The sequence below is a fragment of the Streptomyces sp. NPDC055254 genome (assembly GCF_053606025.1).
The window spans coordinates 39,103-96,773 of sequence record NZ_JBSGQV010000022.1 but is presented as its reverse complement, the minus strand read 5'-3'; the positions used below and the strand labels follow the sequence as shown (position 1 = coordinate 96,773).

The window sequence follows — 57,671 nt, the reverse complement described above, 5'->3', positions numbered from 1 at the left end:
GCGGCCGAGGCGGACAAGATGCGGAAGCTGGACTTCGAGGAGATCCAGATCCCGCCGGGCCCGCGCCTCGGTTCCATCGTCGTCGAGGTCAACAACCTCTCCAAGGCCTTCGGCGACAAGGTCCTGATCGACGACCTGTCCTTCACTCTGCCGCGCAACGGCATCGTGGGCATCATCGGTCCGAACGGCGCCGGCAAGACCACGCTGTTCAAGATGATCCAGGGCCTGGAGACGCCGGACTCCGGCGCCATCAAGGTCGGCGAGACCGTCAAGATCTCGTACGTGGACCAGAGCCGCGCCAACATCGACCCCAAGAAGACCCTCTGGGCGGTCGTGTCGGACGAGCTCGACTACATCAACGTCGGCCAGGTCGAGATGCCGTCCCGCGCGTACGTCAGCGCCTTCGGCTTCAAGGGCCCGGACCAGCAGAAGCCGGCCGGCGTCCTGTCCGGTGGTGAGCGCAACCGGCTCAACCTGGCGCTGACGCTCAAGGAGGGCGGCAACCTGCTGCTCCTCGACGAGCCCACGAACGACCTCGACGTCGAGACGCTCTCCTCGCTGGAGAACGCCCTGCTCGAATTCCCCGGTGCGGCCGTGGTCATCTCCCACGACCGCTGGTTCCTGGACCGGGTCGCCACCCACATCCTCGCCTACGAGGGCGAGTCCAAGTGGTACTGGTTCGAAGGCAACTTCGAGTCCTACGAGAAGAACAAGATCGAGCGTCTCGGCCCGGACGCGGCCCGTCCGCACCGCGCCACGTACAAGAAGCTCACCCGAGGCTGAGGTCGCGACCATGGCCAGACACCACTACCGGTGCCCCCTGCGCTGGTCGGACATGGACTCCTTCGGCCATGTGAACAACGTGGTCTTCCTCCGCTACCTGGAGGAGGCGAGGATCGACTTCATGTTCCGGCTGGCGCCGGGGGAGGGCAGCGAGTCCTTCACGGGCGGGTCCGTCGTGGCCCGGCACGAGATCGACTACAAGTTGCCCCTCGTGCACCGTCACGAGCCGGTGCTCATCGAGTCCTGGGTGATCCGGATAGGCGCCGCGTCCCTGACCATCGGCTACGAGGTCAAGGACGAGGCGACCGGCGACGAGCCCGAGAAGGTCTACGTGCGTGCCTCGACCGTGGTCGTGCCCTACAACCTCGCCGAGGGCCGGCCGCGCCGGATCACGGCCGAGGAGAAGCACTTCCTGGAGAAGTACCTGGACGAGCCGACCGGCCCGGAAGGACGCCTCGCGGCATGAACGAGCCGTTGCGCTTCGCCGACTCCGGGGAGGCGGCCGACCTCGCCGCCTTCCTGGGCCGGCTGGTGCACTACGACCGGGCCGCCGCCGTCCGCCTCCAGGCGGGCGGCGGCGCGCTCGCGGTCTTCGGGCGGCCGCCGTCCTTCGAGGTCCTGGCCATCCGTACGGTGCGGCTCGCCGCACCCCTCGCCGCGCCGCTGGACCTGACCGTCTCCGCCGGTGAACTGCTGGAGTCCGTGGACGAGGCGGCCGCTTCGGCCGCCGTGCCCGGGCCGGTCACCGGCCCGCCCTGGGCCGGGGTGCTGCCGCCCCGCGGCGGCTGGCGGGAGCTGGCCGGCCTGCCCGCGCCGGAGGGCGTACGGGCGGCCGTGGCGGCTTCCGTGGCGGAGTTCCGGGCCCGTGACGAGGCCCTGCCCCCGCAGCACCGCACACGGTCCGAGCGGGACCGCATCGGCCGCGAGATCTGGTCCCGGACGCTGGGCGACACCGAACTCCCGCTGCGCGCCGCACACGCCGCGCAGTCCCTGGGCTTCCTGCGGCCGGTACGGTCCGCCGTGCCCGCCCCCGCGGTCGCGAACGCCGCGCCCGGGTCCGGTGGCGCGTCCGCGTCCGGTGGTGCTTCCGCCCCCGCCCCGCTGGCACTGCTCGCCTCAGGGAGCTGGCTCCGGCTGCGTACCCCGTACGGCTCCGTCGCCACCCGCCGCCCCGGAGACGCAGGCGGTCTCGGCGCCTTCCAGGTCCGTCCGGTCTGAACCGCCGGGCCCACGGGACCCCGCGCGGGCCGGCTTCCTAGCCGGCCGTGTTGATCATCGACGCCGCCGCGTACGTCAGGTACTTCCACAGCTGCGCCTCGTGCTCCGGCGCCAGCCCCAGCTCGTCCAACGCGACCCGCATGTGCTTCAGCCAGGCGTCGTGCGCCGCCGCGTCCACCTGGAAGGGCGCGTGCCGCATCCGCAGGCGCGGGTGCCCCCGGTGCTCGCTGTACGTGGTCGGGCCGCCCCAGTACTGCATCAGGAACAGCGCGAACCGCTCCTCGGCCGGGCCCAGGTCCTCCTCCGGGTACATCGGGCGCAGCAGCGGGTCCTGCGCGACGCCCTCGTAGAAGCGCCGGACGAGACGGCGGAAGGTGTCCTCGCCGCCCACCTGCTCGTAGAAGGTCTGCTCCTGCAGCGTGCCCCGCGGAATCTCATTCACCCGACCATCGTCTCAGACGCCCGGACGGAGGACCCGGGTCCTAGGACCCCCGCCGAGGTCCCCCGGCAGCCACCCGTCGGCCTCGCGAAAGCCTCCCGGAACACCGCGGAACACCGCGGGGTCGCACGCGGGAGCCACCCGCAGCACAGTGGAGACATGGGCGCACACACCCCACGTACCGCGGCCCGCGATCTGCGGGAGACCGCGCACGCCGCCCAGGTGCGGGAGCTCACGGCCGCCGGGGCGCTGGACGACCCGGCCTGGCGGGCGGCCTTCGCCGCCGTGCCCCGGCACGTCTTCGTCCCCTACTTCTGGACCGGCCGCGGCGCCGGTCACGAACGCCTGTGGGCGGAAGACCCCGACCCCGAGCAGCGGGCCCGCTGGCTGCGCGGGGTCTACACCGACACCCCGCTCGCGACCAGGCTGCGCGACGGCGAACTGCTCTCCTCCAGCAGCCAGCCCTCCCTCATGGCGAAGATGCTGGAGGCGCTGGAGGTGCGCGACGGCGACAACGTGCTGGAGATCGGCGCCGGCACCGGCTACAACGCCGCCCTCCTGTGCCACCGCCTCGGCGACGGCCTCGTCACCACCGTCGACCTGGACGAGGAGATCACCGAGTCCGCGCGGGCCCACCTGGCCCGGCTCGGCTACCGGCCCGCCGTGGTCACCGGCGACGGGGCGCGCGGCTGCCCGTCCCGGGGGCCGTTCGACCGGATCATGGTCACCTGCACCCTGCCCCTGATCCCGCCCGCCTGGCTCGGCCAGTGCCGCCCCGGCGCGAGGATCCTGGCCCCGCTGTCGACGGGTCTGATCGCCCTCACGGTCCGGGACCCGGCCTTCGCCGAGGGCCGCTTCCTGCACACCCCGGCGTACTTCGTCCCCCTGCGCGGGGCCACCGCCTCGCCGCCCCCGCCGGCGGACGCGGTGCGGGGCCTCCCGTACGAGATGGTGGAGAACGAGCGCTTCCAGTTCATGCTCGTCCTCACCTGGGGCGTACTGCACCCCCGCGAGGCGCTGGACCTCTGGCGCGCCGAGGGCCGCCCCCCGCGCGAGCGCTTCGGCGTGACGGTCACCCCCGAAGGCCAGTGGTCCTGGCTCGACGACCCCCAGGGCCCGTACATCTGGCCCCTGCCCCCGCCCGACCCGGCCGCCTCCTAGAGCGCGTGTCTTTCGGTTCGTGCCGGGGCCGCGGCGCCCGGTCCCGTGCGCTGCTCCGCGCGCGGGACGTGGTGTCCCGTCGCCGGACCGTCGGCGGGCCGGCGACGGCCGGATGGGGCAGCGTGGGGCGCATGGCTTCCGGAACGCGTCCTCTCGCCGTGGTGGCCTGCCTCTTCACGGCGGTGCAGCTCCTGCTCGTGGTCCCCGGGTCCGGTATCGGGTGGGACGAGGCGGTCTACGCCAGCCAGGTCAGCCCGTACGTGCCGGCCGCCTTCTTCAGCGCCCCGCGTGCCCGCGGGATCACCTTCCTGGCCGCCCCCGCCGCCGCGCTCAGCCAGGACCCGATCGCCCTGCGGGTGTGGTTCGCGCTGCTCTCCGGGGGAGCGCTCTTCGGGTCGTTCCGAATCTGGCTGACGATCCTGCGGCCCGCGGTCGTGGTGGCGGCGGCCGGGCTGTTCGCGAGCCTGTGGATCACCCTGCTCTACGGCTCGCAGGCCATGCCCAACCTGTGGGTGGCCTACGGGGCCGTCGTGGCGGTCGCCTGCTTCCTGCTGCCGCCCTCGCGCCGCACGCACACGGGCCTCGCCGCCGCCCTGGCCCTGATCGCGCTCATGCGCCCCTCCGACGCGCTCTGGCTGGCCCTGCCCCTCGCGGCGGCCGGGCTCGCCGCCCGCACACCGGTCCGGCTGCTCCCGCTCGCCGCCGGGGTGGGGCTGGGCGCACTGCCGTGGGTGGTGGAGGCGCACCTGCGCTACGGCGGGCTCGCGGCCCGGTTGCACCGGGCCGGGGAGATCCAGGGAGGTTTCAGCGGGCAGTTCGCCTTCGGCGCCCAGCTGCGGGCCCTGTCCGGCCGTACGCTGTGCCGCCCGTGCAGCGACGTGGCGTGGGGCCGTCCCGAGCTCGCCCTGTGGTGGTTCGCCCTGCCGGTGGTCGTCGCGGCCGGGATCGCCGTCGCACGCGGCCGCCGCCGGCCGCTGGTGCTGGCCACCGCGGCGGCCGTCTCCGTATCGGTGCCGTACCTGTTCCTCATCGGGTACGCGGCGCCCCGCTTCCTGCTGCCGGCGTACGCGCTGCTCGCCCTACCCGCGGCGCAGGCCCTCGTGCACGCCGCCCGGACCTGGCCCCGGCCCGCCGCGGCCGCCCTCGCCGTCGCCCTGGCCGGGCACCTCGCCGTCCAGTACGCGGTGCTCCACCGGGCGGCGGACCGCTACCGGGACGTGCGCACGGCGTACGCGCGGACCGCCGCGGAGCTGCACCGGCACGGCGTACGCGCGCCCTGCACGGTCAGCGGCCACGAGGCGGTCCGCGTGGCCTACGCGCTGGGCTGCTCCTCGCGGCAGGTCGGTGGCCACGACGGGAGCATCGACGCGGACGGGCTCCGGGCGATGGCCTGCGGCCGGCCGGTGGTGCTGCTGATGTCCGGCGGCGCACCGCCTCCGGCGTTCGCCCGCGCATGGCGTCCCCACGGTCTGAGCCCGCTCCCGGGCACCCGCTCCCTGCACGCCTACCTGCCCCCGGCCTGCGCCGGCCCGGACGACCGGGGCGGGCATGACCCGGGCGACCCGGCCCTGATCCGCCGGGACGAGCCCGGTGCGGCGTCCGATCCGGAGGGGTCCGGTCGGAGGGTCAGCCGCGGCGAATGGTGATCGTGGTCCAGGCGCCCACGTGGACGCGGTCGCCGTCGGTGAGGGGGACCGGGACGTAGGGCTGGATGGGGTCTTCGCCGCCGTTGATGGTGGTGCCGTTGGTCGAGTTCTGGTCGACCACCGCCCAGCTGCTGTCGGGCTGCTGGACGAGGACGGCGTGCTGGTGGGAGACGCCCGGGTCCTCCGGCGGGACCGAGAGGTCGATGTCCGGGGACTCGCCCGTGGAGGCGCGGCGGCGGCCGATGGTGATCTGGCCGCCGGAGAGCGGGAGGTGCTGCTCCGGGGAGTAGGCGGGCAGGTTGAGGCCGGCCGCCTCGGGGCCGCTGCGCTGCATCATCGCCATGAAGTACGAGCGGTCGGGGCCGATCGTCGCGCTCCAGGACCCGCCGTGCGGCGAGTAGGGCTGGTGCTGCTGCTGCTGCTGGGGCGGCGGCTGCTGTTGGCGCTGCGGGGCCGGGGGCTGCTGCTGGTACTGGTGCGTCTGCTGCGGGTACTCCCGCTGGTGCTGCTGCTGCGGCGGCGGGGGCTGCTGCTGGTACTGGGGCTGCTCGTGCCCGGGGGGCGGCAGCAGCCAGTCGTCCTCGCGCTGCAGCGGCTCGGCCGGCCGGTTGACCCGGGACGGGCGCGAGCCCTGGTAGTCGAAGTGGTCCTGGGAGTACGGCGCCGAGGACTGACCGGGCGGCGGGGGCGCGCTCGCGCCGGCGCCGTGGGCGCCCGCGTCCGGGGCCGGCGGGGCGTACGAAGTCGGCGTACGCGTCAGGAAGTTGTACCGACACTCCTCGCAGAACGGGGCCATGGCCTCGCGCGGGGTGCGGCACTGCGGGCAGAGCTCTGCCTGGGCGGTCGGGGCGCCGCCGGTCGGGGGGAAGCCGTAGCCGTAGGAGGGCGCCGCGGGCGCCCCCTCCGTGGCAGCCATGCGGTGGCCGCAGACCTCGCACCAGTCGTCGGAGGCGGACTGGTGCCCGTTCGGGCAGGTCGGCATGGCGGCGCTTCCCCCTTCTTCTCCCTGCGACATCGCGTCAGGTGTTCTCAGGTCTTCTTCACTCGGACGGTCTGTGTGGAACGCGTTTCGAGGGTCATCTCGTCGGCGTCCGCGACCTTTGCTTTCAGCCGCACAGTACCCGCCACCGCGTCCACGACATCCACCACCTTCGAGAGAAGTCTGGCAGTGTCCGCGTTCCCGGACACACGGGCGAGCTGTACGGCGCGTCCCAGTTTGGCCGTGGCACCGTCCACATCACCCAGTTTGCGGGCTTCCAGGCCCTGCTGGATGGCCTGCGCCAGCTCCGCCTGACCGGTGTAGTGGGCCACCTGCGGGTTGATCGCGGTGGAGGCGGCCAGGTCGTTCGTCCACACCGCGCGCACCAGGCCCTGGGCGAGCGCGGCGGCCGGGGGCCCGCCCGCGGCCGGAGTCCCGCCCGCCGCCGCGGGCAGGACGAGCGAGGCGCGGGCGGCGAGCATCTCCTGCCCCACGGCCGCGTTCGGCACGCGCACGCACACGTGGTACTCGCGGGACTCGTCCCCCCACGACCCCGTCGGGTAGTCGCCGGCCCGCGGACCCGCCTCGACGCGGCGGTCGGTCAGGTCCTGGACGGCGGGTGCGACCTGCTTCACGTACTGGATCTCCACACCGACCGGCGTCCACAGCCGCAGGGCCACGTCCGCGACCTCCTTGCCCATGACGTTCTCCATCATGCGCGTGAAGTCCCCGGCGAGGTGAGCCGGGTCGGCGACGATGTCGGCGGAGCCGAGCAGCGCGCTCGCGATGCCCGTCACCTCCTTGACCTCCCAGTCGGTGCCCACCCCCCGGGCGTCGCAAGTGAAACGGCCCGCGCAGGCGTCGAGGGTGGCGCGGAGCACGGCCGGCTCCTCGTGCTCGTTGCGGCCGTCGGTGAGCAGGATGCCGTGCCGGATGGTGGCGGTGGAGCGGCGCAGCAGGCCGTCGGTCAGGCGCAGCCAGGTGCCGATGGCGGTTCCGCCGCCGGAGCTGAGGCCGCGCAGCGACTCCTTCGCCTCGGCGCGGGTGGCCGGTCCGGCGACGGCGAGCCGGCCCTGGCCGGGGTAGACCTCCTTGGCCACGTGCGTACCGGCGATCACGGCGAACGAGGTGCCGTCGCGCAGGGTGTCGATCGCGGCGGCGGTGGCTTCGCGGGCGCCGCGCATCTTGTCGGGCGGGTACTCCATCGAGCCAGAGCAATCGACCATGATCACGACGGCGGCGTCCTGGCCGTGCACGCGCGCGGTGGTGGCGGTGGCCCCGCCGGTGGAGGTCACCGTGACGATGGCGTGGACGTCCCGCCCGCCCTCGGGGAGGAACTCGTTCTGGTACACCTCCACGCTGAAGCGCGGGGCGCGCGGCTTGGCGAAGTTCGCCATCGGTGGGGCTCCTGGGGCTCGGGCGGGGCGGGGCGGGCGGATGGACGGGTCGGGTCGGGAAAGGACGGGTCGGGTCGGGGCAGGGGGCGGTCGGGCAGGCCGGGCCGGAGGTTGTGGGGCGGGTCGGGCGGGCCGGGCGGTCGGGATGCCGGGCGGGTCGGGGAGCGGGTCGGAGCCCGGGCCGGTCCCGGGGCCCGACCCGGGCTCAGCCCCGGGGGCGTGCGTCCGCTTCCGCTTCCTGTTCCGGTGGCGCGTCGGGCTGCGCCGCGAAGGGTACGACCGCCACGGTGACGTTGTCGTGGCCGCCGCCGTCGAGCGCGTGCCCCACCAGGACCTGGGCGCTGTGCAGGGGGCGGGTCGCCGCGTCCGCGGGCAGCACCTGGGCCATCTCGCGGGCGGACTCCGCGTAGTTCCACAGCCCGTCGGTGCAGACCACGACCACGCCGGGGTGGTCCGGTTTGAAGGTGGCGGTGTGCGGTTCGAGGTCGTACGCGTCGGCGCCCAGCCAGCCGGTGATCGCGTGGGCGCGGACGTCGGCGTACGCCTCGGCCTCGCCCATCAGGCCGGCCGCGACCATCTGGGCGGCCCACGAGTCGTCCTCGGTGAGACGGCGCGGCAGCGCGGCGCGGTCGTCCGGCACCCAGTACGCGCGGCTGTCGCCGACCCAGCCGATGGTCAGCAGGCCGCCGCTGACCACGGCGCCGACCAGGGTGCAGGCGGGGGCGTTCTGGGCGCCCGGGACCTCCGGGGCCAGGGCGTTCACCGCGGCGGCCGCCGCCAGGATCGCCTCGTGCATGGCCTCCTGGGGGTGGGCGCCGCGCGGCAGCGCGTCGAGCAGGGCCTCGTTGGCGGCGCCGGACGCGGCGGCCGATGCCTCGTCGGGGCGGCTGGCGGAGGAGACGCCGTCGCAGACGATGGCCACCGTCGCGGCGGAACCGTCGGGCAGGGCGGTGGCCGCCACGGCGAAGGAGTCCTCGTTGCGATGGTGCCGCAGGCCCCGGTCGCTGACGGCGGCCACGCTCCCGAGCTCCTCCTCCTGGTGGTCGCGCTCCCGGGGCTGCGCGTGCCCGCAGTGCTCGCAGTAGCCGTCGGTGTCGACGTGCCCGGCCCGGCAGGCGACGCAGGTCTTCCCGGCGCCGGCGCCCCACGGGGTGCCGTCCGGCGGGGTGCCGGCCTCGCCCGGGGCGGGCGGGGAGGCGCCGTACGGGTCCTCGTTGCTGGGCGTCGTGCCGTTGATCGCCGGGCTCGCGCTCTCGGGAGCGCTCCACGGAGCCCCCGGGGCGGGGGAGGCGTACGGGTTCTCGCGCCCGGTTGCGGTACCGGTGCCCTCGGGCGGCGTGTGGCCGCCGGGTACGTCGTACGGGGCCCGCGCGCCGTCGGCGCCGGCGCCGTGGTGCTCCGGCGAGCCCCACGGGGTTCCCTCCGGGGGTGTGCCGCCGCCGGGCAGGTCGTACCGGGCCGGGGCCTGGGCCGGGGCCGGGGCGGCGGTGGGCCGGGCCGGTTGCCGGGGTTCGCGATCCCTTTGCCGTTCCGGATCCGGTTCCTGTTCCCGCCGCTGCTCCTGTTGCGCCGGGGGCGTGGCGGCCCAGTCGGCCGGGTCACCGACCAGGGTCGGCGCGGCAGCGGCCACGCTGCCCCACCCGGGGGCGGGCTCGGCGACGCCGTGACCCATGCCCGCGGCCGGCGCCCCGTAGCCGCCGTCGGCGGCGCGCGGGGGACGTGGGGCGGGTGGGATCGGGATCGTGGGACGGTCCCCGGCCGGGGCCGGGGGCAGGGCGGTGACGGCGTAGCCGCAGACGCCGCAGAAACGATCACCCTCCTCCAGCGGTTCCGCACAGCTGGGGCAGCCAGACGGCCGATGCATCGACATCAATCACACCCACGTCCGGGGACGGAAACGGTTTGCCCGCTCCACCAGTTCGATCCTTTCCTCGCCCCGCTGTGCCAGCCGTGCGAGGACACGGTACGAGCGCTCCAGGCCGAAGCGCAGGCCCCGCTCGTCCAGTTGGCTACCGAGCAGCGAGGTCCGGCCGGGGTCGGAACCCCGGCTACCCGACAGTACCCAGTCGAGGGCCGAGCCCAGAACCTCCGTCGCGAGGCGTTCCTGCCGTTCGGGGTCCAGACCGAACCGCCGCAGCGCCTCCACCTGGTCGGAGGCGGCCACCAGATCGGCCAGCAGCGGCTCCTGCGGGGACCGGTCGCGCAGACGTGCGCGTACGGCCGCCACCCGCGCGGCGGTGTAGTGGATGGACGCCTCCGGTACGGACTCCAGCGTGCGCACCGCTCCGGCGCGGTCGCCGGCGGCCAGCTGGACCCGGGCCAGCCCGAAGGCCGCGCTGACGAATCCGGGGTCGGTGGTCCAGACGAGGCGGTAGTACTCGGCGGCGTTGTCCAGCTGCCCGAGCACCTCGGCGCACAGCCCGAGGGCCAGCTTCGGCGCGGGCTCGCCCGGGAAGGCGTCGTAGATCGCGTCGAAGGACAGGGCCGCGATCTCGTCGTCACCGGCGGCCAGGGAGGCGATGCCGCGCGCCCACACGACCCGCCAGTCGTCGGGGTACCGGGCCTCCAGCTCCGCCAACGCGCGGATGGCGAAGGGCAGCTCGCCGAGCTCCAGCCGGGCCCGCAGCTCGCGCAGCCGCAGCTCGGCGGAGTCGGCCGGTGCCGAGCCGAGTGCGCCGAGCAGGTCGGCGGGGGCGGAGGCCAGCAGGCCGGTCAGAAAACCGGCATTGGGATCGCCCGGGTCGACCAGCGGGACGGGGAGGGCGAGGGCGGTGTCGCGGGGGTCGAGGGTGGTGGCCGAGGGGTGCGCGTGCGCTGCCGCGGGCGGGGCCACCGGGGTGGGGGCCGGCGCCGGGGTCCTGGCGGGCGGCGCCGGGGTCCGGCGGGGGCCGGGCACGGCCGGACCGGCCACGTGCGTGGCGGTGCTCCCGAGCCCGGTCACCGCCGCTCCGCCTGCGGCGGGCAGCGGGCCTCCGGACGGCGTGGCGCCGCCTGGGCCCGGGACCTGGCCGCTCGGTGCGGCGCCGGAACCCCCGAGTGCCGGGTCGCCCGTGCCGGGCGGCGCGGAGCCGGAGCCTACGGCCCCGTACGCCGGGCCGGGCAGCGCGGAGCCGGAGCCCGCACCCCCGTACGCCGGGCCGGGCGCGCCGGGGCCGGTGCCTGTCAGGGCGACGCCCGCAGGCGTCGCGCCCGGCCAGGCCTGGCTGCTCGGCGCCGCGCCGGAAGTTCCGTACGACGGGCCGCCCGTGCCCGCCGGGGTGCCGTACGACGGGGCGCCCGTGCCCGCCGGGGCGCCGAAGGTCGGGGCGCCGGGCGCCTGGGCGGGGGCTGGGTCGGGGGCGGCGAAAGGCCGCAGGCGGCGGGTGCGGCGCGGGGGTGGGGAGTGGCGTTCGCCCAGGCGGGAGACGCGCTCGCCCGCCGCGTCGGCGAACAGGCGGGTGTCCGGAACGCGCAGTTCCGGCCCGAACAACGTGGACAGCTGCGGCCGCGGCGACCCGGTCTGGAGCGCCACCACCTCCCGCAGCACGCCCGTGAGCTGGTCCGCCATCTCCTGCGCGGAAGCGAACCGCCGCCCCGGGTCCGGGTCCGTCGCCCGGACGAGCAGCCGGTAGAACGACTCGTACCGCCCGAACACCTCGATGTGCTCCGGATCCGGCAGCGAGTCCACGAACACGTTCGTGTAGCCCTGGAAGTCGAAGGTCAGCACGGCCAGCGTCCGTGCCACCGTGTACAGGTCCGAGGCCACCGACGGGCCCAACTCCGCTACCTCCGGCGCCTGGTAGCCCACCGTGCCGTAGATGGCCGACTCCTCGTCGTCCATCCGCCGCACCGCACCCATGTCGATCAGCTTGAGCTGGTCCTGCTGCTGGATGGCGTTGTCGACCTTGAAGTCGCAGTACAGCAGGTTCCTGCTGTGCAGGTGACCGAGGGCCTCCAGGGCCTCGATGCCGTACGCGCAGGCCTGCTCCACGGGCAGCGGATCGCGCCGCCCGTCCGGCCGCCGCCGCTCGTTGGCGATCTCCTTGAGCGACTTGCCGCCCACGTACTCCATGACGATGTACCCGTCCAGCGAACCGGTCCGCTGGTCCAGGTGCTCCACGAAGTTGTAGATCCGCACGATGTTGGAGTGCTCGATCTCCGCCAGGAAGCGCCGCTCCGAGATCGCGGCCTCCATCGCGTCCTGGTCACCGGTGTCCAGCAGGCCCTTGAGGACCACCCACCGGTCCGACACGGCGCGGTCCACCGCCAGATACACCCAGCCGAGCCCACCGTGCGCGAGGCAGCCCGCGACCTCGTACTGGCCGTGCACCACCTCGCCGGCGCGCAGCTTGGGCACGAAGGAGTACGGGTGCCCGCACTTGGTGCAGAACCCTTCCGTCCGGCCCGGCCGCTCACCCCGCGCGCGGCCGACCGGGGCCCCGCAGTCCGACCGCGAGCAGAACCGCTTCCGCTCGGGGACCTCGGGGTTCACCAGGACCGCCGCCGCCGGATCGGGACGCGGTACCTCCGGTACGTTCACCAGCCCCGCGCCCAGTCGGCCGCGCCCCGAGGAGGCCGCCGCCGAACCGGAACTGCGCACCGAGACCGACCGGGTGGACCCGCTCCCCGACAGCGAGCGCGACAGCCGCCCCGACACCGAGCGCCGGGACGAGGACGAGCGCGACGACCGCGACGACCGCGCCGAACGGGACGACGACCGCGACGAGCCGGCCGAACGGGAGGAACCCGCCGACCCCGAGGAGCCCGCCGACCCCGAGGAACCCGAACCGGGGGAGCCCCCCGACCCCCGGGAGCCCCGCGCCGCGCTCGTCATCCCCGTCGGCGGGGACACCAGCTCCTCCGCGCCCGCGGCGACCGCGCCGACCGGCGCCAGCCCGCAGGTGTCGCAGTACAGCTCGCCGCCGCCCATGTCCTCGTACGTGCCCGGGCAGCCGGGGCGCGCGCACGCCGTTGCGATCAGGCTCATGCGCCCTCCGTTCCGGGAGCCGACGTGCCCTGCACCGCGACCGCCTCCGCCGTCGCCCGCTGGTAGCGCAGTACGGCCTGCTCGGCCGCCCGCAAATCGCACGGCGCGCTCCACAGCATCCGCCGGGCCGTGTCGTACCGCTCGATCAGCAGCGGATCCTCGGCCATGCCGTGCCGGGCCACCTTCGCCTTGTACGCGTCGAGGCGACCGCGCAGTTCGGCCCGTACCGCCAGCGGAGCCGTCACCGCCGTCAACGATTCGCGCGCCCGGCGCAGTTCCTCCTCGGCCCGTTCCTCCAGGGACTCCAGCAGCGGCGACAGCCGGTGCCAGCGGGACCGGCGCCGGTGCTCGGCCGCCGCCGCCAGCTCCTCCTGCAACGCCGTCGGCGGGCCGCTCACCGCCGGCACCTCGGACGCGGCGATCTTCGCAAGCACCTCGACCCGGGCGGTCCGCGCCTCCGCCAGGGTCCGGTCGGCCCGGGAGAGCACGTCCCGCAGGCTGATCAGCCGCTGCTCGGCGTCCTGCCGCACGTCCAGCACGGCCTCGACCTCGCGGCGTACGTCCTCCAGTGCCCGCGCGGCCCGGTCGTAGCGCGCAGTGTCCGGACGGCCGCCGCCGGGCGCCGAACTCGCCGCAGTCGGCTGCCAGAACGCCAGCGGGTCCGCGATGACCTGCGCCCGAAGCTCCGCCAGCTCGGCGGTGATGTCCTCCAGGTCGTCGCCCGAGGGGTGTTCGCCCGGGCGCACCCCGACCGAATGGGCCAGGGCGCGGGTGCGGTGCAGCTCGGCGGCGAGCAGATCGATCCGGGCGGGCAGCGCCGACCACACCGCGTCGGCCGCGACCACCACGTCCAGCGCGCGTGCGTACAGCTCGTTCATCCGGGACACCAGCTCGGCGAGCGAGATCCGCTCCGCCAGCGCGGCGCCCTCCACGGCCGCCCCGGCGATCAGCACCCCCGGTCCGCGCAGCCGCTCGGTCAGCTCGGCCAGGTCCTCACGGCCCGGCCAGCGGCGCCGCTCACGGACCTCCCGGGCGGCGCCCAGTGCTCCGCTGTAGGCGTCGAAGTACGTCCACAGCCGGGTGATGTCCGCGTCCGCGGCGGCCCACCGCTCCCGGGTGGTCCCGGTCAGCGCGGCCCCCTCCAGGAGCCGGCGCCCGGCGTGGTCCTGCAGGGCGAGCAGCGAGGTCTCGACGGCCTCGTGCTCCGCGCCGAGCCGCGCCAGCGCGCGGTCGACGCCGTCCCGGTCCAGAACCGCGGATTGCGCTCCGGGCCCCGTTCCGGATCCGTCCCCGGTCCCCGATCCCGACTCCGCCACCGACCGTGCCTCCGCTTCCGCTGTCGTTCCCGCCGCGGCTTCCGCTGCCGCGTCCGCTCCCGCCACCGGCCTCAGCCGTCCCGGTACTTGGGCGCGGGCGGCGCCGTGACCCCGGGCAGCACGGGCTCCAGGTGCTTGCGGTACGCCTGCATCCACGGGCTGTCACTGCCGCCCGCGCGGTAGCCCTCCAGCACATTGTTGACCCGGCGGACCAGGTCGGAGGCGTCCTTGTTCATCGCCACACCGTAGAACTCCCGGGTGAAGGGCGAGCCCACCAGCCGCACCGAGGGGTCCTGCGCCGCCTGGCCGGCCGCGAGGGCGTTGTCCGTGACGATGCCGTCCACCTCGCCCAACTGCAGCCGCACCAGGCAGTCCAGCTGGTTGGGCACGCTGACCGGTACCGAGCCGAACGACTGGGCCTTGAGGGCCGCCTCGGCCGTGGAGCCGGCGGCGGTGCAGATCCTGCGGTCGCGCAGCGAGGCGTCGTACCCGGTGATGGGCGAGACCTTGGGCACCAGGACCTGCTGCCCGGCCTCGAAGTACGCCGTGGAGAACGCCACCTCCTCCAGCCGCTTGCAGTTGATGGTCATGGTCCGCACGACGATGTCGACCCGCCCGTCCTGGAGCGCCGGGATGCGCTGGCTGGTGGGGATCGCCCGGTAGATGACGGCGTTCTCGTCGCCCAGGATGTCCTTGGCCAGCGCCTTGACGAGGTCGATGTCGAAGCCGTCCAGCCGGCCCTCGGCGGACTGGTTGCGGTAGCCCCAGCGGAAGCTGTTCTGGTCCACGCCGGCGACGAGCTTGCCCGCTGCCTTGATCCGCGCGATCGTCGGGCCGTCCACGCCGGACGGGCGCAGGCTCGCCTCCGGGTCCTGGCAGGTGTCGCCCGGCGCGGCCGGAGCCAGGGCCACCGCGGCCGGCGGCCCGCCGACCGCCGGGCGGCCGCTCTCCGGCGCCGCTTGGGCCAGGGGCAGCAGGACCGTCGCGGCCGTCACCGCGCAGGCAACGGCCATGGCGCTCACCCCGCCCCAGCCACGCAACCGACGTGCCGTGCGCCGCACGCCGGAAACGGGGACGGGTGCGGGTGCGTACCCCACTTGCCCCTCGTGCCCCGGCTGCCCCGCGTGCCTCTCGGGCCCCCGCTGTCCCTCGGACGGCCGCCCGGCTCGTCCCCGCATCGCTCTCACCTGTACTCCGAAAGCCTGCGCCCGATACCCAGCAGCGCCGCCACCGCACCGACGACCGCCAGGGCCGCCGCGCCCGTCATCAAACCGTCCAGCGCGCCGAGCCCGTCCCGGGCGGACCGGGTGAACTCCCGCTGCTCGTGGGCCACCGCCTGCTCCAGGGAGGCGTCCACCGTGTCGAAGGCGGCCCCGCTGCTGTCCTTGTGCAGCTCGTCCCCGATGACCCGGGTCAGGGCGGCTTCGTAGTCACCCTTCAAGTCGGACTCCCTGGCCGCCGCGTGCCGCTGCTTCCACTGCTCCACGCCGTCCACCGCGTGCGTCACGGGGGTCCGGCCGGCCGCGTCGTCGGCCAGCCGCAGCGCCGTCGCCAGCCCGGCGTCCAGTTGCTTGAGGTTGGTGGTGAAGTCCCTGTCGTACTTGTCGGACTTCGCGTCCTCGGTCAGTACGGCGCCCCGCGCGACCAGCGTCAGATTCTCCCCGGCCCGCGCCTGGAGGGAGGCGATCCGGGCGTCGTTGAGAACCTTCAGCGACTCCTGACCGTCCACCCGGGCCTCGCTCAGCGCCGACCGCGCGACCGTGTGCCCCACGGCGAGCCACAGCAGCACCACCACCGAGGCGGCGGTCGCGGCGAGCAACCCGTGGTTGAAGACCCGGTTCGTCCGCCGGTAGGTGCGCCGCTGCACCCACAGCAGGGCGGCGAGCGCGAGCAGACCCGAACCCATCGAGGCCAGCGGCCAGGCGCGGGCGTCGTCGTAGTCCGTGTAGAGCCGGCCGGTCTCGGCCTCGTACAGCCGCTGCGCGGCGGGCAGCAGCTGGGTGGTCATCTGCTCATTGGCGTACCGGAGGTAGGCGCCGCCCAGCGGCAGGCCCTGCCTATTGGTGGCGCGGGCCTGCTCGATCAGCCCCGTGTAGCGCGGCAGCTGCTCGCTCAGCAGGGCGATCTGCTCGCGGGACTCCCCGCCGGCCGAGGTGTTGGCGGCAGCGCTGACCAGCAGTTTGGAGGCATTCGCGATGTCCTTCTCGTACCGCTCGCGGACCTCGCGCGTCTCCCGGGCACCCGCCAGGAACCCGCTGGAGGAGGCCGTGTCCGCGTCCGCGAGGGAGCGGTAGATGCTCGCCGCGTCCGCGCTCAACGGCTGGCTGCGGCCCACCACGTCGTCGGCGGCGGCGGTCCGGCCCGCGATTTCCCACACGCTCACCGCGCCGAACAGCACGATCAGGGCGGCCAGCGCGGCGCCGATGATCCGGAGCCGTCCGGGCTCGGTGGTGGCGGCCTCGCGCAGCCGCTCGACGCCCTCGGCCCAGGCGGTACCGCGCCCGGGCGGGTCGTCGGGCGGCGGCGCATGCGACCCGGCGGGCGGCACGGAGGCGCCGACCTCGGGCGCGGACGCGCGTGAAGCGATGGACACCGTGACCTCCCCCTCGGTCTCACTGCTCCGCAGCAGTATGGCCGTAGTGACGGTCGACCACAGCACCCGCGCCGGATCTTGGGCGATCCGCCCGGCGGGCGCCCCCCGTCACCCCTTCACCGTGAATACGTCCGTACGGTCGCCACGGTTCCAGACCGGCGACAACCCGGGGCAGGTTCACCCGAAATGGGCGCGGAGTTTTCCGTGGGCTTCGGACGGGGCGCCGAGGGCGTCCAGGCCCAGGAGGCCGGCGCCCAGGACCGGGGGCGCCGTGACCACCGAGATGCGGGCGTGCGGAGCGCGCTCGGCGAGACCCGACACGATCCGGTCGGTGAGCCGCGGGTGCCGGGCTGCCGCCACGCTGCCGCCCAGGACCACCGGGACCTCCTCGGTCAGCAGGTCCAGGCGCCGGAGGGCCACCGCGGCCATGGCGACGATCTCGTCCGCCTGCCGGTCCACCAGCGCACCCGCCACCGGGTCGCCCGCCGCCGCCACCGCGAACAGCACCGGGGTCAGCTCGTGCCGCCGGCCGGCCGGGATGCCGCCCAGGTGCAGGGCCTCGACCAGCGAGAGCACCGAGTCGTGCCCGAAGTGCGCGGGCAGTGCCCGGGCGAGCTCCGTGGCCTCGCCCCGCCCGTCCTCGGCCCGGGAGGCCCACCACAGGGCCTCCTCGGCGAGGCCGCCCCCGCCGCCCCAGTCGCCGGAGATCCGGCCGATGGCGGGGAAGCGCGCGGTCCGCCCGCCCGGGGCCATCCCGACGCAGTTGATGCCCGCCCCGCACACCACCGCGACGCCGCGCGGCTCGGCGCCGGTGGGCAGGCCGGCGCGCAGCAGCGCGAAGGTGTCGTTGTGCACCGCGGTCACGCGGCCCCAGTTCCGGCGCTCGATCTCGTGCGCCAGCTCCCGCTCCTCCGCCGGGAAGTCGGCGTTGGCCAGGCAGGCCGACACGTGCGCGGCCAGCGGCCGGCCCCTGCCGTCCCCGCCGTCCCCGTACTCCCCGTCTCCGCCCCCGCCGTCCCCGATCCCGGCCGCCGCCAGGGCTTCGGCCAGTACGTCGACGGCCGCGGCCACCCCGGTCCGGGAGGGCTGGAAGCCCCCGGCCTGCCCGGTGCGCAGTACCGAGCCGTCCGGACCGAGGAGTGCCACGTCCGTCTTGCTGTTGCCCGCGTCGATCGCCAGGACAGAGGGGAAGGAGGGAGGGGAGGGAAGGGTCAGGCCCATGCCAGGTGCTCCTTGTTGTGCGCCAGCAGCCGGTCCGTCAGCCCCTCGGCGAGGTCGAACTGCCCCACCAGCGGGTGGGCGAGCAGCGCCTTGAACACCCGGTCCCGGCCGCCGCGCACCGCCGCGTCCAGGGCCAGGTCCTCGTACGCGCTCACGTGCGAGACCAGCCCGGCGAACAGCGGGGCCGGCCTCGGCGCGGCCAGCGGCACCGGGCCGGAGCCGTCGACACGGGCCTGGACCTCGACGACCGCGTCGTCCGGGAGGAAGGGCAGGGTGCCGTTGTTGTACGTGTTGACGACCTGCACGCCCGGCCCGCCGCCCAGCAGCGAGGCCGCCAGGTCCACGGCCGCCTCCGAGTAGAAGGCCCCGCCGCGCTCGGCCAGCAGCGCGGGCTTCTCGTCCAGCGCGGGGTCCCCGTACAGGGCGAGCAGCTCCCGCTCCATCGCGGCGACCTCGGCGGCCCGCGAGGGCTTGGAGCCGAGCTCCCGCACGACCTCGTCGTGGGCGTAGAAGTAGCGCAGGTAGTACGACGGTACGACGCCGAGCCGGTCCAGCACCGCGCGCGGCAGGTGCAGGTCCGCGGCCACGGCGTCCGCGTGCTCCGCGAGCAGGCGCGGCAGCAGGTCCTCGCCCTCGGGGCCGCCGCGGCGCACCCCCAGTTCCCAGGTGAGGTGGTTGAGCCCCACGTGGTCGAGGTGGATGTCGGCCGGCGCCAGGTCCAGCAGGGCAGCGAACTTCCGCTGGAAGCCGATGGCGACGTTGCACAGCCCGACCGCCTTGTGCCCCTCGCGCAGCAGGGCCCGGGTGACGATGCCGACCGGATTGGTGAAGTCGATGATCCAGGCGTGCGGGCTGGCCCGCCGGACCCGTTCGGCGATGTCCAGGACCACGGGGACCGTGCGCAGCGCCTTGGCGAGCCCGCCGGCGCCTGTCGTCTCCTGGCCGACGCAGCCGCACTCCAGGGGCCAGGTCTCGTCCTGGAGGCGGGCGGCCTGGCCGCCGACGCGCAGCTGGATCAGTACGGCGTCCGCGTCGGCCACCCCCGCGTCGAGGTCGGAGGTGGTGGTGACCAGGCCGGGGTGGCCCTGCCGGGCGAAGATCCGCCGGGCCAGTCCGCCGATCAGCTCCAGGCGGTCGGCGGCCGGGTCGATCAGTACCAGCTCGCCGATCGGCAGGGTGTCGCGCAGTCGTGCGAAGCCGTCGATCAGCTCGGGGGTGTAGGTGGAACCGCCGCCCACCACTGCGAGTTTCATCGTCACTAGCCTTTCACTCCGGTCAGGGTGACTCCCTCGACGAACGCCTTCTGGGCGAAGAAGAAGAGGACGATCACCGGGGCCATGACGAGCACGGTCGCCGCCATGGTCAGGTTCCAGTTGGTGTGGTGCGCGCCCTTGAAGGACTCCAGGCCGTAACTGAGGGTCCAGGCGGCCGGGTTGTCCGAGGCGTAGATCTGCGGGCCGAAGTAGTCGTTCCACGCGGCGAAGAACTGGAAGAGGGCGACGGCCGCGATACCGGGCTTGGCCATGGGCAGCACGACGCGCAGCAGGGTCCGTACCTCGCCGCATCCGTCGACGCGGGCCGCGTCCAGGTACTCGTCGGGGATCGTCAGCAGGAACTGGCGCAGCAGGAACACGGAGAAGGCGTCGCCGAACGCCATCGGGACGATCAGCGGCCACAGGGTGCCCGACAGATCGAGCTGCCGGGCCCAGAAGAGGTACATGGGGATGACCACCACCTGCGGCGGCAGCATCATCATGGCGATCACCAGCAGCAGGGACAGCCGGCGCCCGCGGAAGCGGAACTTGGCGAGCGCGTATGCGACGGGAACCGAGGAGACCACGGTCAGCAGTGTGCCGAGTCCCGCGTACAGCAGGGTGTTGCGCCACCAGGTCAGGAAGCCCGGGGTGTGCCAGACCGTCGCGTAGTTGCCCCACTCCCAGGTGTCCGGCCACAGGTCGCGGGTCAGTGCCTGGCGGTCGCCCATCAAGGACGTCAGGAAGAGGAAGACGAAGGGGAGGACGAAGAACAGGGCGGCGGCCACGCCCAGCGCATGCACCCCGATCCAGTGCAGGACGGGCCTGCGGCTGCGCGCGCTCACGCGTCGGCTCCGATCAGCCCGCCGCGGCGGCGCATCAGCAGCGCGGTGCAGGCCATGGAGAGGGCGAACAGCACCAGGGCGACGACGCAGGCGGTGCCGTAGTCGAAGCGCTGGAAGCCGGCGTTGTAGACGACCTGGGGCAGCGTCAGGGTGGACTTGTCCGGATAGCCGGGCTCGAACTGCTGGCCGGAGCCGCCGATCACCCCGGCCGCCACCTTCCCCGCCACCAGGGGCTGCGTGTAGTACTGCATGGCCTGGATGACCCCGGTGACCACCGCGAACAAGATGATCGGGGAGACGTTCGGCAGGGTGATGTGCCGCAACCGCGCCCAGGCGCCGGCGCCGTCCAGCTCGGCGGCCTCGTACTGCTCCTTCGGTACGTCCAGCAGCGCGGCCATGAAGATGACCATCAGGTCGCCGATGCCCCACAGCGCGAGGGCGGTCAGGGCGGGCTTGGACCAGTCGGCGTCCGTGAACCAGCCCGGGGTGGGCAGGCCCACCGCGTCCAGCAGGGTGTTGGCCGGGCCGGTGCCTGGATTGAGCAGGAAGACGAAGGCCAGGGTGGCGGCCACCGGCGGGGCGAGGTAGGGCAGGTAGAACAGGGTCCGGAAGACGCCGGCGCCGGTCTTGATCTTCGTGACGAGCAGGCCGACGCCCAGGCCGAAGACGACGCGGCAGCTCACCATGATCACGACCAGCCACAGGGTGTTGCGCATCGCCGGCCAGAACAGCGGGTAGTCCGAGAAGACGTAGCTCCAGTTGTCCAGGCCGTTGAAGACGGGCGGCCGGAAGCCGTCGTACTTCGTGAAGGAGAAGTAGACGGTGGACAGCAGCGGGTAGGCGAAGAAGACCGCGAACCCGATCATCCAGGGGGACATGAAGGCCGCGGTCCGCAGGGCGGAGCGGCGGCGTTTCGTCCGCAGGGTGTGCACGCTCGTGCCGGTCATCGCGGGCTACTTCGCCTTCGCGATGTCCGTGTCGATCTGCTGGGCGGCCTTCGCGAGCCCCGCCGGGATGTCGGTGACGTCGCCCTTCTCGACCCCGTACGCGAAGTCGGTGAAGGTCAGCTGGTAGGTGCCGCCGTCGGCGCGGGCCGGGGTGGTGCTCGACTTGGGGTGGCGGGCGATGTCCAGGAAGGTCTTGAACTCCGGGGTCACCTGGAGGGCGGGGGACTCCAGGGCCGCGAGCGTGGACGGCACGTTGTGGATGGAGTTGGCGAAGGCCACCACCGCCTCGGTGTCGGTGGTCATGTACTTCACCAGCTCCCAGGCCGCGTTCTGCTTCCTGCTGCCCGAGGCGATGCCCATGATCGTGCCGGACAGGTAGCCCTTGCCGTAGTCGGCGGCCTGGTCGTCGGGCACGGGCAGCGGTGCGGTGCCGATCTCGAAGGAGACCCCCGCCGCCTTGGCCATGGGGGCCCGCCACTCGCCGTCGATCTGCATGGCGACCTTGCCCGTGTGGAAGGGGTGCTCGGCGCTCCACTCGTCGCCGAAGGTGGTGCGGAACCGCTCCAGCTTCTCGTAGCCGCCGAGCTGGGCGACCAGGTCCTTCTGCGCGGTCAGCATCTTCGCGAAGGCCGGGTCCCGGGCCAGGTTGGACGTGCCGTCGGCGGCGAAGTAGGTCGGGCTCCACTGCGCGGCCAGCCGCATGGGGGTGGTCTCGTAGCCGTGGAAGGTGGGCATCAGGCCGACCTGCGCGTACGAGTCGCCGTCGGGCTTCGTCAGCTTCTTGGCGACCTCGGTGAACCGGCTCCAGGTGCGGGGCGGTTCGGTGATCCCGGCGGCGGCGAAGGCCGTCTTGTTGTAGACGAGGCCGTACGCGTCGTTGAGCAGGGGCAGCGTGCACTGGTTGCCCTCGAACTGCGTGTACTCCAGCAGGGTCTTGGGGAAGACCTTCGTCTTGTCGATCCCCGACTTCTCCAGGAAGGGGTTCAGATCGGCGAAGGCGCGGGAGTTGCAGAACGTGCCGACGCTGTCGGTGGTGAAGGAGGAGACGACGTCGGGTGCCTTGTCGCCGCCCGCCCGCAGCGCCTGCTTGATCTTGTCGTCGGTCATGTTGCCGGTGACCCGGACCTTGATGTTCGGGTGCGCCTTCTCGAACCGCGCGATGTTCTCCTCGATCGCCTCGGCCTCGCTCGGGGCGGACCAGCCGTGCCAGAAGGTGAGGGTGACGTCCTTGGCCGGGTCGTCGTCGGCGGCGCTGCCGCTCTGGCCGGTACACGCGGTGGCGAGGACGGATATGGCGGCGAGTGCGGCGGCCGAAGTGGTCAGACGGCGGGTTCTGGGCATGGCGGTGTCACTCTCTGCGCGGGGGACTTCCTGGACAGGAGGGGTGCGGAGGAGGCGCGGGCGATGCGGGTGCGGCGGGTGGTACGGGTACGGCGGGTGGTACGGGTGGTACGGGTGGGGCGGGGCCGGCCGGGGCGCCGGTCAGCGGGAAGTGTCGAACACCTCGTCCCGGGTGGTGGCCAGCGCGCTCTCCAGCGCGCCGTGCAGTACGGGGCGTTCCCGGACCTCGCCGCTGACCAGTCGGGGCCGGGACGGGGCCAGTTCGGCGAGCTCCGCCTCCAGCAGCTCGCGCAGCGGATCGCCGCCCGAGGTGATCGCGGCCCCGGACAGGACCACGATCTCCGGGTCCAGTACGGCCACGAGCGAGGCGAGACCGGTGGCGAGCACGGTGGCGTACGACTGGAGGAAGCGCAGGTACGGTCCTTCGGGCGTGGCGGCGGCCCGGGTGAGCAGCGCGACGGCTGCGGCGACCTGCGGACCGTACGGTGAGCCCGGGGCCGCCGGGGCGTCCGGGGCCGCCGGGGCGGTTCGGGGCTCCGGCGCGGCCCCCGGGTCGGGCGCCGGCTCGGGCTCGATGCCCAGCTCCGCGGCGAGGCCGGGCAGGACCTGTACGCCGGCCAGCTCCTGGTAGCCGCCGGTGTTGGCGCGGGTGACCTGGCGGACCAGGGGGTGGCCGGGGACGGGCAGGAAGCCCACCTCGCCCGCGCCGCCGGTCCAGCCCCGGTGCAGCCGCCCGCCGAGCACCAGGGCGGCGCCGAGGCCGTCCTCGTTCCAGAGCAGGACGAAGTCCTCGTGGCCGCGGGCCGCGCCGAGGCGCTGCTCGGCCACGGCCGCGAGGTTGACGTCGTTCTCGTACTCGACGGGCATCGGCAGGGCCGCCGCCAGGTCGTCGAGGAGGGTGGGGGAGTGCCAGCCGGGGAGGTGGCTGGCGTAGCGCAGCCGGCCGCTCTGCGGGTCGAAGGCGCCCGGCGTGGCGACGACCACGCGGTGCAGGTCGCAGCGGTGCAGCCCGGCGGCCTTGACGGCGCCGCCGAGGGCCTCGGTGACCTGCTCGACGGCGTCGCGCCCGGGTGCGTACGGGACTTCGTGGCTGCCGACGATCGTGCCCGTGAGGTCGGCGACGGCCGCGAGGACCCGCTCGGGGGTGACGTCCAGGCCGCCGACGTACGCGGCGCGGGCGTTGACCGCGTACAGCTGGGCGTTGGGGCCGGGGCGGCCGCCGTCGGTGCCGGTGGCCACGACGAGCCCGGCGGCCTCAAGCCGGGCCAGCAGCTGCGAGGCGGTCGGCTTGGACAGGCCGGTCAGGTGCCCGATCCGGGTGCGGGACAGCGGGCCGTGCGTGAGCAGGAGTTCGAGCGCGGCCCGGTCGTTCATGGCACGCAGCAGGCTGGGCGTTCCGGGCGTGGTGGCGGGCATGGCGCGGTCTCTCCCTCACCGAGGTGAACTGTTAGGTAAGTTTCCTATTGGACTTCCGGTCATGTCAATGCCGCTGCCCCGCAGGTCGTGTCCGGGTCGGACACGACCTGCGGGGCAGCGGGAGGAGGGACAGGGGCCCGCCGGGGCTACTTGGTGATGCGCGGCCCGGTCGGAGCCGGTATCGGGGTGGTGGCCATCGCCTGCGGGGACGTCGGGTTCGCCAGCGCGGAGGGCGGGGCGACGGCCGCCGACGGGTCCGCGGGGGCGTCGTCCTCGTCCGCCGCCGGCAGACCGCCGACGATGCCGATGCCCGCGGCGTCGAAGGCTTCCTTGATCCGCCAGCGGAGCTCGCGCTCCACGGCGAACTGCTGGCCCGGCATCGTCTTCGCCGACACCTTCACCGTCATCGAGGCCAGCAGCACCTCGTCCAGGCCCAGCACTTCCACCGGGCCCCACAGCCGCTCGTCCCACGGCGACTCCTTGGCCATGGCGTCGGAGACTTCCTGGATCACCTCGCGGATCCGCAGCAGGCTCTCCGAGGGCTTGACCTGGATGTCCACGCCCGCGGTCGCCCAACCCTGGCTGAGGTTGCCGATCCGCTTGATCTCACCGTTGCGCACGTACCAGATCTCGCCGTTGTCGCCGCGGAGCTTGGTCACCCGCAGGCCGACCTCGACGACCTCACCGGAGGCCACACCCGCGTCGATCTTGTCCCCGACGCCGTACTGGTCCTCCAGGATCATGAACACGCCCGAGAGGAAGTCGGTCACCAGGTTCCGGGCACCGAAACCGATCGCCACACCGGCCACACCGGCGCTCGCCAGCAGCGGGCCCAGGTTGATGTCCAGCGCCCCGAGCACCATCAGCCCGGCCGTGCCGAGGATCAGGAACGAGGCCACCGAGCGCAGCACGGAACCGATCGCCTCGGAACGCTGCCGCCGCCGCTCCGCGTTGACGAGCAACCCGCCCAGGGCGGTGCCCTCAACGGCCTCGGCGCCGCGGTTCATCCGCGTGATCAGCTTCGTGAGGGACTTGCGGACGACCGAACGCAGCGCCGCCGCGATGACGATGATGAGCAGGATCCGCAGGCCGAGGTAGAGCCATCCGGCCCAGTTCTCCTCGATGAAGCTCGCGGCGTTGGTGACGTTCTCGTGGGTCTCCTTGAGCGTGGTGGACGCGTCCGGGGTGTCGGCTGCGAGGGGCAGCAGGGCGGCGGACCAGGGCACGGCGGGAACCTCCAGGTATCGCGACCTGCCCGGCGGGGTTCCCCCGGACGGAGTCCGAGGGCGGGTGTGCGGGCAGACCAACCACACTAACGGGGCATTCCCTTCACCCCCGTGCCGTGTTCGAGGGAGAGACCAGGCTCACCCGGGGATGCAGTGGGTGTGGTTGAAAACACCTCGGACCCGTTACGGGCGCGTGGTGGCGCTTCGACCAGCCGTAAGGAGAGACTGGAGAGCAGATCGTCCCGGCGCGAGCCACGCGCCGCCGGCGTACAAGGAGGCAGTCCGTGCCGCACGTCCTGGTCCTCAACGCGTCGTACGAGCCGCTCGGCGTCGTACCGCTCCGCCGCGCGCTCGTCCTCGTCCTGGAGAACAAAGCGGTCTCCCTGGAGGAATCCGGCGCCTATCTGCACAGCGCTACGAAAGTCGTCCCCGCTCCCAGCGTGGTACGGCTCAAGCGCTTCGTGCGGGTCCCCTACCGGGGGCCCGTTCCGCTCACCCGGCGCGCCCTGTTCGCCCGGGACGGCGGCCGCTGCATGTACTGCGGCGCGGTCGCCACCAGCGTGGACCACGTCGTCCCGCGCAGCCGGGGCGGCCAGCACGCCTGGGACAACGTCGTCGCAGCGTGCCGCCGCTGCAACCACGTCAAGGCGGACCGGCACCTGCTGGAGCTGGGGTGGCGCCTGCGGCACCAGCCGGCGCCGCCGTCGGGGCTGGCCTGGCGGATCATCGGGACGGGGCACCGGGATCCCTGCTGGATGCCGTATCTCCAGCCGTACGGGGCCGAGGACGCGCTGGACCGGATCGGGGTCGCGGCCTCCTGACTCCGTCGGGGGCGGATCGTGCGGGGTCGCGCCCGGCGTCGGCCTGCGGCCCGGCCGCCGGGGCTCCGCCCCGCACCCCGCGCCTCAATCGCCGGCGGGGCTGGAGTCAGGCCCCCGCCCCGCACGACGCGCCAGTCAGGCCTCCGGCCCGTGCCCCGCACCCCGCGCCTCAATCGCCGGCGGGCTGGGGGGCCGGGCTTCCGTCCGTGCCCGGGCGCGGGGGTGGTGTGTCCCGCCGGGGTCATGGGGATACCGCGTAGGCCTCCGCCGACCAGAGGGAGCAGCCGTACTTCGTGGCGCGGGAGTCGCACGTGACGCGCAGGAAGCGGGTGTCCGGGGCGTCCATGCGGAGGGACTCGACGCCGCCGCGGGAGGAGGGGACCGCGGCGGCCGGGCGCCAGGACGCGCCGTCCGCGGAGGTCTCCACCCGGTACGCCGAGGGGTGGGCGTCCTGCCAGTGGAGCGTCACCCGGCCCACGCGTGCCGCGGCCGGCAGCTCCGCCTGCCACCACGCCCCGTCCACCGCGGGCGAGGACCACCGGGTGGCCGGGGAGCCGTCCACGGCCGCGGAGGCCGAAAAGTCCGGGGTCTCGTTCGCCGAGGAGGTGGCCCGCGCGGTGCGCAGCAGGTCCGGGCCGCCCGTCCGGGCCACCGCCCGCACCGTCAGGATCCGGGACTCCCCGTTGAAGGAGACCGGCACCGCGTAGCTCCCGGCCGGGGTCGCCGGTGCGACCGCGACCTCCAGCGGGATCGACACCTTGGCCCCGCGCGGGGCGGTGGCGCGTTCCGGCAGGCGCACCGTGATGCCCGCGGGCGGCCGCGCCGCCAGCGGGCCGGCCACGTCGCCGGGCCCCAACGCGGACAGCTCCGCCGTCACCCGGCGCGGGGCGCCGCCGATCTCCACGTCGGCCCCGGCCCCGTCCGCCAGCTCGAAGCCGGCCTGCGGCCCGTCGCCGAACCAGGGCACCACCCGGTGCACGGCGGGGGCCGTCCCCGTCCAGGACAGGCGTACCGCGTCCGCGCGCAGGCCCGCCGTCTCCACCTGCGTCCAGCCCGACGCGGCGGCCTCGCCGACCTTGCGCCAGCCCTCGCCGGGTACGTGGGCCTCCACCGCCGCGCCCCGCGCCCCCGACGGGAGCGGGTCCGTCATCACGGTCACCGCCGACACGGGGCGCGCGGTGTCCAGGCGTACCGTCCAGGCGCCCGGGTCCGTGGTCACCGTGCCCGTGGTACGGGCGGCGCCGGTCCAGCCGTCCGCCTCGGCCGCCGCCTTCGTCAGGAACGGCTCCAGGACGGCCCGGTCCACCCGCGCCGGGCCCGGCTCCGACAGCTCCCGCCGGGCGGCGGCCAGCGCCTGCGAGGCCTGCCAGGCGGCCGTTCCGTCGCCCCGGGCCTGGGCCTGCAGGACGTCCAGGGCCCGCTCACCGGCCGTTCCGTAGCGCGAGAGCCGCTCCAGCCAGGGACCGGCCTCGCCCGCGAGGTGCGGGAGCCGCGCGGGGGCCTCGCGCAGCACCCCGAAGGCTTTGCGCAGCTCGGTCCCGGCCGTCGGATCACCCGTGGCCCGGGCCTGCCAGAACTGCTCGACCAGCGGTTTCAGGTACGCCGACTCCTCCTGCTTGAGCCCGGAGGACGCGCTGTTGCCGGCCAGGGCCGCCAGCGCCTCCCGGGCCCGCGGGTCGGCACCCGCCAGGTCGCGCACCGCCGCCGCCCAGGACTCGCCCGGCCGGTAGTCGCGCGGGTTCCAGGCGTAGTCCGCCGCGGTGAAGAGCGGGACCCGGGACAGGGCGGCCTGCGGCATCGCGTTGGCGAGCAGCGCCGCCGAACCGGCCGCCACCGCCGGCTCGCGACCCGCGTAGGGGCCGAGGAAGATCCGGCCGGGGTCCCAGTCGTTCACCGGGTAGTTGTCCATGGTGACCAGCGGGTGCCCGAGGGCCGAGCGCGCGCCGGCCAGCTCCTTGCCCGTGATCGTGCGCGGGACCACGCCCACGCCCGTCCAGGCCACCTCCACCCGCTCGTCCAACGTCCGGGCCAGGGCCGTCCGGTAGGCGGTGGCGCCCTCCTGGTAGTACTCCGTCGGCAGCAGGGACAGCGGGGCCGCTCCCGGATGCCGTTCGGCGAGGTGCGCCGCCAGCCCGCCCGCGACCTCCGCGTGCGCCTTCGCGGCCGCCGCGGGACCCTTGCCGTACCGCTCGCGGTCCGCGCGGCAGCCCCACTCGGTGTAGCTGACGTCCTGGAACTGCAGCTGGAAGGCCCGGAAGCCGAGCTCCCCCATGGCGTCCACCTTGCGTGCGAGCGCCGCCCGGTCCGCCGCCGAGGACAGGCACATCGACTGGCCGGGGGTCACCGCCCACCCCAGCACCACCGCGTTGGCCCGGGCCCGCTCCGCCAGCGCCCGGAACTCCTCCTGGCGCTCCGCCGGGTACTCCTGGCGCCAGCCCGTGGTCCGGTAGGGGTCGTCGCCGGGCGCGAGCAGCAGCCGGTTCTGCTTGGTGCGGCCCATGAAGTCCAGCTGCGCCAGGCGCTGTTCCCGGGTCCACTGCTGACCGTAGAACCCCTCGGTGATCCCGCGCACGGGCGCGGCCGGCCAGTCGCGGACCAGTACGCCGGGCACCTTGCCCCCGCCGCCGGCCAGCAGTTGGCGCAGGGTCTGCGCCGCGTGGAAGAGCCCCGACCCGCCGACGCCGGCCAGCGCGACCGTGTCCCTGCCGCCGGGCCGCCCCACCGCCAGCCGGTAGCCGCCGTCCGGCAGGTCCGTCGCCGCGGCCGCGCCGAGGGCCCGCAGCGCCTCCTCCGCGTCCGGGCCCTGGAGCCGTACGACGGTGCCCGTCCGCGGCAGCGGCTCCCCGGGGGCCGGTTCGTGCACGGTGCGCACGCCCGCCGCGCGCAGGGCGTCCCGCACCACCTGGCGGGCGTACGGGTCGGTGTCGGCCGGGGCGATCAGCACGGCCTGGGTGCCCAGCGGCAGTTCACGGGCCGGATCGGCCGCCATCGACCTCGGCCGGGGCCACACGGCGGGCCCCTCGGCGGCGGTGCGCGGGGAATCGGCGCGGGGATCCAGCACGGGCACCGGGTCGGACCCGGACGCCGGATCCACGGTCGGCGCGACCGGCGGAGCCGGCGTCGCGACGGCGCCCGGCGGAGCCGCGGCCACCGCGCCGCCCAGCAGCGACGCGATCACGGCCACGGCGGCCGCAACGGCCCGCCTCCTGCCCCTGAGCTGCACAGAGCCTCCCCGTCCCGAGACGTCCCCCGCTCGTACGAATGAGCCCGAGCCCACCACTCGTGCGGCTGGAGTGTCAATGTGGGCGGGCGATCTGACCTGGATACGCCAGGAATGCGATGCCCCCGAGTGGGTATGGCTGCGGTGTTCCCCGGCGGTGCCCGCTCGGCCGATCCCCTTTCTGACCCACCCTTCTGACCCGCCCTCACGTACCGACGAAGGAGTGCCCGTCGATGGACGACCTGGCCCGGCTCGCCGACCTGCACGGCATCGCCACCGCCTACCAGCCCGCCGCCGACGTGACCGTCCGGGTTCCCGAGGCGACGGTCCGCGCCGTGCTCGGGTTGTTGGGGGTGGCCACCGGGACCCCCGAGTGCGTCCGGGAACGGCTGGCGGAGGCCGAGCGGGAGGCGGCCGCGCGGCTGCTGCCGCCGGTCCTGGTGCGGTGGGAGGGCGCACCCCCGCCGCCCGAACTGGCCGCACTGCCGCCGGGGACCCGGATCCGGCTGGATCCGGACGAGGCCGTGCCGGGCGCCGGCGCCGCGTGGGACACGTCGGTCGACGGCCCGCTGCCGGCGGGGCTGCCGCTGGGCGTCCACCGGATCACCGCCGACCTGCCGGACGGCCGGACGGCCGGAGCCACCCTGATCCTCGCCCCGGACCGGGCCCCGGCCGCGCCGGAGCGGACCCACGGGCTGCTGGTCCAGCTGTACTCGCTGCTCTCCGAGCGCTCCTGGGGCATGGGCGACCTCGGTGACCTGGCGGCGCTCGCCCGCTGGGCCGGCAGCGCCCACGGCGCCGGCTTCATCCAGGTCAATCCGCTGCACGCGGCCGTGCCCGGCACCCCGACCGACCCCTCCCCGTACCGCCCCTCCTCGCGGCGCTTCCCCGATCCGGTCCACCTGCGGATCGAGGACGTCCCGGAGTACGCGGGCTGCGCCGACCGGGCCGCCCTCGCCGATCTCGCCGCCCGGGGCGGTGCATTGCGCCGCCAGGTCCTGGAGAAGGGCGCGCTGATCGACCGGGACGCGGTGTGGGAGCTCAAGCTGGCGGCGCTGCGGCTGCTGTACGCGGTCCCGCGCGAGCCCGCGCGCGCCGCCGACTTCGCCCGCTTCCGCACCGCCGGCGGGGCGGCGCTCGCCGGGCACGCGACCTGGTTCGCCCTCGTCGAGCGGTACGGGACGGATCCGGCGCGCTGGCCCGAGGGCGCCGAGGCCGAGCCGGGGGAGGTGGAGTTCCGCTGCTGGCTCGCGTGGCTGACCGACGCCCAGCTCGCCGCCGCCCAGCGGGCCGCGCGGGAGGCGGGCATGAGCGTCGGCATCGTGCACGACCTGGCGGTCGGCGTGCACCCGCAGGGCGCGGACGTCTGGGCCGAGCCCTCCGCGCACGCCACGGGGACGACGGTGGGCGCCCCGCCGGACGCCTTCAACGCGCGCGGCCAGGACTGGGGGCTGCCGCCCTGGCGCCCGGACCGGCTGGCGGCGGCCGGCTACGCGCCGCTGCGGCACCTGCTGCGCGAGGTGTTCCGGTACGCCGGCGCGCTGCGGATCGACCACGTCATGGGTCTGTTCCGGCTCTGGTGGATCCCGGAGGGGATGCCGCCCGCGCAGGGTACGTACGTCCGCTACGACGGCGAGGCGATGCTGGCCGTCCTGGTGCTGGAGGCCCACCGGGCCGGGGCCCTGGTCATCGGTGAGGACCTCGGGACGGTGGAGCCGGAGGTCCGCCGCCGGCTGGCCCGGCGCGGGGTGCTCGGCACCTCCGTGCTCTGGTTCGAGCGGGACTGGGCCGGAACCGGGAGCCCGCTCCCGCCGCAGGAGTGGCGTGCCGACTGCCTGGCCACGGCCACCACCCACGACCTGCCGCCCACGGCCGCCAAGCTCGCCGGGGGCCACGTGGAGCTGCGCGACCGGCTCGGGCTGCTGACCCGCCCGGCCGAGCGGGAGCGGGCCGAGGACGCCGCCGACACGGCCGAGTGGCTGGAACTGCTGGAGGGGCTCGGTCTGGAGACCAAGGACGAGGAGTCCGCCGTGCGGTCCCTGTACGCGTTCCTGCTGCGCACTCCCGCGCGGCTGGTCGGCGTGTGGCTGCCCGACGCGGTGGGCGACCGGCGGCCGCAGAACCTGCCGGGCACCTGGGACCAGTACCCCAATTGGCGGCTGCCGGTCGCCGATGCCTCGGGGCGGCCGCTGACCCTGGAGGAACTGGCCGCCTCGCCCCGGGCGAACGCCCTGCTGGGCGCGGTGCGGGCGGGACTGCGGGACGGTGCGGGGCCCCGTACGGCACCCCCGGGCGCGCGGGCCGTTTAGGTGTTCGCTACGTTTGCACCGTGGACAAGAAGAACGCTCTGCGCGCCGGCGCCGTCACGGCCGGAACGACGCTGATGATGCTGCTGATGACGTCTCCCGCCCTGGCGCTGACCCGCGACGACGGCGACGACCCGGGCCCGGGCCTGAGCATTGCCGACACGATCGGTCTGTTCGTGATCGCCCCGATCGTGCTGTTCCTGGTCATCGCGGGTCTCGTGATGGTCGGCGACAAGTCGCGCAAGGAGCAGAAGCAGGTCTGACCCCCGGGTCGGTACCACAGGACTTCCCGGGCGCCGGGGGTTCGCACGGCCGGTTGTTCCGGGCCGGCGGCGACCCCCGGCGCCTTGTCGTGTTTCCGGCCGCCGCCCGCGAGGGGTGGCGGCCGCCTCGCGTTCCCGGTCGCCTCGCGTTCCCGGCCCTCAGAGGCCCGCGAGCAGCTTGCGCAGGAGGCCGGTGAGGACGGCGACCTCCTCGTCGCTCAGCCCGGCGAGCGCGGCGCGCTGGACCTCCAGGCCCGCCGTGACCGCCTCGTCGATGAGGGCCAGGCCCCGGTCGGTGATCGTCACCTTGAGTCCGCGGCGGTCGTGCGGATCGGGCTTGCGGCACAGCAGCCCCGCCTTCTCCAGCTTGTCCAGCCGGCCGGTCATACCGCCCGTCGTCAGCATGAGCGTGGCCGACAGCTGCCGCGGCGAGAGCGTGTAGGGGACGCCGGAGCGGCGCAGGGTGGCGACGACGTCGAACTCCCCGCGCGAGATGCCGAAGCGGCCGTAGGTCGCTTCCATCGCGTCGCCCATGGCCCTGGTGATGCGGTACATGCGCCCGAAGACGGCCATGGGCGCCGTTTCGAGGTCGGGGCGGACGGCGTACCACTGTGCGGTGATCGCGTCGACGGCGTCCGCGTCGACGCTCCGGGGGTTCTCGGGCTGCCGAGGGGCCTCGCTCATGGACGCAGTATCCGGTCTCCGTCGGATGGTTCGCAAGAAAGATGCTTGACGGTAAGTGGCTTAGCGGTAAGCTACTTACAAGCGATCGATGTGGGGGAGCCATCGCCTTCCTCAGCCGCCCGAGGAGCATCCGTCATGAAGCGTTCCGCCACCGTCGCCCTGACCGCGTTGGCCCCCGTCTCCTGGGGCTCGACCTACGCCGTCGCCACCGAACTGCTGCCACCCGACCGCCCCCTGTTCACCGGCTTGATGCGGGCCCTGCCTGCCGGGCTGCTGCTGGTCGCCCTCTCCCGGACCCTGCCCAAGGGCGCGTGGTGGTGGAAGTCCGCCGTGCTCGGCACGCTCAACATCGGCGCCTTCTTCCCGCTGCTGTTCCTCTCCGCCTACCGGCTGCCCGGCGGGGTCGCGGCCGTGCTCGGCGCCGCCGGACCGCTGTTCGTCGTCGGGCTCGCCGCCCTGCTCCTCGGCGAGCGGGCGCGGCTGCGCACCGTCCTCGCCGCCGTGGTCGCCGCGTTCGGGGTCGGCATGGTCGTCCTGACCGCGGAGGCGCGCCTCGACCTGGTCGGCGTCGTCGCCGGCGTGGTGTCCTCGGCCTCCATGGGAGCGGGCACCGTCATGACCAAGCGCTGGGGCCGCCCCGAAGGCGTCGGCCCGCTCGCCACCACCGGCTGGCAGCTCACCGCCGGCGGGCTGGTCGTCATCCCGGTCGCCGCGCTCGTCGAGGGGGCTCCGCCCGCGCTCGACGGCAAGGCCTTCCTCGGCTACGGCTACATGATCCTGATCAACACCGGTATCGCGTACTGGCTCTGGTTCCGCGGCATCGGGCAGCTCGACGCCACCTCCGTCACCCTGCTCGGTCCGCTCTCCCCGCTGACCGCCGCCGTGATCGGCTGGGCCGCCCTCGGGCAGGCGCTGTCGCCCGTACAGCTCGCGGGCATGGCCCTCGCCTTCGGCGCCACCGTCGCCGGACAGCTGGCTGCCGCGCGGACCGCGCCGCCGGTGAAACCGTTCAGTGAAACTGAACAGATCGATCAAAACATTTCGATGGACCTGACTGATGGACGGGTGCGACGGTAGGTCTCGCATCGACCGGCGAACCCGAGGGGGAGACGCACCGTGGCCGTCACGGACCGAGTCCGCACCGTTTCGCAGACACAGCACAGCAGGAGGGGGAAGAAGGGGGCCACCGGATTCGGTGTCCTCCTCGCCCTGCTCGCGACGGTCGTCTGGTCCGGCAGCTTCGTCGCCACCCGGGGGATGGCCGAGACCGTCCCGCCCGTCCAGGCCGTCTTCTGGCGCTGGGTCATCGCCCTGGTCGCCGTCGCGCCCTTCGCCGCCCGCCAGGCCTGGCGGCAGCGGGCCCTGATCCGGCGCCACTTCGGCTACATCGCCCTCGCCTCGCTGTTCGGCGTCGCCCTGTACAACACACTGGTGCACCAGGCCGGACTCACCACCTCCGCCTCCCACATGGGCATGATCATGGCCGCCTCGCCGGTGGTCATGGCGCTCTACGCCCGACTCGGCGGCGAACGGCTCGGCGGCCGGCGCACCTTCGGCCTGCTGCTCGCCGCCCTCGGCGTCCTGCTGCTGGTCGGCGACGGCTCCCTCGGCTTCGACTTCGCAGCCGGCGACCTGTGGATGTTCGCCGCCGCCCTCGCCTTCGCCACGTACAGCGCCCTGCTCAAGCGCAAGCCCGCCGCACTGGGCGGCCTGGCCTTCCTGATCACCACCTTCGCGCTCGGCGCGCTGATGCTGGCGCCCGCCTACGCCGTCTCCGTCACCGTCCAGGGCGGCTTCGAGGCCACCGCCGGCCCGGTCGGACAGCTGCTGTACGTCGGTGTCTTCTCCTCCGCCGTCGCCTTCTTCGCCTGGAACCGAGCCGTCTCGGTCATCGGCGCGGCCCGCGCCGGAGTCGTCTACTACCTCCAGCCGGTGTGCGTGGCGGGCCTCGGATTCCTGCTGCTGGACGAGCGCACCGGTCCCGCGCAACTGCTCTGCATGGGGCTGATCCTCGGCGGCGTGGCCCTGGGCGCCCGGAGGTAGATTCCGCCCATGAGCGAGTGGGACATCAAGAAGCTGCGGATCCTGCGGACCCTCGCCGACCGGGGGACCGTGACCGCGACGGCGGAGGCGCTGCACATGACGCCCTCGGCGGTCTCGCAGCAGCTGACCAATCTCGCGCGGCAGCTGGGCGTCGTCCTGCTGGAGGCCCAGGGCCGCAGGGTGCGGCTGACGGACGCGGCGCACCTCGTACTGCGCCACGCGGAGGCGGTGTTCGCGCAGTTGGAGCAGGCCGACGCGGAGCTGGCCCGCTACCTCGCGGGGGACGCGGGCGAGGTGCGGGTCGGCGCCTTCTCCACCGCCGTACCGGCGCTGGTGGTGCCGGCCGTGGCCGCCCTGCGGCGGACCCGTCCGGGGGTGGACGTCCGGGTACGGGAGACGGAGGCCGCGGAGTCCTACGAGCTGCTGTCGGCCGGCGGAGTGGACCTGGCGCTGTCCCTGGCGGCGCACGCGCCGACCGCGCGGGATCCCCGGTTCACCCGGCTGACGCTCCTGGAGGACCCGCTGGACGTGGCCCTGCCGCCGGGCCATCCGCTGGCGGCCGCGCCGGAACTGCGGCTCGTTGACCTGTCCGGCGACCCGTGGATCTACGGGGGCAGCGGCCCGTGGTCGGAGATCGCGCGGGGCGCGTGCGAGGCGGCGGGCTTCGTACCGGAGCAGGCGCACTCGGCGTCCGGCTGGACGGCGATCCTGGCGATGGTCGAGGCGGGGATGGGTGTGGCGCTGGTCCCGCGCATGGTGTCGAGCCGGGCCTCGGGGGTGGTGGTCCGCGTGCTGTCCCGGGACCGCCCGACCCGGCACGTGATCGCGGCGGTCCGGCGCGGAGCCGAGTCCGCTCCCGCGGTGGCGCACGTCCTCGCCGCCTTGCGGGCGGTCGCTGCCGAGCGCTGAGCGCGCTGCCGCCGCCGGGTGCGGGGTGCCGCTGCGCGGGGCCGTCTCCCCGCCCCGCCCTTCCACCGTTCCCCGGGCCCTGCCCGGCCCCGCGCCTCAAGCGCCGGCGGGGCTCAAGGTCGGGGCTCCGTCCCGGGTCCCGTGCCTCAAGCGCGGCGGGGCTGGGACGGTCCGGGCCCCGGTCTTCGGCGCCGGGCGGGCTGGAATTCCAGCCCGTCCGGCGTTTGAGGACCGGGCCCGGGCGGAGCCCGGGGGACCCCCTAGGCGGCAGCGGCAGCGGCAGCGGCAGCGGCGTCGGCCGCCTGGGCCTTCAGCGCGCGCTCGACGCCCGCGCGGGACTCCGAGACCAGGCGGCGCAGGGCCGCGTTCGGCTGGGCGGAGGCCAGCCAGGCATCCGTCGCGTCCAGGGTCTCCTGCGACACCTGGAGGGCCGGGTAGAGACCCACCGCGACCTGCTGCGCGATCTCGTGGCTCCGCGTCTCCCAGACCTCCTTGACCACCGCGAAGTACTTCTCGGTGTACGGAGCCAGCAGCTCGCGCTGGTCGGTCTGGACGAAGCCGCCGATCACGGCCTCCTGCACCGCGTTCGGCAGGGCGTCGCCCTCCACCACCAAGGCCCAGGCCTCGGCCTTGGCCTCCGCCGTCGGGCGCGCCGCCCGCGCGGTCGCCGCGTGGCGCTCGCCGGCCGCCGTGGGGTCCCGCTCCAGCTCGGCGGCGACGGCAGCCTCGCCGGCCACGCCCGTCGCGACGAGCCGCTCCAGGAAGCTCCACCGCAGCTCGGTGTCGACGACCAGGCCCTCGATCTCCGCCGCGCCGTCCAGCAGCGCCGACAGGTAGGTCAGCTGGCCCTCGGTGCGGGCCGTGGCCGCGAAGGCCCGCGCCCACGCCAGCTGGTGGTCGCTGCCCGGCTCGGCCGCGCGCAGGTTCTCCAGCGTGGCCTCGGTCCAGGTCGCCAGGCCCTCCTCGCGCCACGCCGGGTCGGCGTACAGCTCGACGGCCAGCTTCACCTGGCGCTGGAGCGACTGGACGACACCGATGTCGGACTCCTTGCCGATGCCCGAGAGGACCAGCGCGAGGTAGTCGCGGGTGGCGAGCTCGCCGTCGCGCGTCATGTCCCAGGCCGAGGCCCAGCACAGCGCGCGCGGCAGGGACTCGGCGAAGTCGCCCAGGTGCGCGGTGACCGCGGCCAGGGACTCCTCGTCCAGCCGGACCTTCGCGTACGACAGGTCGTCGTCGTTGAGCAGCACGACGGCCGGCCGGGCACGGCCCACGAGCTCCGGCACCGGCGTCAGTGCGCCGTCGACGTCCAGCTCGATCCGCTCGGTGCGGACGAGGGAGCCGTCCTGGAGCTCGTACAGGCCGATCGCGATCCGGTGCGGGCGCAGGGTCGACTCGCCCTTGGCGCCGGCGGGCAGCGCCGGGGCCTCCTGGCGGACGGCGAAGGAGGTGACCGTGCCGTCCGCGCCGGTGGTGATCTCCGGGCGCAGGATGTTGATGCCGGCCGTCTCCAGCCACGCCTTCGACCAGGCGGTCAGATCGCGTCCGGAGGTCTCCTCCAGGGCGCCCAGCAGGTCGGACAGGCGTGTGTTCCCGTACGCGTGCGCCTTGAAGTACGCCTGCACGCCCTGGAAGAAGGCGTCGGTGCCGACGTAGGCGACGAGCTGCTTGAGCACCGAGGCGCCCTTGGCGTACGTGATGCCGTCGAAGTTGACCTGCACGTCCTCCAGGTCGCGGATGTCCGCCATGATCGGGTGCGTGGAGGGCAGCTGGTCCTGCCGGTACGCCCAGGTCTTCATGGAGTTGGCGAACGTGGTCCACGCGTGCGGCCACTTCGAGCCCTCCGCGGAGGCCTGGCAGGCGATCGACGTGTAGGTGGCGAACGACTCGTTCAGCCAGAGGTCGTTCCACCACTCCATGGTGACCAGGTCGCCGAACCACATGTGCGCGAGCTCGTGCAGCAGCGTCTCGGCGCGCACCTCGTACGCCGCGTCCGTCACCTTCGAGCGGAAGACGTACTGGTCGCGGATGGTGACCGCGCCCGCGTTCTCCATCGCGCCCGCGTTGAACTCCGGCACGAACAGCTGGTCGTACTTGGCGAAGGGGTAGGCGTACGCGAACTTCTCCTGGAACCAGTCGAAGCCCTGCCGCGTCACGTCGAAGATCTCGTCCGCGTCGAGGAACTCGGCGAGCGAGGGGCGGCAGTAGATGCCCAGCGGCACCGACTGCCCGTCCGGGCCCTCGTACGAGCTGTGCACCGAGTGGTACGGGCCCGCGATCAGCGCGGTGATGTACGTGGAGATGCGCGGTGTCGGCTCGAAGCGCCAGACGTTGTCCTTGACGTCGGCGGCGTCCGGCGTCGGGGAGTTCGAGACGACCGTCCAGCCCTCCGGGGCCGTGACGGTGAACCGGAACGTCGCCTTCAGGTCGGGCTGCTCGAAGCTGGCGAAGACGCGGCGCGCGTCCGGCACCTCGAACTGGGTGTACAGGTACGCCTGCTGGTCGACCGGGTCGACGAAGCGGTGCAGGCCCTCGCCGGAGTTGGTGTACGCGCAGTCCGCGACGACGCGGAGCTCGTTCTCCCCGGCCGCCAGGTGCCGCAGCGTGATGCGCGCGTCGCGGAAGACGGCGGCGACGTCCAGGGACTTGCCGTTGAGGACGACCTCGTGCACCGCCGGGGCGACGAGGTCGATGAAGGTCTCGGCCTCGGCCTCGGCCGACCGGAAGCGCACCGTGGTCACGGAGGGGAAGGTGCCCCCCTCCTGTGCTCCACTGAGGTCGAGTTCGACCTCGTAGGAGTCGACGGTGAGCAGCTGCGCCCGCTGCTGGGCCTCTTCACGGGTGAGATTCGTGCCTGGCACGCGGTCATCTCCTTTGATGGTGACGTTCCGGCCCATCCTTCCACGAGGACCCCGTGCGATACCCGGAGGTAATCCACGGGCGAACACGACGTCCGGTTTCCGCCGCCCCGACGCGCACGAGGGGCGGGCGCCGACCGGCACCCGCCCCTCGCCCGTCCGTCGCCCGCGCGGGTCAGCCGCGCAGCTCCTCGGCGACCAGCTCGGCGATCTGGACGGCGTTCAGGGCGGCGCCCTTGCGGAGGTTGTCGTTCGACAGGAACAGCGCGAGCCCGTTCTCCACGGTCTCGTCGGCCCGGATGCGGCCCACGTAGGAGGCGTCCTTGCCCGCGGCCTGGAGGGGGGTCGGGATCTCGGAGAGCTCGACGCCGGGGGCGTCACCCAGCAGCTCGTAGGCGCGCTCGACGCTGATCGGGCGCTCGAAGCGGACGTTGACCTGGAGGGAGTGGCCGGAGTAGACCGGGACGCGCACGCAGGTGCCGGAGACCTTGAGCTCCGGGATCTCCAGGATCTTGCGGGACTCGTTGCGGAGCTTCTGCTCCTCGTCCGTCTCGAAGGAGCCGTCGTCGACCAGGTTGCCCGCGAGGGGGACCACGTTGTAGGCGATCGGGCGCTTGTAGACGCCCGGCTCGGGGAAGGCGACGGCCCCGCCGTCGAAGGTCAGCTGGTCGGCCGCCTCCGACACGGCGCACGCCTGGGCCTTGAGCTCGGCGACACCGGCCAGGCCCGAGCCGGACACGGCCTGGTAGGTGGTGGCGATCAGCGCGGTCAGGCCGGCCTCGTCGTGCAGCGGGCGCAGCACCGGCATCGCGGCCATGGTGGTGCAGTTCGGGTTCGCGATGATGCCCTTGGGGCGGTTCTTGATCGCGTGCGGGTTGACCTCGGAGACGACGAGGGGGACCTCGGGGTCCCTGCGCCAGGCGGAGGAGTTGTCGATCACGACCGCGCCCTGCGAGGCGACCTTCTCGGCCAGGGCCTTGGAGGTGGCGCCGCCCGCCGAGAAGAGCACGATGTCCAGGCCGGAGTAGTCGGCCGTCGAGGCGTCCTCGATGGTGATCTCCCGGCCCTCCCACTCGAGGGTGGAGCCCGCGGAGCGGGCCGAGGCGAACAGCCGCAGCTCGTCCACCGGGAACTTCCGCTCGGCGAGGATGCCGCGCATGACTCCGCCGACCTGTCCGGTGGCTCCGACGATTCCGACCCTCACGGTGACTCCTTCGATACGTACGACGCGAGCGCGCGTGAGGCCATCATGCGTTCGACCCCACGAGCCTTGTCCAATCCATTGTCCGAGGAACGGACAGTGTCCTGATCGCGAACGGGCGTGAGGAGCGCGTGGCGGCCGTGTCGCAGGTCCGGCGAACGTCCGTTTTGCCTGCTCGGGGCTGGTCGTGGGGGAGAACAGGAGGGGGCGGTGCTCCGCGCGAGCACCGCCCCCTCCGCCGTTCCGCTACCGGGTTACGGCAGGACCTTCTCGATCTGCACGCTGCCGGTGCCGGCGGCGGTGCCGCGGGCGTTCAGCAGCTGGACCTGGCCGAAGAACTGCCGGCCCTCGGGGGCCGCGCTGCTGACCAGGACGTTCGCCGAGACCTGCGCGGTGGCGCCGGTGGCGAGGTTCACCGCGGCGTTCTCGTCGACCTGGACGGAGCCCAGGGCGGCCGAGAAGTACACGTCGCGGTAGTCGTACGCGGTGGAGCCGGACGGGATCGCGTAGCCGAACACCTCGATGGTGTAGGTGCCGGCGGCCGGGTTGACCAGGCTCACGGCCTCCTCGGAGTCGCCGTCGGCGGAGGAGCCGACCTTGACGCCGTCCTTGTACACGTCCAGGTCGAGGTCGGCGCCCGTGTCGGACGTCTTGCCGATCGCGATGTCGAGGCGGGAGACGCCCGCACCGATCGTGACCTCGGTGGTGTGGGTCTCACCGGCGGCGATGGTCGGCTTGGCGACCTTCGCCGAGCCGAGCGGGCCGCCCTTGAGCTTGCCGCCCGCGATGGCCGCGGCGTCGTTCTTGACGGTCCACTGGACCGGCGCCGGGGTGCCGGGCTTGACCTCGGGCAGGACCTTGACCGCGGGGTCGAAGGCCGCGCCGAGCACGGAGACGTCCAGCTTGTACGGGTTGTCGAGCAGCGGCGACGTACGGCGCGACTCGACCTCGATCTCCCAGACGCCCGGCTGCGGGTCGGTGTACGAGCGCAGGTCGGGGCGGCAGGCGTTCGCCGGGTTGTCGTAGTTCGGGTAGCACTGGGTCGTCGCGCTGTCCTCGACGCCCAGGCCGTACGGGTGGATCGAGATGAAGCGGGTCTGGCTGCCGGGCTGCAGACCGCCGAGGGCGACCTCCAGGGTCTTGGCGCCCGGGGGCACGGTCACGAAGTACGACTTGTGGCTGTTGCGCTGGACGGACGACGTGTCCGACAGCGTGAAGGACGGCTTCGCCAGCGGGGTCGCCGCGACGACGGTCGCCAGGATCTGCTTGTCGATGCCCTCGGTGGTCTCGTCGTCCAGCTGCAGGATGCCGCTGTGGACGCCGCCCGAGGTGGCCTTGGCCTCGACCTTGATGGTGACGGGCTTGTTCAGCGGCAGGGTGACGTAGTCGTAGCCGCCGAGGACCTTGAAGGTGCCGTCGTTGTTGCGCCAGCTCAGGTCGTGCCGGGTGCCGTACTTGACGCCCGTGGTGCGGGTGACGACGACGTCGTAGACCTTCTTCTGGCCGACCTTGAGGCCGCCCTCGCGGTCGTAGAGGCCGGTGCCGAAGCCCGGGGTCTTCAGGAACTGGTCGATCGCGGTGTCGACCGGGGCCTTGACGGTGAAGTCGTTGGCCTTGGCGTCACGCTGGATGGACTCCCACGCGTCGACGATGTTGATGAGACCGGCGCCCTGGGCGTGCGCCGGGACACCGTCGATCTTCTTCGCCGTGCTGGTGAGGGCGATCCGCAGACCGGCCGGCTTCAGCGCGATGTTCGCCTGCTTGGCGGCCGAGATGAGCAGCGCACCGGCGCCCGCGGCCTGCGGCGAGGACATCGAGGTGCCCTGGAGCATCGCGTAGCCGGGCGGCAGGGCGTAGCCCGCCTCCTTCACCGGCGAGCCCGGGATCCAGGTCTGCGCGGTGTTGATGGCGGCGCCGGGGGCCGTGATGGTCGGCGTGAAGCCGCCGTCCTCGCGCGGGCCGCGCGAGGAGAAGGGGAACATGTTGTACTTCTTGGCCACGCCCGAGCCGTAGTTGGCGGCCCAGGTCTCCTTGGAGACCGCCGCGCCCACGGAGAGCACCTTGTCCGCCAGGCCGGGGTCACCGATGGTGTTGACGCCCGGGCCCTCGTTGCCCGCCGAGATGACGAGCTGGACGCCGTACTTGTCGATCAGGTTGGAGTAGAGCTCCGAGCGGGCGTTGTTGCCGTCGTTGAGCGCCGGCAGGCCGCCGATGGACATGTTGACGATGTCCACGCCGCGGTTGACGACGAGGTCGATCATGCCCTCGGTCAGCGCGATGTTGGTGCAGCCGCCGGTCCAGGTGCAGGCGCGCGAGGAGACGAGCTTGGCGCCGGGGGCGGCGCCGTTCATCTTGCCGCCGAAGAGGCTGTTGGCGGCGGTGATGCCCGCGACGTGCGTGCCGTGCGTGCCCTCGATGATGCCGATGTTGACGAAGTCGGCCTTCTTGCCGACCCAGTCCCCGCCCAGCGGGTCCATCGGGACGTCCTTGCGGATCTCGATCACGAACGGGATGCGCTCGACGACGGGGGTCGCCGGGTTGTCCGTGCCGAAGTAGCCGATCTGGTAGCCGTCCTTGTACGGCTTCATCGGCTCGTTGTTCGTGAAGTCGAGGTCCTGGTCGGTGTCGACGCGCACGGTGCCGGTCGCCGGGTCGTACAGCATGCCGAACCGGTCGGTGGTGTCGCCGTCGCGGTTGACGTCGCCGGCCATGTCGCCGTTCGCGGTGATCGACTCGGTGAAGCGGCTCCACTGGAACGAGCCCGCGGGGGCCTTCCAGTCCGAACCGCCCGCGGCGAACGTGCCGCCGGTGACCGGGGTGATCTGCGCGCGCCAGGTGGCGTCGTTGTCGGTGATCGGGTCCGTGGCCGTGACCCAGTCGACGATCTTGCGCTCGCCGGTGGTGGTCGTCTGCAGCGACGGGTGGCCGAGGTCGACACCCGAGTCCATGATGCCGATGGTCACGCCGCGGCCGTCGGCCGTCGGGTTCTCCTTGACGAAGTCCACCGCACCGGTCTCGAAGGACGGGTTGTACGGGTTCTTCGCCGGGGTGTTCGCGTCCGGCGCCGGGTAGGTCTCGGCGGCGGTGCGCTTGGCCGTGCCGGTCTCGCGGTCGGAGTCCGGGCGCGGGTCAGGCAGCTGGATCTCGTGGCGCAGGTCGATCCCGTGCACCGAGTTCAGCTTGACGGCCGCCCTGAGCGCGGCGTCCGCCTTGTCGGTGGGCAGGGTGGCACGCACGTAGCCGAGGTCGTCGTACGTGCGGCCCACCGAGGCGCCCTCGACGGCGTCGAGCTGCTCGGCGACCTGCTCGGTCTGGCCCGGGGCGGTCGCGACCATGACGGTGACGGTCTTGTCGCCCTTGGTCTTGGCCTCCTGGAGCAGCTCGGCATCCGCCGAACCGAGCTTCTGATCGGCCGACTTGACGGGCGCGGACGCCGGCGGGGTGTCGGCGATGCCCGCGGCGAACGCGGGCACGGCCCCGGTGGCGCAGAGCGCGGCCACGAGGCCCGCGGCTGCCGCGATACGGGCCACACGTCTGGCCGAGGGTATCGCCCCGGGCGTGGAGCTGGGGGATTCGAGGGTCATCAGCATCCCTGGTAAGTGAAAGAAACGGTCCGGATTTCGGTGCCGGATGACCGGTCAGCTTGTCGCAAGTGACAGCCCCGTGGGGACAGTTGTCATCGAACGAGACCTGCCGTGGCGGACTCCCGCCAGCGCGAGGTATGCGCCAGTGCGCCCGTACCGGGGCATGCGGGGGCGAAACGCAGGGGTCGAGGAGTGGATTTGTAGACTCTGCGGCCGCACGTGGACACCGGAGCGGCGCCGGGCCCCGGTGCGGGTGTGACAGATTTCGTGCGCTCAGCGCTCGCGCGTGCGCGCGTAGTGGCGCGAGGCCTTCGCCCGGTTTCCGCAGGCGGCCATCGAGCACCAGCGCCGGGTGCCGTTGCGCGAGACGTCGAAGAAGTGCAGGACGCAGCTCTCGGACGCGCACGCGCGGATCCGTTCGGGCGCCGAGCCCAGCAGCCCGAGGTAGTCGCGGGCCGCGAGCCAGGCGGGACCCCAGGCGGGATCGTCGAACTCGGCGCGTTCGCCGGGGCCCTCGGCGGTCAGGGTGGCGCGGATGCGGCCGTGCTCCAAGACGGCGTCGACCAGGGCGCGCGCGCTCTCGTCGGCGGGGTCCGCCACCGCGCGGGCCAGCGCCTCGCGGGCGGTCAGCAGGTGGATCAGGGTCGGGGCGTCCGCGCGGAACCGGCCGGCCAGCCCGACGCTCTCCAGCCAGACCGCGACCCCCTCCACCCGGCTCAGCCCGGCGGCGCCCGCGAAGAGGTCCAGCGGTCCCCCCTCGGCGACCCAGCGCGTGTTGAGGAGGTCGAGGGCGACCGGCTCCCCGGTCAGGGGTCGTGGATCCGCCGCCGCTGCCATGCCCGCACCCCTTCGCGCCCGTCGCTAACCCCTCAAGAATACGTGACCGGTTGACGCCTCATCCTCTAACCCTTAACGTGGGTATGAAAGGTTAGTCATTTCGAAGGGGGAACCGTCATGACCGCGCTCCGCACCGGCCACGTGGGCCTGAACGTCACCGACCTGCACCGCTCGCTCGCCTTCTACACCGACCTGCTCGGATTCGAGTCGCTCGCCGAGGGCAAGGAGGAGGGCCGCCGCTTCGCCCTCCTCGGCCGTGACGGCGAGCTGGTCCTGACCCTCTGGCAGCAGGCCGACGGCGCGTTCGCGCCCGCCGCGGCGGGGCTGCACCACCTGGCGTTCTCGGTGGGCACGATCGAGGAGGTGGGGGAGTACGAGGAGCGGCTGCGCGGCGTGGGCGTGGACTTCGCCTACGACGGGGTCGTCGCGCACGGCGAGGGCGCGGCCTCCGGCGGCATCTTCTTCCACGACCCCGACGGCATCCGGCTGGAAATCTCCGCCCCGACCGGCGCCGAGGGTGCGCCCGCACCCGTCGAAGCGGCCCCGACCTGCGGGTTCTTCTAATGCCCGGCGTCTACCACCGGGGCTCGCTGGCCGTGCAGGAGCGGGTCGGCGTACGCGAGCTCGCCGAGCACGTCGGCCGTTCGATCGGTACGGGCATCCGTGACGTCGCCGCGGCCTTCCTGGAACTCCAGCCCCAGCTGGTGGTCGGGGCCGCCGACGGCGCGGGCCGCCTGTGGGCCTCCCTGCTCACCGGCGCGCCCGGTTTCGTACGGGCCACCGGGCCGGACCGGATCGCGGTCGCGGGCGGTCCGCCGGCGGGCGATCCGCTCGCCGGGGCCCTGGCCGAGGACGGCACCCGGGTGGGGACGATCGCGCTCGATCCGCGGACCCGGCGCCGGATGCGGCTGAACGGGACCCTGGAGGTGACCGCGAGGGGATTCGCGGTCCGGGCCGAGCAGGTCTTCGCCAACTGCCCCAAGTACCTGCAGCGGCGCGATCCCTTGGACGCGGCCGAGGCGGGCCCCGGTGTCCTGCGGCGCGGGGAGGCGCTCACCCCGGGCCAGGCGCGGGCCGTCGGCCGCGCCGACACGTTCTTCGTGGCCACCGCGGCGGACGGGGGCCGGGTCGACGCCAGCCACCGGGGCGGCCTGCCGGGCTTCGTGGAGGTGGTGTCGCCGGGCGAGCTGACCTGGCCGGACTATCCGGGCAACGCGATGTTCCTGACCCTCGGGAACCTCGCGGTGGACCCGCGTGCCGGACTGCTCCTCCCGGACTGGGAGAGCGGAGCCCTCCTGCAGCTGAGCGGCCGGGCCCGGACGGAGTTCGGGGCCGACGGGAGCCGCGGTGTCCGCTTCCGCGTGGAATCGGTGGTGGAGAGCCTCCACCCGGGAAGACTGCGCTGGAGCGCGCCGGAGTACTCGCCGGCGAACCCTCCGCTGCCGGGACCGGTTCCTCACCGGGGCAGCACGACCAGGTAGGCGGCGGGATCGCGGTCGTCGGACGCCGTCAGGGCGGTCCGCACGACCGCGGCCTGCTGCTCGGGCCAGTCGCGGAGCTTGCGCGGAGTGATGTGGATGACGGTCACCCCGAGCCGCTCCAGCGTCTCCCGCTTGCGGACGCACTCCGACCACTGCTCGTCCTCGCCCTGGCGCGGGGCGCGGGTGTCGATCTCCAGGGCGACCGAGTGCTCGGGCCAGAAGGCGTCGACCCCGCCGAGGTGGGGGCCGCCGGGCAGCCGCAGGTCCACGTTCCAGACCGGCTCGGGGAGGTCGTAGCCCCGTACGAGGTGGTACAGCCGGTCCTCGGCCATGGCCCGGCCCTCCGCGAGGAGGGACTCGACCGCGTCGACCACGTGCGGCCGGTTCAGCAGCCGGGCGACCGTCAACTCCCTTACGACGGAGGCCGGTTCGCAGTGCCCGCCCCGGACGGCCTCGCTGAGCAGGCGGCGCACCGTACCGGCGTCGGACAGCTGGGCGACGGCGTCGGCGAGGGCCCGCGCCACGGGCGCCACCGGCAGCCCCGTCACCTCCTGGGACCGGGGCGGCGTGTGCGACCGTACGATCCGCACGTCCCCGGCCGGGCGCAGCCGCCGGGTGCCGGGCACCAGCACGTCGATGTGCGACACGGCGAGCAGGGCGGGCGCGGAGGTGAAGCGGTACAGCGCGAGCGCCGCCAACCCGGTGATCATGGCCTCGCGGCTGCCGCCGCGGTTCGCGTACAGCAGCGCGGCGTGCAGCCGCTCCTCGCTCGTCGCGGGCCCGGAGTGGAGCAGGAACACGCCCGGCAGGATCTGCCGCCAGGGCCGCTCGGCGGCGTCGGAGGCGGTCACGCCGTGCTCGCGCAGCTGGGCGAGGGTCAGCACGCGGGGGCGGCTGCCGGTGAGGTGGGCGAGGGGGAAGGGTGCGTTGTGGTTCATGACGCGGTGATTCCCTCGGGCCGTGGCCTCGCTAACCCCTGTTACACGCTCGTCGGCAAATCCGGACAAGCCGGGGCTAAAGTACGGGCGTTCGACTGCCGATGAGGTGCCCCGGCCGGGCCGCCCCCATCGCCGCCGGATCTCCGCGCCGCGCCGGCGGTCGAGGCCGGGGGCCGGGGGAGCCCCGGCCCCCGGCGGGTCAGGCGGAGGCCGCGTCGCAGGACTGGGCGCGCAGCGCCCGGGCCAGGTCGTCGCGGGCCTCCAGCACCAGCCGCCGCAGCGCGGGCGCGGCGTCCGGGTGGGCGGACAGCCAGGCGTCGGTCGCCGCGACCGTGGCCGCGTCGTCCTGGAGCGCCGGGTACAGCCCCTTCACCACGTCGATGCCGATCTGGATCGACCGGTCCGCCCACACGCGCTCGATCACCTCGAAGTAGCGCCCCGCGTACGGCGCCAGCAGGTCCCGCTGGGAGGGCTGCTGCATGCCCGCGATCGTCGCCTCCACCAGCGCGTTCGACAGGGCGTCCGACTCGACCACCGCCGCCCACGCCTGGTCCTTCACCGCCGCCGACGGCCGAGCCGCCAGGCACCGCACCTGGTGGCGCTTGCCCGAGGCCGTGTCGTCGCGCGCCAGTTCGGCCGCGAGCACGCCCTCGTCCACCGCGCCGCGCGCCGCCAGCGGCAGCAGGAAGTCCCAGCGCAGCTCCTGGTCCACCACCAGCCCGTCGATCCGGGCGGAGCCCTCCAGCAGGCCCATCAGCAGTTGGAAGTCGCCCTCCGTGGCCGCGCACGCCGCGAAGAAGCGGGCCCACGTCAGCTGGTGCTCCGACCCCGGCTCCGCCAGCCGCAGCTCGTGCAGCGCCCCCGCCGCCAGCTCCCGGCCGCCCTGCTCGCGCCACTCCGGCGCCGCGTAGTGGGTGACCGAGGTCAGCGCCTGGGCGTGCAGCATCTGCAGGACGCCGACGTCCGTCTCCCGGCCCGCGTGCGCCAGTACCAGGGAGACGAAGTCGCGGGCCGGCATCAGGCCGTCGCGCGTCAGGTTCCACAGCGCCGACCAGCAGAGCGCCCGCGCCAGCGGGTCCGTGAGGTCGCCCAGGTGGGAGCGGAGCGTGGCCAGCGAGACCTCGTCGAAGCGCATCTTGCAGTACGTCAGGTCCTCGTCGTTGACCAGGACCAGGTCGGGCCGTTCCAGCCCCGCCAGCTCCCGGACGGCCGTCCGCGTCCCCGCCACGTCCACCGCGGCCCGCGCGTACCGGACCAGCGCCCCGTCGGCCTCCAGCCGGTACAGGCCGACCGCCACCCGGTGCGGGCGGCCCGCCGACGGAGTCGGCCCACCGGGCAGGACGGTCCCCTCCTGGAGCACCGCCAGCTCCGTCACGCGCCCGCCCGCGTCGCAGGTCACCACCGGCGTGAGCGCGTTCACGCCGGCCGTCTGCAGCCAGGCCCGCGACCACTCGGCCATGTCCCGCCCGGAGACCTCCGCGAGCACCGACAGCAGGTCGTCCAGGGTGGTGTTCCCGTACGCGTGGGCCTTGAAGTAGCGGCGCGCGCCCTCCAGGAACGCCTCCCGCCCGACGTAGGCGACCAGCTGCTTGAGCACGGCCGCGCCCTTGGCGTACGTGATCCCGTCGAAGTTCAGCTTGGCGTCCTCCAGGTCACGGATGTCGGCCGTGATCGGGTGCGTGGACGGCAGTTGGTCGGCCCGGTAGGCCCACGCCTTGCGGCTGTTGGCGAAGGTGACCCACGCCTGGTCGAAGCGGGTGGCCTCGACGAGCCCGAAGGAGCCCATGAAGTCGGCGAAGGACTCCTTCAACCACAGGTCGTCCCACCACTTCATGGTGACCAGGTCGCCGAACCACATGTGCGCCATCTCGTGCAGGATGACGTTCGCGCGCCGCTCGTAGGAGGCCTGCGTGACCTTGCCGCGGAAGATGTACTCCTCGCGGAAGGTCACCATCCCCGGGTTCTCCATCGCGCCCAGGTTGTACTCCGGCACGAAGGCCTGGTCGTACTTCCCGAAGGGGTAGGGGTAGTCGAAGATCTCGTGGAAGAGGTCGAAGCCCTGCTTGGTGACCAGGAAGATGTCGTCCGCGTCGAAGTGCTTCGCCAGCCCCTTGCGGCACATCGCGCCCAGCGGGATCGTCAGGTCCCCGCGCGTGTACGAATCCGTCACGTAGTGGTACGGGCCCGCGACCACGCAGGTGATGTACGTGGAGATCGGCGCGGTCTCGGCGAAGCGCCAGTGCCCGCCCTCCCGCGACTGCTCGGCGCCGTTGCTCCACACCTGCCAGCCCTCGGGCGCGGTCACCTCGAAGCGGTACGGGGCCTTGAGGTCCGGCTGCTCGAAGTTCGCGTACACCCGCCGGGCGTCCGCCGGCTCGTACTGGGTGTACAGGTAGACCTCGCCGTCCTCCGGGTCCACGAAGCGGTGCAGGCCCTCGCCCGTCCGGCTGTAGGCGCAGTTCGCGTCCACCACCAGGACGTTCTCGGCGGCCAGCCCGTCCAGCGCGATCCGCGACCCGTCGAAGACGGCGCCGGTGTCGAGCGCGCGGCCGTTGAGGGTGACGGAGTTCACGGAAGGCGCGATCAGGTCCGCGAAGGTGGCGGCGTGGGGAGACGAGGCCCGGAAGCGGATCGTCGTCACCGAGCGGAAGGTACGGGGACCCTCGGCCGGTTCGGCCTCGTCCACCGCCGAGCGGACGTCGAGGACGACCTCGTACGCGTCGACGGACAGCAGCTCGGCCCGCTCACGGGCCTCGTCGCGGGACAGGTTCTCTCCGGGCACGTGCACTCCTTCGTGCGGCGATCGCGTTCTTCCGACGAATCCTCGCACGGCGGGAATGCGTGCGGTCCCTGCCTGGTTGGCGACGGAGAACGTGAGCCGGTGCCGCCCTTCGTCCACCGATCGCGCTGATTCGCTGACGCTGGTCCCACTGAACCGACTGTTGTGACTGAGGAGAGACATGACCGACACCCAGGTGCGCGAGAAGACCCCGGTCGACTTCTGGTTCGACCCGCTCTGCCCGTGGGCTTGGATGACCTCCCGCTGGATGGTGGAGGTCGAGAAGGTGCGCGACGTCGAAGTCCGCTGGCACGTGATGAGCCTGGCCGTGCTCAACGAGAACAAGCTCCACGAGCTGCCGGAGGTCTACCGCGAGCTGCTCGGCGTCAAGGGCTGGGCCCCGGTGCGCGTGGTGACGGCGGCTCAGCAGAAGCACGGTGACGAGATCACCGGCAAGCTCTACACCGCGCTCGGCACCAAGATCCACAACGAGGGCCGGGGCCCGACCCGCGAGGTCATCGCCGCCGCCCTGGAAGAGGTCGGCCTGCCGGCCGAGCTGCTCGCGTACGCCGACTCCGACGAGTACGACGAGGTGCTGCGCGCCTCCCACAACGACGGCATAGACCGGGTCGGCCAGGAGGTCGGCACGCCCGTGATCTCCGTGCCCGGCGCCGACGGCGAGGATGTGGCCTTCTTCGGTCCGGTCGTCACCCCCACCCCGCGTGGCGACGCCGCCGCCCGGCTGTGGGACGGCACCCTGCTGGTCGCCTCCACCCCCGGCTTCTACGAGATCAAGCGGACCCGTACGCAGGGCCCCTCCTTCGAGTAGCCCGTAGCCGCGGGAACGCGGAAGGCCCCCGGGAGTCACGTCCTCCCGGGGGCCTTCCGGTGAACACGCCCGCACGCGAAAGATGAGAAGACGATCACGGGGCGGACGGGTACTGAGTGCTGATCAGGCCCCGTGGGCGGGGATCAGCAGCGGGGTGTTCGCCCTGGCGTCGGCGTAGCGCCCGGCCACGTCCTGCCAGTTGACGACATTCCACATCGCCTCGATGAAGTCCACCTTCTGGTTCTTGTACTGCAGGTAGAAGGCGTGCTCCCAGGCGTCGAAGACCAGGATCGGCACCGAGGCCTGACCGACGTTGCCCTGGTGGTCGTAGACCTGCTCGACGATCAGACGGCCGCTGATGGGCTCGTACGCGAGCACGCCCCAGCCGGAGCCCTGGGTCGCGGAGGCCGCGAAGGTCAGCTGCTTCTTGAAGGCGGTGAAGGAGCCGAAGGACTCGGTGATCGCGGCCGGGAGGTCGCCCAGGCCGTCCTTCTCGTCCGGGACGCCGCCGCCCTCGCCGGTCTTGGGGCTCGCCATGTTGTGCCAGTAGATGCTGTGCAGGATGTGGCCGGAGAGGTGGAACGCCAGGTTCTTCTCCAGGCCGTTCAGCGCGCCCCAGTTCTCCTTGTCGCGCGCCTCCTCCAGCTGCTCCAGCGTGGTGTTGGCGCCCGCGACGTAGGCCGCGTGGTGTTTGTCGTGGTGCAGCTCGATGATCTGCGGGTTGATCACCGGCTCCAGCGCCGCGTAGTCGTAAGGAAGCTCAGGAAGCGTGTAGATGGCCATGCGTGTGGTCCGGTCCCCTCGGCGTGCCGACTGCTTATTGCAATCTATGCGCAACTGCACGCTAGCAGTATCTATTCCGCTGCTCAGGTAAGGGTCGGGCCGGCGACACCCTGCCTCCGTCGCGGCGACCTCCGGAACGCCGGAGGCCGGGTCCATGCGATCGCATGGACCCGGCCCGGTACCCGGTTCGAGGGGCGGTCACACGGCGCGCGCCGCCCGGCGCTGGAGCGCGTACCCCGTCAGGGCGAGGGCGACGGTCAGCCCGCCCGTGAACACGACCTGGACCCGGGTGTCCGCGCCCAGCGCCATCAGGACCAGCACCCCGGCCACCCCGGCCAGCGCGACCCAGGTCAGGTACGGGAAGCCCCACATCTTCACGACCAGCCGCCCGGGGGTCTCGCGCTCCAGCCGGCGGCGCAGTACGAGCTGGGAGACGGCGATGAACCCCCAGACGATCAGGATGACCCCGCCGACCATGTTCAGCAGCCAGGCGAACAGCGTGTCCGGGTACCAGTACGACAGCAGCACGGTGACGAAGCCGAAGCCGCAGGAGGCGAGCACCGCGCGGCGCGGCACCCGCCCGCTGACCTTGCCCAGCGCCTTCGGGCCCTGGCCCCGGGAGACGAGGGAGTACGCCATCCGGGAGGAGCCGTAGATGTTGGCGTTCATCGCGGACATCAGGGCGATCAGGATGACCACGTTCATGATCTCGCCGGCGGCCGGGATGCCCAGGCGGTCCAGGGTGGCGGCGTAGGGGCCGTCCACCGTGACCGCCGGGTCGTTCCAGGGCAGCAGGGTCACGATGACCAGCATGGAGCCGACGTAGACGATCGCGATGCGCCACATGGTGGTCCGCACCGCCCTGGCCACGCCCGAGACGGGGTTCTCGGACTCGGCGGCGGCGATGGTCACCGTCTCCAGGCCGCCGTACGCGACGACCGAGGCGAGCAGTCCGACCAGCAGGCCGTCCACCCCGTTGGGCAGGAAGCCGCCGTCGTGGAGCAGGTTGGCGGTGCCGGGGGAGCCGGCGCCGGGCAGCAGGCCGAGGACGGCAAGCACGCCCAGGGTCAGGAACAGGCCGATGGCGCCGATCTTGAGGGCGGCGAACCAGAACTCGAACTCGCCGAAGTGGGAGACGGCGGCCAGGTTCGACCCGCAGAACACGGCCATGAACACCAGCACCCACATCCACGCGGGGGTGCCGGGGAACCAGCCCGTCATGATGTGCGCCGCGCCGATGGCCTCGATGGCCACGCCCACGCACAGCAGGGTCCAGAACATCCAGCCGGCGGTGAATCCCGCCCAGGGGCCGATCGCCCGCTCCGCGTGGACCGAGAAGGAGCCGGAGGCGGGATGGGCGGCGGACATCTCGCCGAGCATCCGCATCACGAACATCACGAGCAGGCCGGACGCGGCGTACGCGAGCACGATCGAGGGGCCGGCGGCGGCGATGCCGGCGCCGGAACCGACGAAGAGCCCGGCGCCGATGACACCGCCGAGGGCGATCATCGAGAGGTGGCGCTGCTTGAGGCCGTTGCCGAGCGGATCGCCGGACTCGGCGGGTCGCGGCGTCCGCGGCTCGGGGGGCGTGAGGGTGCTGTTGCTCGGCTCATGGTGCTGCCTGTCCGGTGTGCGGGGCTGGTGCGCGGCGCCCAGTCTGCCGAGTGTCCGCTCACCGGACGCCAGGTGTCCGTTATTCGGACAGCAGCTTCACGGATGGTGATCATGTCCGTACGCTCGCCGCGACGTCGCAGCAAGCGGATCGAGGAGGCACCGGATGGGCCGGCCCGTGACGGGACTTCGTACGACCGGACGGGGCGTGCTCGTCACCGGCGCCTCCCGGGGCATCGGGCGGGCGGTCGCGGCCGCCTTCGCCCGCCAGGGCGACCGGGTGGCCGTGCACTGCTCCGCCCGGCGGGCCGACGCCGAGGAGACCCTCGCGGTACTGGAGGGGGAGGGGCACGTCCTGCTCGCCGCGGACCTGGCCGACCCGGACCGCGTCCTGGCCCTGGCGGACGAGGCGGACGAGGCGCTCGGCGGGGTGGACGTCCTGGTGAACAACGCCGCCGTGATGGTCGCGCACCCGCCGGCGGACACCTCCTACCAGGACTGGCAGGACGCCTGGCGGCGCACCGTCGACGTCAATCTGCTCGGCGCCGCCAACCTCAGCCACTGCGTCGCCCGCCGCATGATCGACGGCGGCCGCGAGGGGCGCATCGTCAACATCGGCTCGCGCGGCGCCTTCCGGGGCGAGCCCGACCACCCCGCCTACGGGGCCACCCAGGCCGCGCTGCACGCGCTCGGGCAGTGCCTCGCCGTCTCCCTGGCCCCCCACGGCATCGCCGTCGCCTCCGTCGCGCCCGGCTTCGTCGCGACCGAGCGGGTCGCGGGCCGGCTGGAGGGGCCCGAGGGCGTGGGCATCCGGGCCCAGAGCCCCTTCGGGCGGGTCGCGGACCCCGCCGAGATCGCCGCCGCCGTCCTCTACCTGGCCTCGCCCGCGGCGGCGTGGAGCTCCGGCAGCGTGCTCGACGTCAACGGGGCCTCGTACCTGCGCACCTGACCGACGGTGGGGACCCCCGCGCCGGGCACGGGGGTCCTCGGACGGGGGCCGACGGTCAGGCGGGCGCCGGCCGGCCGGCCGCGCGGGTCAGGCGGACGCGCGGTCGCGGATCTCCCGCACCCACGCCACCAGCAGGATCACGGCCGCCGCGCCGGCGGACCACAGCAATTGCGGGCGGGCCGAGTCGTCGAACAGCATCAGGACCAGCACGATCGCCATGCCGGCCAGCGCCGCCCACGTCAGGTACGGGAAGAGCCACATCTTCAGGGTCAGCTTCTCCGGCATCTCCCGCTCGATCCGGCCGCGCAGCTTCAGCTGCGAGACGGCGATCAGCGCCCACACGAACAGCAGCACCGCGCCGACCGCGTTGAGCATGTAGAGGAAGACCGTGTCCGGCCACAGCAGGTTCAGCACCACCGACACGAAGCCGAAGCTCACCGAGGCGAACACCGCGCGGCGCGGCACCCCGCCGCCCGAGACCTTGAGCAGCGCCTGCGGGGCCTCGCCCCGCTCGGCGAGCGAGAACACCATGCGCGAGGACCCGTACAGGTTCGCGTTGAGGGCCGACAGCAGTGCCACGAAGACCACGATGTTCATGATCTGGCCTGCCGCCGGGATGCCGATCGAGTCGAGGACCGCGACGTACGGGCTCTCGCCGGCCTTCATCGACTCCCACGGGAGCAGGGTCACGATGACCAGCATCGAGCCGACGTAGAAGAAGAGGATGCGCCACACGGCGCTGCGCACCGCGCGGGCCACGGACCGGGCCGGGTCGTCCGACTCGGCCGCCGCGATGGTGACGACTTCCAGGCCGCCGAAGGCGAAGACGACGGCGAGCATGCCGGCGATCACACCGCCCATGCCGTTGGGGGCGAAGCCGCCCTGGCCGGTCAGGTTCGCCATGCCGACCGGCTCGGTGTCGGGGAGCAGGCCGAAGACCGCCAGGGTGCCCAGGATCAGGAAGAGCACGATCGCGCCGACCTTGAGGGCGGCGAACCAGAACTCGAACTCGCCGAAGTTCCGCACGGCCGCCAGGTTGCTGACGGTGAAGACCACCATGAAGATCAGCACCCAGACCCACTGGTCGACGGACGGCACCCAGCCGTTCGCGATCTTGGCGGCGCCGGTCGCCTCCACGGCGAGCACGACCACCAGCAGGAACCAGTACAGCCAGCCCACCGAGAAGCCGGCCCAGCGGCCCAGCGCCCGCTCGGCGTGCACGGAGAAGGAGCCCGAGGCGGGCATCGCGGCCGACATCTCGCCGAGCATGCGCATCACCAGCATCGCGAGGATGCCGGCGAGCAGGTACGAGACGACGATCGCGGGACCGGCGAGGGTGATGCCGGCTCCGGAGCCGACGAAGAGCCCGGCGCCGATCACGCCGCCGAGGCCCAGCATGGTCAGGTGGCGCTGCTTGAGGCCGTGGCTCAAGGGTTCCAACGGCAGGTCGTCGCCCGTCCTGGGAGGTGCGTCGGGCAGGTTGTCACGCATGAGGATGCTCGTACTCTCGTTCGGCCCAGCGGCGGCGGGGGCTCCGCATCTGGATTGGCGGGACCCTACAGTCTGGCTGGGCGGCGGGCTTCCGTGCAAAACGGACGTGTTGTCGGATGTTCCCCGTGACGCGGATCACGTCAACTCAGGCGTGAACCGGAGGCTTTGTGAGGTCCCCACCAAACCGGGGAGTACGGCTTTGTGCCGAGTGGGGGTGGGACGGCGGCGGACCGCGGACTAACGTCACGGTGTCCCCCGGGGCGTCCGGTACCCGGTGTGCCGTGCGCGGACGGGGATCCGTCCTGTCACCACCACCTCGGGGAGCCTCCGTTGAGCACCGCTTCCGTCTCCTTCCGGCCCGGCGCCGTCCTCGCCGACCTGCTGCCCGCGAGCCGCGTCCGCGACATCGCGCTCGTCGTCGGCGGCGCCGCCCTGACCGGCCTGGCCGCGCAGATAGCGGTGCCCGTACCCGGCTCCCCGGTCCCGGTCACCGGCCAGACCTTCGCGGCGCTGCTCGTCGGCACCGCCTTCGGCGCCCGCCGCGGCTTCCTCGCGCTGGCCCTGTACGCCGCGCTCGGCACCGCCGGGGTGCCGTGGTTCGCGAACGGCACCTCCGGAGCGGGCGGCGCCTCCTTCGGCTACGTGCTCGGCATGCTGCTCGCCGCCACCCTCGTCGGCGCCCTCGCCCGGCGCGGTGCCGACCGCTCGGTCCTGCGTACCGCGGGCACGATGGTGCTCGGCTCCGCCGTGATCTACGCGGTCGGCGTGCCCTACCTGATGGCCGCCACCGGCATGTCGCTCGCCGCCGCCGTCGCCGCGGGCGTGATGCCGTTCCTGATCGGCGACGCCCTCAAGGCCGCCCTCGCCATGGGCGCCCTGCCGGCCGCCTGGAAGCTGGCGGGCCACCGGGGCTGACGCCCGCCGCCCGTACCTCGCGTACGTCGCGGAGACGCCGTACGTCGCGTGCGTCCCGTACGTCCCGTACGTCCCGTACCGAACACAGCAGCCCCGGACCGCGCGTGAGCGGTCCGGGGCTGCTGCCGTCTCCGTGGCCGCGGGGGCGGCCGCCGCGGCTAAGGCGGCTTCGGTGGCTGACACGGCTAGGCGCGGGCCGCGGCCTTGCGGCGCGCGTCGCGCACCACGCCGATGACGATGACCACGGCCGCCACGAGCAGCGACAGCAGGACGACCTCGCGGTTGGCGTCGTCGAAGAGCATGTAGCCCAGGACGAAGACGATCATCGCGGCGGTGGCCCAGGTCAGGTACGGGAAGAGCCACATCTTCACGGTGACCTTCTCCGGCGCCTCACGCATCAGGATCCCGCGCATCCGCAGCTGGGTCAGGCAGATGACCAGCCACACGAAGAGGGCGACCGCGCCCGAGGAGTTCAGCAGGAAGCTGAAGACCGAGTCCTTGAAGGCGTAGTTGAAGTAGACGGCGACGAAGCCGAACACCACGGAGCCCCAGATGGCGGCCGTCGGCACGCCCTTCTTGCTCACCTTGGCGAAGGCCTTCGGGGCGTCACCGCGCTCGCCCAGCGAGAACGCCATGCGGGAAGCGGTGTACAGGCCCGAGTTCAGGCAGGACAGCACGGCCGTCAGGACGATCACGTTCATGATCTGGCCGGCGTGCGCGATGCCGATCGAGTCCAGGGCGGCGACGTACGAGCCCTTCTCGACGATCGACGCGTCGTTCCACGGGAGCAGGGTGAGGACGACGAAGATCGAGCCCAAGTAGAAGACGCCGATGCGCCAGATCACCGAGTTGGTGGCCTTGGTGACCGCGCGGCGCGGGTCCTCGGACTCGCCGGCCGCCAGCGTGACGATCTCGCTGCCCATGAAGGAGAAGACGACCATCAGCACACCGGTGAGGATGGCGCCCGCGCCGTTGGGCATGAACCCGCCGGTGTCGGTCAGGTGCGCGAAGCCCGCGCCCGGGTTGTCCGAGCCGGGGAGCACGCCGAAGACCGCGAGCATGCCGATGATCACGAAGGCGCCGATGGCGACGACCTTGATGCCCGCGAACCAGAACTCGAACTCGCCGTACGAGGCGACCGAGCCGAGGTTGGTGACCGTCAGGACCACCATGACGATCAGCGCCCAGGCCCACTGCGGGACGGCCGGGACCCAGCTCTCCAGGATCACGGCGCCGGCGGTGGCTTCCACGGCCAGCACGACGACCCAGAAGAACCAGTACAGCCAGCCGATGGAGAAGCCGGCCCAGCGGCCCAGCGCCCGGTCGGCGTACGCGGAGAAGGAGCCCGAGTTCGGGCTGGCGGCGGCCATCTCACCGAGCATCCGCATCACGAAGACCACCATCGCGCCGACCAGCGCGTAGGAGACCAGGATGGCGGGGCCGGCCTTGGCGATGCCGCCACCGGAGCCGACGAAGAGTCCGGCGCCGATGACGCCGCCGATGGCGATCATGGACAGGTGGCGGTTCTTGAGACCGGCCTTCAGACCGTCGGAGGGCTGGGCGGCACCGGGTTCACCGGAGGGGTCGCCTGCCTTCTGAAGGGTCGTCGTGGAGCTCATGGACGAATCCTTAGGTTCTCGGGTTACGAGCCCCGGCATTGAAACCTGAGATGAACGCGGGACGGAAGACCCCTTTTCGGATCGTTGTCCGAGGACCATCGGCCCGGAAGGAGGTCCTGCGGTGTCCCATCTGCGTTCTTTGGGTTTACTTGAGCTTTAGAAGTGACTTACGCGACACCCGCTGCGGGCCTGCGGGTCTCCTCGTGCCACACTCGTCCCATGCGCGTGTACCTCGGATCCGACCATGCCGGCTTTGAGCTCAAGAACCACCTCGTGGACTGGCTCAAGAACAACGGCCACGAGCCCGTCGACTGTGGCCCCCACATCTACGACGCGGTGGACGACTACCCGCCGTTCTGCCTGCGTGCCGCGGAGAAGACCGCCGCGGACCCGGACAGCCTCGGCATCGTGATCGGCGGATCCGGCAACGGGGAGCAGATCGCCGCGAACAAGGTCAAGGGCGTGCGGGCCGTACTGGCCTGGAGCGTGCAGACCGCCCAGCTCGGGCGCGAGCACAACAACGCCAACGTGATCTCGGTCGGCGGCCGCATGCACACCCAGGACGAGGCCGTCAGCTTCATCGAGGCCTTCCTGGCGACGCCGTACTCCGACGAGGAGCGTCACACGCGCCGCATCGAGATGCTCTCCGCCTACGAGCGCACCGGCGAGCTCCCCCCCATCCCCGCCCACCACCCGCAGGGCTGATTTCTCCGCTCGGCCGTGGCCCCCCGGGGTTCCCGCCGGGCCGCCCCGTGGGGGGGGGGCCCCGCTACCCCGCCCAGGAGCACCCCCCCGGCCCCGGGGCC

Annotated in this window: 44 protein-coding genes (1 of these 44 running past the window's edge); 17 read left to right on the top strand and 27 right to left on the bottom strand. The window is 73.4% G+C overall.

Going from position 1 to position 57,671, the window contains the following annotated elements; genetic code table 11:
- The 3 genes in view from ettA to ACWFQ8_RS21325 are tightly spaced (at most 10 nt apart) and all read left to right on the top strand, a layout consistent with a single transcriptional unit that may run on beyond the window.
- Positions 1-783 carry the 3' portion of an energy-dependent translational throttle protein EttA gene (ettA, locus tag ACWFQ8_RS21335; protein WP_453787828.1) on the top strand. Its footprint begins 882 nt before the window's first position, so the window shows 783 of its 1,665 coding nt (coding positions 883-1,665); the start codon falls outside the window, past its left edge; it ends in the stop codon at positions 781-783.
- Positions 784-793: 10 nt separating this feature from the next.
- Positions 794-1,249, top strand: coding sequence for an acyl-CoA thioesterase (locus ACWFQ8_RS21330; protein WP_453787827.1), 456 nt, complete (start codon positions 794-796; stop codon positions 1,247-1,249).
- Positions 1,246-2,001: a hypothetical protein gene (locus tag ACWFQ8_RS21325; RefSeq protein ID WP_453787826.1), complete on the top strand. Its 756-nt coding sequence runs from the start codon at positions 1,246-1,248 to the stop codon at positions 1,999-2,001. Before ACWFQ8_RS21330 ends, ACWFQ8_RS21325 begins: the two co-directional genes overlap by 4 nt.
- A 37-nt stretch (positions 2,002-2,038) precedes the next feature.
- On the opposite strand, the gene ACWFQ8_RS21320 is transcribed toward ACWFQ8_RS21325, so the two are convergent.
- The gene (locus ACWFQ8_RS21320) at positions 2,039-2,443 is read right to left on the bottom strand and encodes a globin (RefSeq protein ID WP_453787825.1); all 405 of its coding nucleotides are present in this window, start codon (positions 2,441-2,443) and stop codon (positions 2,039-2,041) included.
- Between the two features lie 156 nt (positions 2,444-2,599).
- On the opposite strand from ACWFQ8_RS21320, the gene ACWFQ8_RS21315 reads away from it, so the two are divergent.
- Together ACWFQ8_RS21315 and ACWFQ8_RS21310 are read left to right on the top strand one after the other, a co-directional pair.
- Positions 2,600-3,601 carry a methyltransferase domain-containing protein gene (locus ACWFQ8_RS21315; RefSeq protein WP_453787824.1) on the top strand — a complete coding sequence of 334 codons (1,002 nt, stop codon included), beginning with the start codon at positions 2,600-2,602 and terminating at the stop codon, positions 3,599-3,601.
- Positions 3,602-3,732: 131 nt separating this feature from the next.
- Positions 3,733-5,247, top strand: coding sequence for a hypothetical protein (locus ACWFQ8_RS21310; protein WP_453787823.1), 1,515 nt, complete (start codon positions 3,733-3,735; stop codon positions 5,245-5,247).
- On the opposite strand, the gene ACWFQ8_RS21305 is transcribed toward ACWFQ8_RS21310, so the two are convergent.
- The 14 genes from ACWFQ8_RS21305 to ACWFQ8_RS21240 form a co-directional block, all read right to left on the bottom strand.
- Positions 5,228-6,229 carry an FHA domain-containing protein gene (locus tag ACWFQ8_RS21305; RefSeq protein WP_453787822.1) on the bottom strand — a complete coding sequence of 334 codons (1,002 nt, stop codon included), beginning with the start codon at positions 6,227-6,229 and terminating at the stop codon, positions 5,228-5,230. The genes ACWFQ8_RS21310 and ACWFQ8_RS21305 overlap by 20 nt on opposite strands.
- Positions 6,230-6,276: 47 nt before the next feature.
- Positions 6,277-7,623 carry a VWA domain-containing protein gene (locus ACWFQ8_RS21300; RefSeq protein WP_453787821.1) on the bottom strand — a complete coding sequence of 449 codons (1,347 nt, stop codon included), beginning with the start codon at positions 7,621-7,623 and terminating at the stop codon, positions 6,277-6,279.
- A 205-nt stretch (positions 7,624-7,828) separates the two neighbouring features.
- Positions 7,829-9,487, bottom strand: a complete 1,659-nt coding sequence (locus tag ACWFQ8_RS21295) for a protein phosphatase 2C domain-containing protein (RefSeq protein WP_453787820.1) — start codon at positions 9,485-9,487, stop codon at positions 7,829-7,831.
- Positions 9,488-9,496: 9 nt separating this feature from the next.
- Complete coding sequence (locus ACWFQ8_RS21290; protein ID WP_453787819.1) at positions 9,497-12,589, bottom strand: tetratricopeptide repeat protein; 3,093 nt, start codon at positions 12,587-12,589, stop codon at positions 9,497-9,499.
- Positions 12,586-13,839 carry a hypothetical protein gene (locus ACWFQ8_RS21285; protein ID WP_453787842.1) on the bottom strand — a complete coding sequence of 418 codons (1,254 nt, stop codon included), beginning with the start codon at positions 13,837-13,839 and terminating at the stop codon, positions 12,586-12,588. Before ACWFQ8_RS21285 ends, ACWFQ8_RS21290 begins: the two co-directional genes overlap by 4 nt.
- Positions 13,840-13,976: 137 nt before the next feature.
- Positions 13,977-14,918, bottom strand: a complete 942-nt coding sequence (locus ACWFQ8_RS21280; protein WP_453787818.1) for a glutamate ABC transporter substrate-binding protein — start codon at positions 14,916-14,918, stop codon at positions 13,977-13,979.
- A gap of 170 nt (positions 14,919-15,088) precedes the next feature.
- The gene (locus ACWFQ8_RS21275; RefSeq protein ID WP_453787817.1) at positions 15,089-16,498 is read right to left on the bottom strand and encodes a hypothetical protein; all 1,410 of its coding nucleotides are present in this window, start codon (positions 16,496-16,498) and stop codon (positions 15,089-15,091) included.
- Between the two features lie 177 nt (positions 16,499-16,675).
- Positions 16,676-17,719 carry an N-acetylglucosamine kinase gene (locus ACWFQ8_RS21270; RefSeq protein WP_453787816.1) on the bottom strand — a complete coding sequence of 348 codons (1,044 nt, stop codon included), beginning with the start codon at positions 17,717-17,719 and terminating at the stop codon, positions 16,676-16,678.
- A complete protein-coding gene (locus tag ACWFQ8_RS21265) occupies positions 17,710-18,972 on the bottom strand; it encodes a 6-phospho-beta-glucosidase (RefSeq protein ID WP_453787815.1) in 1,263 nt (420 codons plus the stop codon). Before ACWFQ8_RS21265 ends, ACWFQ8_RS21270 begins: the two co-directional genes overlap by 10 nt.
- Before the next feature lie 5 nt (positions 18,973-18,977).
- The gene (locus tag ACWFQ8_RS21260) at positions 18,978-19,817 is read right to left on the bottom strand and encodes a carbohydrate ABC transporter permease (RefSeq protein ID WP_453787814.1); all 840 of its coding nucleotides are present in this window, start codon (positions 19,815-19,817) and stop codon (positions 18,978-18,980) included.
- Positions 19,814-20,764 (bottom strand): carbohydrate ABC transporter permease, encoded by a 951-nt coding sequence (locus ACWFQ8_RS21255; protein ID WP_453787813.1) that lies wholly within the window; start codon positions 20,762-20,764, stop codon positions 19,814-19,816. Before ACWFQ8_RS21255 ends, ACWFQ8_RS21260 begins: the two co-directional genes overlap by 4 nt.
- A gap of 6 nt (positions 20,765-20,770) precedes the next feature.
- Complete coding sequence (locus tag ACWFQ8_RS21250; RefSeq protein WP_453787812.1) at positions 20,771-22,105, bottom strand: ABC transporter substrate-binding protein; 1,335 nt, start codon at positions 22,103-22,105, stop codon at positions 20,771-20,773.
- A gap of 141 nt (positions 22,106-22,246) precedes the next feature.
- Positions 22,247-23,521: an ROK family transcriptional regulator gene (locus ACWFQ8_RS21245; protein ID WP_453787811.1), complete on the bottom strand. Its 1,275-nt coding sequence runs from the start codon at positions 23,519-23,521 to the stop codon at positions 22,247-22,249.
- A gap of 146 nt (positions 23,522-23,667) precedes the next feature.
- Positions 23,668-24,747, bottom strand: coding sequence for a mechanosensitive ion channel family protein (locus tag ACWFQ8_RS21240; RefSeq protein ID WP_453787810.1), 1,080 nt, complete (start codon positions 24,745-24,747; stop codon positions 23,668-23,670).
- A gap of 284 nt (positions 24,748-25,031) precedes the next feature.
- On the opposite strand from ACWFQ8_RS21240, the gene ACWFQ8_RS21235 reads away from it, so the two are divergent.
- A complete protein-coding gene (locus tag ACWFQ8_RS21235) occupies positions 25,032-25,568 on the top strand; it encodes an HNH endonuclease (protein WP_384542330.1) in 537 nt (178 codons plus the stop codon).
- A gap of 241 nt (positions 25,569-25,809) precedes the next feature.
- Here ACWFQ8_RS21235 and ACWFQ8_RS21230 read toward each other — a convergent pair whose 3' ends face one another.
- Complete coding sequence (locus ACWFQ8_RS21230; protein ID WP_453787809.1) at positions 25,810-28,791, bottom strand: beta-N-acetylglucosaminidase domain-containing protein; 2,982 nt, start codon at positions 28,789-28,791, stop codon at positions 25,810-25,812.
- A gap of 230 nt (positions 28,792-29,021) precedes the next feature.
- Between ACWFQ8_RS21230 and malQ the strand changes: the two genes are divergently transcribed.
- Positions 29,022-31,097: a 4-alpha-glucanotransferase gene (gene malQ, locus ACWFQ8_RS21225; RefSeq protein WP_453787808.1), complete on the top strand. Its 2,076-nt coding sequence runs from the start codon at positions 29,022-29,024 to the stop codon at positions 31,095-31,097.
- A gap of 20 nt (positions 31,098-31,117) precedes the next feature.
- Positions 31,118-31,357, top strand: coding sequence for a hypothetical protein (locus ACWFQ8_RS21220; RefSeq protein ID WP_453787807.1), 240 nt, complete (start codon positions 31,118-31,120; stop codon positions 31,355-31,357).
- Between the two features lie 159 nt (positions 31,358-31,516).
- On the opposite strand, the gene ACWFQ8_RS21215 is transcribed toward ACWFQ8_RS21220, so the two are convergent.
- The gene (locus ACWFQ8_RS21215) at positions 31,517-32,041 is read right to left on the bottom strand and encodes a MarR family winged helix-turn-helix transcriptional regulator (protein WP_453787806.1); all 525 of its coding nucleotides are present in this window, start codon (positions 32,039-32,041) and stop codon (positions 31,517-31,519) included.
- Positions 32,042-32,176: 135 nt separating this feature from the next.
- On the opposite strand from ACWFQ8_RS21215, the gene ACWFQ8_RS21210 reads away from it, so the two are divergent.
- The 3 genes from ACWFQ8_RS21210 to ACWFQ8_RS21200 are packed head-to-tail and all read left to right on the top strand — an operon-like array spanning position 32,177 to position 34,993.
- Complete coding sequence (locus ACWFQ8_RS21210; RefSeq protein WP_453787805.1) at positions 32,177-33,118, top strand: EamA family transporter; 942 nt, start codon at positions 32,177-32,179, stop codon at positions 33,116-33,118.
- A gap of 39 nt (positions 33,119-33,157) precedes the next feature.
- Entirely contained in the window at positions 33,158-34,084 is a 927-nt protein-coding gene (locus tag ACWFQ8_RS21205) for a DMT family transporter (RefSeq protein WP_453787804.1), read from the top strand.
- A 9-nt stretch (positions 34,085-34,093) separates the two neighbouring features.
- Positions 34,094-34,993 (top strand): LysR family transcriptional regulator, encoded by a 900-nt coding sequence (locus ACWFQ8_RS21200; protein WP_453787803.1) that lies wholly within the window; start codon positions 34,094-34,096, stop codon positions 34,991-34,993.
- Positions 34,994-35,253: 260 nt separating this feature from the next.
- Here ACWFQ8_RS21200 and pepN (ACWFQ8_RS21195) read toward each other — a convergent pair whose 3' ends face one another.
- The 4 genes from pepN (ACWFQ8_RS21195) to ACWFQ8_RS21180 form a co-directional block, all read right to left on the bottom strand.
- The gene (gene pepN, locus ACWFQ8_RS21195; protein WP_453787802.1) at positions 35,254-37,851 is read right to left on the bottom strand and encodes an aminopeptidase N; all 2,598 of its coding nucleotides are present in this window, start codon (positions 37,849-37,851) and stop codon (positions 35,254-35,256) included.
- Positions 37,852-38,023: 172 nt separating this feature from the next.
- The gene (locus ACWFQ8_RS21190; RefSeq protein ID WP_453787801.1) at positions 38,024-39,052 is read right to left on the bottom strand and encodes an aspartate-semialdehyde dehydrogenase; all 1,029 of its coding nucleotides are present in this window, start codon (positions 39,050-39,052) and stop codon (positions 38,024-38,026) included.
- A gap of 251 nt (positions 39,053-39,303) precedes the next feature.
- Positions 39,304-42,633 (bottom strand): S8 family serine peptidase, encoded by a 3,330-nt coding sequence (locus ACWFQ8_RS21185; protein WP_453787800.1) that lies wholly within the window; start codon positions 42,631-42,633, stop codon positions 39,304-39,306.
- A gap of 273 nt (positions 42,634-42,906) precedes the next feature.
- Positions 42,907-43,470 (bottom strand): CGNR zinc finger domain-containing protein, encoded by a 564-nt coding sequence (locus ACWFQ8_RS21180; protein ID WP_453787799.1) that lies wholly within the window; start codon positions 43,468-43,470, stop codon positions 42,907-42,909.
- A 117-nt stretch (positions 43,471-43,587) separates the two neighbouring features.
- On the opposite strand from ACWFQ8_RS21180, the gene ACWFQ8_RS21175 reads away from it, so the two are divergent.
- Both ACWFQ8_RS21175 and ACWFQ8_RS21170 read left to right on the top strand, forming a co-directional pair.
- Positions 43,588-44,034 carry a VOC family protein gene (locus tag ACWFQ8_RS21175; protein WP_453787798.1) on the top strand — a complete coding sequence of 149 codons (447 nt, stop codon included), beginning with the start codon at positions 43,588-43,590 and terminating at the stop codon, positions 44,032-44,034.
- The gene (locus ACWFQ8_RS21170) at positions 44,034-44,951 is read left to right on the top strand and encodes a pyridoxamine 5'-phosphate oxidase family protein (protein ID WP_453787797.1); all 918 of its coding nucleotides are present in this window, start codon (positions 44,034-44,036) and stop codon (positions 44,949-44,951) included. The genes ACWFQ8_RS21175 and ACWFQ8_RS21170 overlap by 1 nt, the downstream gene beginning before the upstream one ends.
- Here the strand turns inward: ACWFQ8_RS21170 and ACWFQ8_RS21165 are convergent.
- Positions 44,927-45,889, bottom strand: a complete 963-nt coding sequence (locus tag ACWFQ8_RS21165; protein ID WP_453787796.1) for a hypothetical protein — start codon at positions 45,887-45,889, stop codon at positions 44,927-44,929. The two genes, ACWFQ8_RS21170 and ACWFQ8_RS21165, sit on opposite strands and share 25 nt — an antisense overlap.
- Positions 45,890-46,088: 199 nt before the next feature.
- On the bottom strand, positions 46,089-48,671 hold the full coding sequence (gene pepN / locus ACWFQ8_RS21160) for an aminopeptidase N (RefSeq protein ID WP_453787795.1): 2,583 nt from the start codon (positions 48,669-48,671) through the stop codon (positions 46,089-46,091).
- 178 nt (positions 48,672-48,849) lie between these two features.
- Between pepN (ACWFQ8_RS21160) and ACWFQ8_RS21155 the strand changes: the two genes are divergently transcribed.
- Complete coding sequence (locus ACWFQ8_RS21155) at positions 48,850-49,497, top strand: mycothiol-dependent nitroreductase Rv2466c family protein (RefSeq protein WP_453787794.1); 648 nt, start codon at positions 48,850-48,852, stop codon at positions 49,495-49,497.
- A 123-nt stretch (positions 49,498-49,620) separates the two neighbouring features.
- Here ACWFQ8_RS21155 and ACWFQ8_RS21150 read toward each other — a convergent pair whose 3' ends face one another.
- Entirely contained in the window at positions 49,621-50,280 is a 660-nt protein-coding gene (locus tag ACWFQ8_RS21150) for a superoxide dismutase (RefSeq protein WP_453787793.1), read from the bottom strand.
- Positions 50,281-50,478: 198 nt separating this feature from the next.
- The gene (locus tag ACWFQ8_RS21145) at positions 50,479-51,936 is read right to left on the bottom strand and encodes an amino acid permease (protein ID WP_453787841.1); all 1,458 of its coding nucleotides are present in this window, start codon (positions 51,934-51,936) and stop codon (positions 50,479-50,481) included.
- 121 nt (positions 51,937-52,057) lie between these two features.
- Here ACWFQ8_RS21145 and ACWFQ8_RS21140 point away from each other — a divergent pair, with 121 nt between their 5' ends.
- Positions 52,058-52,840 carry an SDR family NAD(P)-dependent oxidoreductase gene (locus ACWFQ8_RS21140; RefSeq protein WP_453787792.1) on the top strand — a complete coding sequence of 261 codons (783 nt, stop codon included), beginning with the start codon at positions 52,058-52,060 and terminating at the stop codon, positions 52,838-52,840.
- 87 nt (positions 52,841-52,927) lie between these two features.
- On the opposite strand, the gene ACWFQ8_RS21135 is transcribed toward ACWFQ8_RS21140, so the two are convergent.
- Positions 52,928-54,331: an amino acid permease gene (locus ACWFQ8_RS21135; protein ID WP_453787791.1), complete on the bottom strand. Its 1,404-nt coding sequence runs from the start codon at positions 54,329-54,331 to the stop codon at positions 52,928-52,930.
- Between the two features lie 330 nt (positions 54,332-54,661).
- Between ACWFQ8_RS21135 and ACWFQ8_RS21130 the strand changes: the two genes are divergently transcribed.
- Positions 54,662-55,246 (top strand): biotin transporter BioY, encoded by a 585-nt coding sequence (locus ACWFQ8_RS21130; protein ID WP_453787790.1) that lies wholly within the window; start codon positions 54,662-54,664, stop codon positions 55,244-55,246.
- Between the two features lie 185 nt (positions 55,247-55,431).
- Here the strand turns inward: ACWFQ8_RS21130 and ACWFQ8_RS21125 are convergent, their stop codons facing one another.
- Positions 55,432-56,865, bottom strand: coding sequence for an amino acid permease (locus tag ACWFQ8_RS21125; RefSeq protein WP_453787789.1), 1,434 nt, complete (start codon positions 56,863-56,865; stop codon positions 55,432-55,434).
- A gap of 219 nt (positions 56,866-57,084) precedes the next feature.
- Here ACWFQ8_RS21125 and ACWFQ8_RS21120 point away from each other — a divergent pair, with 219 nt between their 5' ends.
- The gene (locus tag ACWFQ8_RS21120) at positions 57,085-57,570 is read left to right on the top strand and encodes a ribose-5-phosphate isomerase (RefSeq protein ID WP_384538857.1); all 486 of its coding nucleotides are present in this window, start codon (positions 57,085-57,087) and stop codon (positions 57,568-57,570) included.
- The last annotated feature ends 101 nt before the right edge of the window (positions 57,571-57,671 follow it).

Coding starts and splice junctions, on each gene's coding strand:
- ACWFQ8_RS21250 (WP_453787812.1), bottom strand. CDS start 22,105: ATGCCCAGAACCCGCCGTCTGACCACTTCGGCCGCCGCACTCGCCGCC.
- ACWFQ8_RS21330 (WP_453787827.1), top strand. CDS start 794: ATGGCCAGACACCACTACCGGTGCCCCCTGCGCTGGTCGGACATGGAC.
- ACWFQ8_RS21305 (WP_453787822.1), bottom strand. CDS start 6,229: ATGCCGACCTGCCCGAACGGGCACCAGTCCGCCTCCGACGACTGGTGC.
- ACWFQ8_RS21245 (WP_453787811.1), bottom strand. CDS start 23,521: ATGCCCGCCACCACGCCCGGAACGCCCAGCCTGCTGCGTGCCATGAAC.
- ACWFQ8_RS21155 (WP_453787794.1), top strand. CDS start 48,850: ATGACCGACACCCAGGTGCGCGAGAAGACCCCGGTCGACTTCTGGTTC.
- ACWFQ8_RS21165 (WP_453787796.1), bottom strand. CDS start 45,889: ATGAACCACAACGCACCCTTCCCCCTCGCCCACCTCACCGGCAGCCGC.
- ACWFQ8_RS21200 (WP_453787803.1), top strand. CDS start 34,094: ATGAGCGAGTGGGACATCAAGAAGCTGCGGATCCTGCGGACCCTCGCC.
- ACWFQ8_RS21150 (WP_453787793.1), bottom strand. CDS start 50,280: ATGGCCATCTACACGCTTCCTGAGCTTCCTTACGACTACGCGGCGCTG.
- ACWFQ8_RS21315 (WP_453787824.1), top strand. CDS start 2,600: ATGGGCGCACACACCCCACGTACCGCGGCCCGCGATCTGCGGGAGACC.
- ACWFQ8_RS21325 (WP_453787826.1), top strand. CDS start 1,246: ATGAACGAGCCGTTGCGCTTCGCCGACTCCGGGGAGGCGGCCGACCTC.
- ACWFQ8_RS21290 (WP_453787819.1), bottom strand. CDS start 12,589: ATGAGCCTGATCGCAACGGCGTGCGCGCGCCCCGGCTGCCCGGGCACG.
- ACWFQ8_RS21120 (WP_384538857.1), top strand. CDS start 57,085: ATGCGCGTGTACCTCGGATCCGACCATGCCGGCTTTGAGCTCAAGAAC.
- ACWFQ8_RS21310 (WP_453787823.1), top strand. CDS start 3,733: ATGGCTTCCGGAACGCGTCCTCTCGCCGTGGTGGCCTGCCTCTTCACG.
- ACWFQ8_RS21295 (WP_453787820.1), bottom strand. CDS start 9,487: ATGCATCGGCCGTCTGGCTGCCCCAGCTGTGCGGAACCGCTGGAGGAG.
- ACWFQ8_RS21280 (WP_453787818.1), bottom strand. CDS start 14,918: ATGGCCGTTGCCTGCGCGGTGACGGCCGCGACGGTCCTGCTGCCCCTG.
- ACWFQ8_RS21140 (WP_453787792.1), top strand. CDS start 52,058: ATGGGCCGGCCCGTGACGGGACTTCGTACGACCGGACGGGGCGTGCTC.
- ACWFQ8_RS21215 (WP_453787806.1), bottom strand. CDS start 32,041: ATGAGCGAGGCCCCTCGGCAGCCCGAGAACCCCCGGAGCGTCGACGCG.
- ACWFQ8_RS21175 (WP_453787798.1), top strand. CDS start 43,588: ATGACCGCGCTCCGCACCGGCCACGTGGGCCTGAACGTCACCGACCTG.
- ACWFQ8_RS21300 (WP_453787821.1), bottom strand. CDS start 7,623: ATGGCGAACTTCGCCAAGCCGCGCGCCCCGCGCTTCAGCGTGGAGGTG.
- ACWFQ8_RS21255 (WP_453787813.1), bottom strand. CDS start 20,764: ATGACCGGCACGAGCGTGCACACCCTGCGGACGAAACGCCGCCGCTCC.
- ACWFQ8_RS21180 (WP_453787799.1), bottom strand. CDS start 43,470: ATGGCAGCGGCGGCGGATCCACGACCCCTGACCGGGGAGCCGGTCGCC.
- ACWFQ8_RS21185 (WP_453787800.1), bottom strand. CDS start 42,633: ATGACCCTCGAATCCCCCAGCTCCACGCCCGGGGCGATACCCTCGGCC.
- ACWFQ8_RS21135 (WP_453787791.1), bottom strand. CDS start 54,331: ATGCGTGACAACCTGCCCGACGCACCTCCCAGGACGGGCGACGACCTG.
- ACWFQ8_RS21170 (WP_453787797.1), top strand. CDS start 44,034: ATGCCCGGCGTCTACCACCGGGGCTCGCTGGCCGTGCAGGAGCGGGTC.
- ACWFQ8_RS21210 (WP_453787805.1), top strand. CDS start 32,177: ATGAAGCGTTCCGCCACCGTCGCCCTGACCGCGTTGGCCCCCGTCTCC.
- malQ (WP_453787808.1), top strand. CDS start 29,022: ATGGACGACCTGGCCCGGCTCGCCGACCTGCACGGCATCGCCACCGCC.
- ACWFQ8_RS21265 (WP_453787815.1), bottom strand. CDS start 18,972: ATGAAACTCGCAGTGGTGGGCGGCGGTTCCACCTACACCCCCGAGCTG.
- ACWFQ8_RS21125 (WP_453787789.1), bottom strand. CDS start 56,865: ATGAGCTCCACGACGACCCTTCAGAAGGCAGGCGACCCCTCCGGTGAA.
- ACWFQ8_RS21270 (WP_453787816.1), bottom strand. CDS start 17,719: ATGGGCCTGACCCTTCCCTCCCCTCCCTCCTTCCCCTCTGTCCTGGCG.